The organism is Limnohabitans sp. (assembly GCF_040401135.1).
Classification (GTDB): Bacteria; Pseudomonadota; Gammaproteobacteria; order Burkholderiales; family Burkholderiaceae_C; genus Limnohabitans.
Map to the genome: position 1 here is coordinate 1 of NZ_JBBAOV010000001.1, position 57,671 is coordinate 57,671.

General features: G+C 52.9%; 52 protein-coding genes and 1 pseudogene (1 of these 53 running past the window's edge). 42 read left to right on the forward strand and 11 right to left on the reverse strand.

What is annotated here, in order from left to right; translation table 11 throughout:
• Positions 1-917 (reverse strand): chlorophyll synthesis pathway protein BchC (bchC, locus tag ABWP81_RS00005; RefSeq protein WP_353137959.1); only part of this gene is annotated, 917 nt, incomplete at its 3' end.
• 156 nt (positions 918-1,073) lie between these two features.
• Between bchC (ABWP81_RS00005) and ABWP81_RS00010 the strand changes: the two genes are divergently transcribed.
• Positions 1,074-2,024 (forward strand): alpha/beta fold hydrolase, encoded by a 951-nt coding sequence (locus tag ABWP81_RS00010; protein WP_353137962.1) that lies wholly within the window; start codon positions 1,074-1,076, stop codon positions 2,022-2,024.
• Between the two features lie 27 nt (positions 2,025-2,051).
• Here ABWP81_RS00010 and ABWP81_RS00015 read toward each other — a convergent pair whose 3' ends face one another.
• Positions 2,052-3,380: a DUF3422 family protein gene (locus ABWP81_RS00015; RefSeq protein WP_353136747.1), complete on the reverse strand. Its 1,329-nt coding sequence runs from the start codon at positions 3,378-3,380 to the stop codon at positions 2,052-2,054.
• A 132-nt stretch (positions 3,381-3,512) separates the two neighbouring features.
• Here ABWP81_RS00015 and ABWP81_RS00020 point away from each other — a divergent pair, with 132 nt between their 5' ends.
• From ABWP81_RS00020 to ABWP81_RS00090, 15 genes are all read left to right on the forward strand, one after another.
• A complete protein-coding gene (locus ABWP81_RS00020; RefSeq protein WP_353137965.1) occupies positions 3,513-4,460 on the forward strand; it encodes a polyprenyl synthetase family protein in 948 nt (315 codons plus the stop codon).
• A complete protein-coding gene (locus ABWP81_RS00025; RefSeq protein WP_353137968.1) occupies positions 4,457-5,644 on the forward strand; it encodes a methyltransferase in 1,188 nt (395 codons plus the stop codon). Before ABWP81_RS00020 ends, ABWP81_RS00025 begins: the two co-directional genes overlap by 4 nt.
• 61 nt (positions 5,645-5,705) lie before the next feature.
• The gene (gene bchC, locus ABWP81_RS00030; protein WP_353136738.1) at positions 5,706-6,659 is read left to right on the forward strand and encodes a chlorophyll synthesis pathway protein BchC; all 954 of its coding nucleotides are present in this window, start codon (positions 5,706-5,708) and stop codon (positions 6,657-6,659) included.
• Positions 6,656-7,666, forward strand: a complete 1,011-nt coding sequence (locus ABWP81_RS00035) for a chlorophyllide a reductase iron protein subunit X (protein ID WP_353137971.1) — start codon at positions 6,656-6,658, stop codon at positions 7,664-7,666. Before bchC (ABWP81_RS00030) ends, ABWP81_RS00035 begins: the two co-directional genes overlap by 4 nt.
• A 4-nt stretch (positions 7,667-7,670) precedes the next feature.
• The gene (bchY, locus tag ABWP81_RS00040) at positions 7,671-9,236 is read left to right on the forward strand and encodes a chlorophyllide a reductase subunit Y (RefSeq protein WP_353137974.1); all 1,566 of its coding nucleotides are present in this window, start codon (positions 7,671-7,673) and stop codon (positions 9,234-9,236) included.
• Positions 9,236-10,702: a chlorophyllide a reductase subunit Z gene (gene bchZ / locus ABWP81_RS00045; protein WP_353137977.1), complete on the forward strand. Its 1,467-nt coding sequence runs from the start codon at positions 9,236-9,238 to the stop codon at positions 10,700-10,702. Before bchY ends, bchZ begins: the two co-directional genes overlap by 1 nt.
• Positions 10,703-10,849: 147 nt before the next feature.
• The gene (gene pufB / locus ABWP81_RS00050) at positions 10,850-10,993 is read left to right on the forward strand and encodes a light-harvesting antenna LH1, beta subunit (protein ID WP_100171968.1); all 144 of its coding nucleotides are present in this window, start codon (positions 10,850-10,852) and stop codon (positions 10,991-10,993) included.
• 24 nt (positions 10,994-11,017) lie between these two features.
• Positions 11,018-11,242 carry a hypothetical protein gene (locus tag ABWP81_RS00055; RefSeq protein ID WP_353132346.1) on the forward strand — a complete coding sequence of 75 codons (225 nt, stop codon included), beginning with the start codon at positions 11,018-11,020 and terminating at the stop codon, positions 11,240-11,242.
• 14 nt (positions 11,243-11,256) lie between these two features.
• The gene (locus ABWP81_RS00060; protein WP_353137980.1) at positions 11,257-11,454 is read left to right on the forward strand and encodes a hypothetical protein; all 198 of its coding nucleotides are present in this window, start codon (positions 11,257-11,259) and stop codon (positions 11,452-11,454) included.
• A 124-nt stretch (positions 11,455-11,578) separates the two neighbouring features.
• Complete coding sequence (pufL, locus tag ABWP81_RS00065; protein ID WP_353132350.1) at positions 11,579-12,406, forward strand: photosynthetic reaction center subunit L; 828 nt, start codon at positions 11,579-11,581, stop codon at positions 12,404-12,406.
• A 19-nt stretch (positions 12,407-12,425) separates the two neighbouring features.
• A complete protein-coding gene (gene pufM, locus ABWP81_RS00070) occupies positions 12,426-13,400 on the forward strand; it encodes a photosynthetic reaction center subunit M (protein WP_353137983.1) in 975 nt (324 codons plus the stop codon).
• Entirely contained in the window at positions 13,397-14,416 is a 1,020-nt protein-coding gene (gene pufC / locus ABWP81_RS00075) for a photosynthetic reaction center cytochrome PufC (RefSeq protein ID WP_353132354.1), read from the forward strand. The genes pufM and pufC overlap by 4 nt, the downstream gene beginning before the upstream one ends.
• 63 nt (positions 14,417-14,479) lie before the next feature.
• Positions 14,480-15,190 carry a spheroidene monooxygenase gene (locus ABWP81_RS00080; protein ID WP_353137986.1) on the forward strand — a complete coding sequence of 237 codons (711 nt, stop codon included), beginning with the start codon at positions 14,480-14,482 and terminating at the stop codon, positions 15,188-15,190.
• Entirely contained in the window at positions 15,183-16,736 is a 1,554-nt protein-coding gene (gene crtD, locus ABWP81_RS00085) for a 1-hydroxycarotenoid 3,4-desaturase CrtD (protein ID WP_353137989.1), read from the forward strand. Before ABWP81_RS00080 ends, crtD begins: the two co-directional genes overlap by 8 nt.
• A gap of 20 nt (positions 16,737-16,756) precedes the next feature.
• Entirely contained in the window at positions 16,757-17,608 is an 852-nt protein-coding gene (locus ABWP81_RS00090; RefSeq protein WP_353137992.1) for a carotenoid 1,2-hydratase family protein, read from the forward strand.
• A gap of 6 nt (positions 17,609-17,614) precedes the next feature.
• Here the strand turns inward: ABWP81_RS00090 and ABWP81_RS00095 are convergent, their stop codons facing one another.
• The 3 genes from ABWP81_RS00095 to ABWP81_RS00105 form a co-directional block, all read right to left on the reverse strand.
• Complete coding sequence (locus ABWP81_RS00095) at positions 17,615-18,442, reverse strand: cobalamin B12-binding domain-containing protein (RefSeq protein ID WP_353137995.1); 828 nt, start codon at positions 18,440-18,442, stop codon at positions 17,615-17,617.
• 187 nt (positions 18,443-18,629) lie between these two features.
• Entirely contained in the window at positions 18,630-20,039 is a 1,410-nt protein-coding gene (gene ppsR, locus ABWP81_RS00100) for a transcriptional regulator PpsR (RefSeq protein WP_353137998.1), read from the reverse strand.
• A gap of 55 nt (positions 20,040-20,094) precedes the next feature.
• Positions 20,095-20,964: a cobalamin B12-binding domain-containing protein gene (locus ABWP81_RS00105; RefSeq protein ID WP_353138001.1), complete on the reverse strand. Its 870-nt coding sequence runs from the start codon at positions 20,962-20,964 to the stop codon at positions 20,095-20,097.
• A 160-nt stretch (positions 20,965-21,124) separates the two neighbouring features.
• Here ABWP81_RS00105 and bchF point away from each other — a divergent pair, with 160 nt between their 5' ends.
• From bchF to ABWP81_RS00190, 17 genes are read left to right on the forward strand one after another with little or no spacing between them, the layout of a single operon-like run.
• The gene (gene bchF / locus ABWP81_RS00110) at positions 21,125-21,628 is read left to right on the forward strand and encodes a 2-vinyl bacteriochlorophyllide hydratase (protein ID WP_353138004.1); all 504 of its coding nucleotides are present in this window, start codon (positions 21,125-21,127) and stop codon (positions 21,626-21,628) included.
• The gene (locus ABWP81_RS00115; protein ID WP_353132370.1) at positions 21,625-22,914 is read left to right on the forward strand and encodes a ferredoxin:protochlorophyllide reductase (ATP-dependent) subunit N; all 1,290 of its coding nucleotides are present in this window, start codon (positions 21,625-21,627) and stop codon (positions 22,912-22,914) included. Before bchF ends, ABWP81_RS00115 begins: the two co-directional genes overlap by 4 nt.
• Positions 22,915-22,927: 13 nt before the next feature.
• On the forward strand, positions 22,928-24,514 hold the full coding sequence (gene bchB / locus ABWP81_RS00120) for a ferredoxin:protochlorophyllide reductase (ATP-dependent) subunit B (RefSeq protein ID WP_353138007.1): 1,587 nt from the start codon (positions 22,928-22,930) through the stop codon (positions 24,512-24,514).
• Positions 24,483-28,280: a magnesium chelatase subunit H gene (locus ABWP81_RS00125; RefSeq protein WP_353138010.1), complete on the forward strand. Its 3,798-nt coding sequence runs from the start codon at positions 24,483-24,485 to the stop codon at positions 28,278-28,280. Before bchB ends, ABWP81_RS00125 begins: the two co-directional genes overlap by 32 nt.
• Entirely contained in the window at positions 28,277-29,185 is a 909-nt protein-coding gene (gene bchL / locus ABWP81_RS00130; protein WP_353132375.1) for a ferredoxin:protochlorophyllide reductase (ATP-dependent) iron-sulfur ATP-binding protein, read from the forward strand. The genes ABWP81_RS00125 and bchL overlap by 4 nt, the downstream gene beginning before the upstream one ends.
• 10 nt (positions 29,186-29,195) lie before the next feature.
• Positions 29,196-29,894 carry a magnesium protoporphyrin IX methyltransferase gene (gene bchM / locus ABWP81_RS00135; RefSeq protein ID WP_353138013.1) on the forward strand — a complete coding sequence of 233 codons (699 nt, stop codon included), beginning with the start codon at positions 29,196-29,198 and terminating at the stop codon, positions 29,892-29,894.
• Positions 29,891-31,327 carry a BCD family MFS transporter gene (locus ABWP81_RS00140; RefSeq protein WP_353138016.1) on the forward strand — a complete coding sequence of 479 codons (1,437 nt, stop codon included), beginning with the start codon at positions 29,891-29,893 and terminating at the stop codon, positions 31,325-31,327. The genes bchM and ABWP81_RS00140 overlap by 4 nt, the downstream gene beginning before the upstream one ends.
• A gap of 21 nt (positions 31,328-31,348) precedes the next feature.
• A complete protein-coding gene (puhA, locus tag ABWP81_RS00145; RefSeq protein ID WP_353138019.1) occupies positions 31,349-32,110 on the forward strand; it encodes a photosynthetic reaction center subunit H in 762 nt (253 codons plus the stop codon).
• A 53-nt stretch (positions 32,111-32,163) separates the two neighbouring features.
• Entirely contained in the window at positions 32,164-32,835 is a 672-nt protein-coding gene (gene puhB / locus ABWP81_RS00150; protein ID WP_353138022.1) for a photosynthetic complex putative assembly protein PuhB, read from the forward strand.
• Positions 32,832-33,305, forward strand: a complete 474-nt coding sequence (puhC, locus tag ABWP81_RS00155) for a photosynthetic complex assembly protein PuhC (protein WP_353138025.1) — start codon at positions 32,832-32,834, stop codon at positions 33,303-33,305. The genes puhB and puhC overlap by 4 nt, the downstream gene beginning before the upstream one ends.
• A gap of 43 nt (positions 33,306-33,348) precedes the next feature.
• Positions 33,349-34,425, forward strand: coding sequence for a magnesium-protoporphyrin IX monomethyl ester (oxidative) cyclase (acsF, locus tag ABWP81_RS00160; protein ID WP_353132387.1), 1,077 nt, complete (start codon positions 33,349-33,351; stop codon positions 34,423-34,425).
• 31 nt (positions 34,426-34,456) lie between these two features.
• On the forward strand, positions 34,457-35,308 hold the full coding sequence (gene puhE, locus ABWP81_RS00165) for a putative photosynthetic complex assembly protein PuhE (protein WP_353138028.1): 852 nt from the start codon (positions 34,457-34,459) through the stop codon (positions 35,306-35,308).
• Positions 35,283-36,863, forward strand: coding sequence for a phytoene desaturase (locus ABWP81_RS00170; protein WP_353138031.1), 1,581 nt, complete (start codon positions 35,283-35,285; stop codon positions 36,861-36,863). The genes puhE and ABWP81_RS00170 overlap by 26 nt, the downstream gene beginning before the upstream one ends.
• Positions 36,864-36,885: 22 nt before the next feature.
• Positions 36,886-37,923: a phytoene/squalene synthase family protein gene (locus tag ABWP81_RS00175; protein ID WP_353132396.1), complete on the forward strand. Its 1,038-nt coding sequence runs from the start codon at positions 36,886-36,888 to the stop codon at positions 37,921-37,923.
• A gap of 9 nt (positions 37,924-37,932) precedes the next feature.
• Positions 37,933-38,121 carry a hypothetical protein gene (locus tag ABWP81_RS00180; RefSeq protein ID WP_353138034.1) on the forward strand — a complete coding sequence of 63 codons (189 nt, stop codon included), beginning with the start codon at positions 37,933-37,935 and terminating at the stop codon, positions 38,119-38,121.
• A complete protein-coding gene (locus ABWP81_RS00185) occupies positions 38,111-38,563 on the forward strand; it encodes a DUF2269 family protein (protein ID WP_353138037.1) in 453 nt (150 codons plus the stop codon). Before ABWP81_RS00180 ends, ABWP81_RS00185 begins: the two co-directional genes overlap by 11 nt.
• A 13-nt stretch (positions 38,564-38,576) precedes the next feature.
• Positions 38,577-39,527 (forward strand): short-chain dehydrogenase/reductase, encoded by a 951-nt coding sequence (locus tag ABWP81_RS00190; protein WP_353138040.1) that lies wholly within the window; start codon positions 38,577-38,579, stop codon positions 39,525-39,527.
• A gap of 5 nt (positions 39,528-39,532) precedes the next feature.
• Here the strand turns inward: ABWP81_RS00190 and ABWP81_RS00195 are convergent, their stop codons facing one another.
• Together ABWP81_RS00195 and bchI are read right to left on the reverse strand one after the other, a co-directional pair.
• The gene (locus ABWP81_RS00195; protein ID WP_353138043.1) at positions 39,533-41,458 is read right to left on the reverse strand and encodes a VWA domain-containing protein; all 1,926 of its coding nucleotides are present in this window, start codon (positions 41,456-41,458) and stop codon (positions 39,533-39,535) included.
• A 9-nt stretch (positions 41,459-41,467) separates the two neighbouring features.
• Complete coding sequence (gene bchI, locus ABWP81_RS00200) at positions 41,468-42,508, reverse strand: magnesium chelatase ATPase subunit I (protein ID WP_353138046.1); 1,041 nt, start codon at positions 42,506-42,508, stop codon at positions 41,468-41,470.
• Between the two features lie 331 nt (positions 42,509-42,839).
• Here bchI and dxs point away from each other — a divergent pair, with 331 nt between their 5' ends.
• The 7 genes from dxs (at position 42,840) to ABWP81_RS00235 (ending at position 52,435) form a co-directional block, all read left to right on the forward strand.
• Positions 42,840-44,717, forward strand: coding sequence for a 1-deoxy-D-xylulose-5-phosphate synthase (dxs, locus tag ABWP81_RS00205; RefSeq protein WP_353138049.1), 1,878 nt, complete (start codon positions 42,840-42,842; stop codon positions 44,715-44,717).
• Complete coding sequence (hemA, locus tag ABWP81_RS00210; RefSeq protein WP_353138052.1) at positions 44,717-45,970, forward strand: glutamyl-tRNA reductase; 1,254 nt, start codon at positions 44,717-44,719, stop codon at positions 45,968-45,970. Before dxs ends, hemA begins: the two co-directional genes overlap by 1 nt.
• A gap of 62 nt (positions 45,971-46,032) precedes the next feature.
• Positions 46,033-46,920 (forward strand): chlorophyll synthase ChlG, encoded by an 888-nt coding sequence (gene chlG / locus ABWP81_RS00215; RefSeq protein ID WP_353138055.1) that lies wholly within the window; start codon positions 46,033-46,035, stop codon positions 46,918-46,920.
• Positions 46,917-48,293: a BCD family MFS transporter gene (locus ABWP81_RS00220; RefSeq protein WP_353138058.1), complete on the forward strand. Its 1,377-nt coding sequence runs from the start codon at positions 46,917-46,919 to the stop codon at positions 48,291-48,293. The genes chlG and ABWP81_RS00220 overlap by 4 nt, the downstream gene beginning before the upstream one ends.
• On the forward strand, positions 48,283-49,494 hold the full coding sequence (locus ABWP81_RS00225; protein WP_353138061.1) for a geranylgeranyl diphosphate reductase: 1,212 nt from the start codon (positions 48,283-48,285) through the stop codon (positions 49,492-49,494). Before ABWP81_RS00220 ends, ABWP81_RS00225 begins: the two co-directional genes overlap by 11 nt.
• A 132-nt stretch (positions 49,495-49,626) precedes the next feature.
• Entirely contained in the window at positions 49,627-51,375 is a 1,749-nt protein-coding gene (locus tag ABWP81_RS00230; protein WP_353132426.1) for an ABC transporter transmembrane domain-containing protein, read from the forward strand.
• Positions 51,376-51,406: 31 nt separating this feature from the next.
• Positions 51,407-52,435: an NAD(P)H-binding protein gene (locus ABWP81_RS00235; RefSeq protein ID WP_353138064.1), complete on the forward strand. Its 1,029-nt coding sequence runs from the start codon at positions 51,407-51,409 to the stop codon at positions 52,433-52,435.
• Positions 52,436-52,454: 19 nt separating this feature from the next.
• Here ABWP81_RS00235 and ABWP81_RS00240 read toward each other — a convergent pair whose 3' ends face one another.
• Positions 52,455-52,763, reverse strand: a complete 309-nt coding sequence (locus ABWP81_RS00240) for an SDR family NAD(P)-dependent oxidoreductase (RefSeq protein WP_353138067.1) — start codon at positions 52,761-52,763, stop codon at positions 52,455-52,457.
• A 67-nt stretch (positions 52,764-52,830) separates the two neighbouring features.
• Positions 52,831-53,936: pseudogene (hemE, locus tag ABWP81_RS00245) on the reverse strand (uroporphyrinogen decarboxylase).
• Between the two features lie 386 nt (positions 53,937-54,322).
• On the opposite strand from hemE, the gene fabF reads away from it, so the two are divergent.
• Together fabF and rbp are read left to right on the forward strand one after the other, a co-directional pair.
• The gene (gene fabF, locus ABWP81_RS00250; RefSeq protein WP_353132438.1) at positions 54,323-55,573 is read left to right on the forward strand and encodes a beta-ketoacyl-ACP synthase II; all 1,251 of its coding nucleotides are present in this window, start codon (positions 54,323-54,325) and stop codon (positions 55,571-55,573) included.
• Positions 55,574-55,790: 217 nt separating this feature from the next.
• Positions 55,791-56,168 (forward strand): RNA-binding regulator, encoded by a 378-nt coding sequence (gene rbp / locus ABWP81_RS00255; protein WP_333846328.1) that lies wholly within the window; start codon positions 55,791-55,793, stop codon positions 56,166-56,168.
• Between the two features lie 519 nt (positions 56,169-56,687).
• On the opposite strand, the gene ABWP81_RS00260 is transcribed toward rbp, so the two are convergent.
• Both ABWP81_RS00260 and ABWP81_RS00265 read right to left on the reverse strand, forming a co-directional pair.
• A complete protein-coding gene (locus ABWP81_RS00260) occupies positions 56,688-57,581 on the reverse strand; it encodes a DMT family transporter (protein WP_353138070.1) in 894 nt (297 codons plus the stop codon).
• A protein-coding gene (locus tag ABWP81_RS00265; RefSeq protein WP_353138073.1) for a methylated-DNA--[protein]-cysteine S-methyltransferase crosses the window boundary here: on the reverse strand, positions 57,578-57,671 show its 3' end. The gene runs 413 nt beyond the window's last position; 94 of the gene's 507 nt are visible here — the last part of the coding sequence; the start codon falls outside the window, past its right edge — the gene reads right to left on this strand; its stop codon occupies positions 57,578-57,580. The genes ABWP81_RS00260 and ABWP81_RS00265 overlap by 4 nt, the downstream gene beginning before the upstream one ends.

A 57,671-nucleotide genomic window follows, 5' to 3' on the forward strand; every position in this document is an offset into this window, starting at 1 on the left:
TGCGGATCACCAAAAGCGACTTCGTAGGCACGCTGTGCATGCATTGCTTTTTCTGTGTGGGTAATCAGGCCATCGAGCGGCAAACTGCCGTCATGAAACATGGCTGCAACGGCATCGAGATCATGTTTTTTCCATTGCGCTGCGATACGAATGCAGGCCTCGCGCATAAACGCGGGTGCATACGCAAAAGACAGGTCTTGTTTGTAAAAGCCCGCTAGCACGACCTCGCCACCCGGTGCCATTTTGGCGATGACGCGATTCAAAATGGCCGCGTCGCCACTAACGTCGCAAATGCAACGGTAATCTTTGCGAGTGTCTTCATCGGGGTGTATGACGTCATACCCCATCGCACCTGATTGTCGAATGGGTTGTGTTTCCCAGACCACCGGGGCGGGCTTGCCAGCCGCAACCACCATCCGTGCCAATAGCCGGCCCATGATGCCATGACCAATGATCAAATCCGGGTAGGCCAAGGGCGCACCTTCGCGGCCGACAGTGAACACATGATGCGCCGTGGCTGCCAAGGCTAAGAGCACGCCTTTGTTGCCCAGAGAGGGGTCAAGTTTGACAGCGCGGTCATGCTTGGCCACCAGACGAGAGCCCGAGCCACCAAATAAGTTTTGAACACCTTGAAACGAATACGAACCGGGTAAAAAAACCTGATCTCCCTTATTCAGGTTTGGCACCTCTGCGCCCATATCCACGATGGTGCCCACGGTTTCATAGCCTGGTACCAAGGGGTAGGACAAACCAGGAAAGGCAGGCATGGTGCCTTCCCACAACAACCGTTCTGTTCCAGTGCTGATGCCACTGAAAGAAACTTCAACCTCTAAATCGAGTGGGCCCATTGGAGCGAGTTCAAGTTCACGAACACACAAGGATTTTGGGGCTTCAAAAACAATGGCTTTGGCTTTCATATAAACAATTCTGACTGAAATTAATGAGCCCTGTCAAAGTCTTGAATAAGTCCCCGCGTGAAGGATGTGCTGGCGCATAACGTGTATAGATGGAGGTTTCAAAGGCGTAATATGGATAATGTGAGAAAAACTACAGGTTGATAAATCCGTTTTCGAATGTTTAAATTTTTTGATCTAAGCGGGGCTGTTTTGGCAAGTGCTTTTTTATCAATAGGTTTGCTTTATGGCTTGTGGGCGCCCGACATAGAGTTGTCCGAGCTTAAGTTTCGCTATGCATCAGATGACCAGCATGTGGTGCAAGTGAATGGGTTGAATATTCACTACAAAGACACCGGCCCTAAAGACGCACCTGTTGTCTTGCTGCTGCATGGGTTTGGTTCTAGCTTGCAAACTTGGGATGTTTGGGCCGCAAAATTAGAGCCGCATTACCGAGTGATCCGGCTAGATTTGCCTGGCTTTGGTCTTACAGGTCCTAGCCCACTGCATGATTACTCAGAGCAAAACGATTTAGCAACATTGACCCATTTTGTTGACAAGCTAGGAGTGTCGAGCCTGTCTATTGTCGGGCACTCCATGGGTGGAAAGATGGCTTGGAGCCTAGCCGCCGCTCAGCCTGATCGCGTGAAAGCTTTGGTGCTGATGGCGCCCGATGGTTTTCCTGATGCCAAAGACATTGGCAGCAAGCCCTATGCGATGCCTTCGATCATGGGCGTGATCAAATTTTCTTTACCCAAGTTCTTGGTACGTAAATCAATTGAGCCAGCATTCTTTGACGTCAGTGCATTGAGCGACAGCTTGGTGGATCGCTATTACGACATGCTGAGGGCGCCGGGTGTTCGTGCTGCCATTTTGGAGCGATCGAATCAAACTATCTATACAGATCCCGTGCCGCGCTTAAAGCAAATCACGGCACCTACCTTGCTCATTTGGGGTGAGCAAGATCAGATGATTCCGAGCAGCAATGCCCAAAGTTATGCAAATGTCTTGTCGAACTCGAAGACCGTGCTGTTGCCCAAGTTGGGGCACTTGGTTCAGGAGGAGCAACCTCAAATTGCTTTGACGCACGTCGTGGCGTTTTTAAATTCGACACTTAAGGGATTGAAGTAACGTTGCCCAATGAAAGCATATTGAATTTCAGGTCTCTTTCAACCGCAAATGGATGTGTTGAATCGTTCGCCAAGAAAATAGCAGGACAACGGGAGTGCACATCCCAGCCAGCAACTCGGGGTTGACGTTAAGTCCGTAGGCTTTCAGAGCTTTCCCCACAAACAAGACTAGGCTGACTACATAGTAAGTAATCGCAGCAATCGACAGACCCTCGACGGTCGCTTGAAGTCTGAGTTGCAGTTCTTGCCCGCGGGTTAATTTTTCTAGCAATTGCCGGTTGTGAGCCTCGGCAGCGATTTCAACCCGGGTCCGCAGCAGTGCACTGGCTCTGGCCACGCGTTCGGCCAAGGCCGACAACCTTTCGGAGGTGACTTTGACTGTTGCAATGGCAGGTGCCAGCCGGCGCTGCATAAATTCGCCAACAGTTTGCATGCCCGACAAAGGTTGCTCGCGAATTTCGGAAATGCGTTCACGCACAATTGCGTCGTAGGCCAACGCAGCTGAGAAGCGATAGCTGTGTTCAGCCGTGATGCTTTCAACTTGAGCCGCCAAAGGTGCCAAGTCGTTCATCAATATCTCATCACTGTCGTTCTGTTTTTCAAGCCGATTGGTAATCTCCACCAGCTTTACCTCCGTATCCCGCAGTTTCACAGCCAGTTGTTTTGCGATAGGCAGGCTCAGCAAAGACATGATGCGGTAAGTCTCTAACTCCAGCAGTCTTTGTGCAATTCGTCCCGCTCGATTTTCGGAAGTTTCTGCTGCGGCAAGCACCAAGATTCGTTCAAAACCATCTGGCCCAATTTTCAAATTAGTCATCAGGTGCGAGTGCGATTGGTTGTCAGCTGTCCGCCCCATTTTTGAGCCGATCATCGTGCCATTTCCCAGCCATTTTTTAGCTTTGTAAAACGCGTCAGGGTCGTCTATGCCTTCATTCAACATTCCTAAATGAATGGCCGTGATGGTTTTTCCTGGAATGCTTTTTAGCCATTCGCTTCCAGTTGCTGCATGTTCGCCAAGGTCGGGCAAATCGCTTCCCCATTGAGCACCCGTTGGCAAGGATTGAACAATCGTGTAGCGGGTGAACTCTGAATGCCTTTCCCAAATCACCTTGTAGCCAATGCACTGAATTTGTAAAAAATTACTTTTCATCTTTTCGAGTTCCAACGATTGCGTTTGAGGCAACCGCTTGAGGTGTTCGAACTCTTCTGCTGTTGATACTTTTGAATTTAATACAGCGACATAAACAACCAGTGCTGGCAATCTAAAGGTTGCTGACGGGCGTGTGTGAATTTCGTTATGAAGCAATACCCTTTGCGCGTCGTCGGCAGGCAAATACTTGGAAAGCGTGTCGTTCATCTGTTTTCCCCCGAGAGTCTGAATGATCGAATTTTAAAAGTGTCAATCTGTATTGACAATAGCATATGTAATGATATATTTACTTATCGATGTGTCATTCATCTGTGCAAATTCCTTAAAAAAGGGGGCTTTATGAGTCTATCCAAGCGAGCCGAAGAGGCGTTGAAATCGCACTTTGCAGCGGTCACTGGCGTGGGGGCGCCACCCCGATTGCAGGCTTCGATGCATCACGCTGTGTTTTCAGGGGGCGCCAGAATTCGCCCGCAACTCTGTTTGGCCGTTGCTACCGCCTGTGGAGACGATGCGCCCGAGCTGACCAATGCAGCAGCGGTTGCCTTGGAGTTGATGCACTGTGCCTCGTTGGTGCATGACGATATGCCAGCGTTTGACAATGCCGATTTTCGAAGGGGCCTACCCACGGTTCACAAAGCTTACGGTGAACCCTTGGCACTGCTGGCCGGTGACGGATTGATTGTCATGGCCTATCAAGTGTTGATCAATGCTGGCCGACATCACCCCAAGCGATTGATTGCATTGATGGACAACCTCTCGCAAGGTGTTGGCTTACCCAATGGCATCGTGGCTGGGCAAGCATGGGAGTGTGAAACGTCTGCAGACTTGGTGCAGTACCAGCGTTCTAAAACAGGTGCATTGTTTGTCTCTGCCACCTGCGCGGGGGCTATTGCAAGCGGCCAATCAGCCGAGCCCTGGGCTGCTTTGGGTGCTTTCCTAGGCGAGGCTTATCAAGTTGCTGACGACATTCGTGATGTGCTGGGAGACATCGCGATGTTGGGCAAACCCGTCGGACAAGACAAGCTCAACGAGCGCCCCAGTTCTGCCCAGGCCATGGGTTTAGACGGCGCGATTCAGCATTTTGATTCACTCATCGACCAAGCCGGCAAGGCTATCCCAGACTGCGCTTGCAGAGAGATGTTGATGCAATTGGTCTTGCTAGAGTCGCAACGCTTGGTACCTAAATCGATGTGTGAAGACTACCGAAAACGCGCTGCCAGCACCAAGCCTTCAGCGGCGCCGGTTTCACGCGTGCGTGCCAAACGTCAACAGCAAATCATCCAATGACCAAGCCTTTGAACGCCACTCGCTTGCCCGATGCGCTGATGAACGTGAGCACTTGGCATAACCAAGTGCTTCAGTGGTTGGAGCGTTTGTATGCCAGTCCGCGGCTGTATCAGTGGTCGTTAAGTAACCCCCTGACACGTTGGATTACCAAGCGTCGAACGCAGCAAATTTTCGACTTGATGTCGGGTTTTGTTTACTCACAAGTGCTGCTTGGATGCGTTCGTTTAGACCTGTTCAAAATGCTGCACCACAGGCCGCTAGACCTTCAGCAAATCTCACTTCAAACGCAGGTGCCAGAGCAAGCGCTGCAGCGTTTATTGCTGTCTGCTGTTTCTTTGGGACTGTTGGAGCACCGCAGCCAGCATCGATTTGGCTTGGGTGCTTTAGGTGTGCCCTTGGCCATGCATTCAGGGATTGGGGCCATGGTTGAGCACAACCATTTGTTGTATCAGGATATGCAAGACCCGTTGGCTTTTTTAAACAATGCTTGGCAGGGCAGCATGGCTGAATACTGGCCCTATGCACATGATGCGCAAGCGGCCGACCGCGCGACCCAAGACAAGTTCAGTCGCTATTCGGACTTGATGGCTTCCTCGCAGGAGTTTGTGGTTCAGGAAATTCTGTCGTCCTACTATTTTGAAGAGCACCGCTGCGTGTTAGATGTAGGCGCAGGCAAGGGCCGATTTGCCAGCGAACTGGCTTTGCACGCAAAGCATCTGAAGCTGAAATTGTTTGATTTGCCCCCCGTACTTGAATTAGCCAAAGCCACTTTTCAGAGCAAAGGTTTGCTCGATCGCTTGAGTTTGTGCCCTGGCAATTTCTTGCATGACCCGCTGCCCCAAGGGGCTGACTTGGTCACGCTGGTTCGCGTGGCGCACGACCACCCCGACGAGGTGGTTCAGCAGTTGTTGCAAAAAATACATGATGCACTGCCTGTTGGAGGCACGTTGCTTCTGGCTGAGCCGATGGCACAAAGCCCATCACGCGGCATGGATGGGGCGGCGCAAACCGATGCCTACTTTCATTTTTACTTGCTCGCCATGGGAGCGGGCCGCTTGAGAACACCAGAAGAATTAATGCGGATGATGAGCGAGGCAGGTTTTGGCAGCATCGAGCAAGTGCCCAACAACATGCCCATTCATGCACAAATTCTTTTGGGGCGTAAGCATAAGTGTTTGCCCTAGTTTTCATTTAAAGATGTAAATTTGTGTTGACACATATCAATGTAACGCCAAGAATACAACCATGAAATCAACAGCCCTTGTTTTTGACAGACCCAAGCAAATGTCTTTGCAGGCGCTTGAGTTGCCTGAAGTCAAAGTCGGCCAATTAGAGGTGGCTGTGCAATACAGCGGCATCAGCACTGGTGCAGAGCGCATGCTGTGGGATGACAGCATTTCAGCGCTTCCAGGAATGGCATATCCCCTTGTGCCGGGTTTTGAAACCTTTGGGCAAGTGGTCAAGGCGCACAAAGGGTCAAAGCTTAAAGAAGGCGACATGGTGTTTGTGCCAGGTGCCAATTGCTTCGCGGGTGTCAAGAGCGTGTCTGGCGGTGCTGCCTCGCGTTTGGTGGTGTCCGATCAGTTGGTTTTGCCGGTCTCAGATGATCTTGGTGTCAACGCCGTGTTGTTGGCGCTTGCTGCTACTGCGTATCACGCTGTTTCAGGTGGTGGCGCGCATGAGCCATTCACGCCCCCTGATCTGATCATTGGTCACGGTGTAATGGGGCGATTGTTGGCGCGACTCACCGTTGCGGCCGGTTGTCCAGCCCCAACTGTTTGGGAAACGCAAGCTGAAATTGCCAAAGGTGCACAAGGGTACTCAGTCATTCGTCCTGAAGACGATCCACGCAAAGACTACCAAGCTATTTACGACATGAATGACGATGCTTGTGTTTTGGACCACTTGATCCAACGCATTCGTCCCGGCGGCGAAATCGTGTTGGCGGGGTTTTACAAACACGGCCTTCAGTTTTCTTACCCCGCTGCATTCTCTCGCGAGGCGCGAATCCGTGTTGCCGCCGAGTGGAAGAGAAGTGATTTATTGGCAGTGAATCAACTGGTGAACAGCGGGCAACTTTCGCTAGAAGGCTTGGTCACACATGTGCAAGCCTTTCAATCTGCCAACGCTGCCTATGAGACGGCGTTTGGTGATATTTCTTGTCTCAAGATGGTTCTGGACTGGAGCGCTCACGCATGAAAACACAATCTACATCATCAGAACAAACCATTCAATTTGTGGATCGTCTTCGCCAAGAGGCGGCCTTGCCTATTGAGACTGTCAGCACACAGGCACCCACCAAAGAAACGCAAATTATTGCTATCTACGGTAAGGGCGGTATCGGCAAAAGCTTCACGCTGGCCAACCTCAGTTACATGATGGCACAGCAGGGAAAAAAGGTTTTGCTAATAGGTTGCGATCCAAAAAGCGACACCACCAGTTTGTTGTTTGGTGGCCGTGCATGCCCCACCATCATTGAGACATCTTCCAAGAAAAAATTGGCCGGTGAAGCAGTTGCCATTGGCGATGTTTGCTTCAAACGCGATGGCGTGTACGCCATGGAATTGGGTGGACCCGAGGTCGGACGCGGCTGCGGTGGTCGCGGCATCATTCACGGTTTTGAGCTGTTAGAGAAGCTGGGCTTTCACGAGTGGGGCTTTGACTATGTGCTGCTCGACTTTTTGGGCGACGTGGTTTGCGGCGGCTTTGGTTTGCCCATTGCACGCGACATGTGCCAAAAAGTTATTGTGGTGGCCAGTAACGATTTGCAGTCACTGTATGTGGCCAACAACGTGTGTTCTGCGGTTGAATATTTCCGCAAGCTAGGTGGCAATGTGGGTGTGGCCGGCATGGTGATCAACCGTGACGATGGCACCGGCGAGGCTGCCAATTTTGCCGAGAAGGTGGGCATTCCTGTGTTGTCCACCATTCCTGCCAATGAAGACATTCGCAGAAAGAGCGCTAGTTACGAAATCATTGGCCGCCCTGATTCCGTCTGGGGCCCGATGTTTGCCGAACTGGCCGCCAACGTCCATACATCAGTGCCGATTCGGCCGAACCCCATGACACAAGACCAGTTGTTGGGCTTGTTTGCAGCTTCAGCTGTCGGCCGCGATGTGGTGCTTGAGCCGGCCACCCAATTTGACATGTGCGGCAAGACCGACACCAGCAAGCCCACGCTTGAAGTTGTGTACGACGAAGTCTGACATCATGAGCAAAACGATCCCTATCGTCCCAGCCTCTCAAGCCCCAGCAGGCATGAGCACCACCATCGAGGGTGATGGCATGGGTTGCCATTCGGGTGGCGAAAAAATGCTTGCGGCCGCCAAAGCCTCAGGCAAGTCTGAAGTGCTGGCGCAATATGCCAAGGACTATCCGGTCGACCCTAAAGCGGGTCCGCACGATCAGCCACAAAGCATGTGTCCTGCATTTGGTTCTCTGCGCGTGGGCCTTCGCATGCGCCGCACCGCCACCATTTTGTCGGGTTCGGCTTGCTGCGTGTATGGCCTGACTTTTACTTCGCATTTCTACGGTGCTAGACGCAGTGTGGGCTACGTGCCTTTTAACTCAGAGTCCTTGGTGACGGGCAAGTTGTTTGAAGACATTCGCGAAACTGTTTACGACCAAGCCGATCCCGAAAAATACGACTGCATCGTGATCATCAATTTGTGTGTGCCCACAGCCAGTGGCGTGCCCTTGCAATTGCTGCCCAAAGAGATCAACGGTGTTCGCATCATTGGTGTTGATGTGCCAGGTTTTGGTATACCCACACACGCAGAAGCCAAAGATGTGTTGGCTGGCGCCATGCTGAAATATGCACGCGAAGAAATTGTGGCGGGCCCCGTTCAAGCGCCTCGCACAGGCCGCTCTGACAAACCCACCATCACCATGATTGGTGAAATGTTTCCCGCCGACCCCATGATCATTGGCCGCATGCTCGAGCCCATGGGCCTTGCTCCTGGCCCCGTGGTGCCCACACGCGAATGGCGCGAACTGTATGCCGCACTCGATTGCGCAGCGGTTGCGGCCATCCATCCTTTCTACACCGCCAGCGTCCGCGAATTTGAAGCGGCGGGACGTCCCATTGTGGGTTCAGCCCCAGTTGGACATGACGGCACAGAAGCCTGGTTGCAAGCCATCGGCAACGCGGCCAATGTGCCTCAAGCCCAAATTGACATGGTGAAAAACATCATGCTGGGCGCCATTAAAGGTGCTTTGGCTAAGTCACCTATCAAAGGGCGCATCACGCTCAGTGGCTATGAAGGCTCTGAGTTGTTAGTGGCACGTTTGCTGGTGGAGAGTGGTGCTGATCTGCGCTACGTCGGCACAGCTTGTCCTAAAACGCCTTGGAGTGCTGCTGACTGTGATTGGTTACAAGCACATGGCGTGCATGTTCAATACCGTTCATCGCTGGAGCAAGACTTGGCCGCCATGCACGAGTGGAAGCCCGATCTGGCGATTGGCACCACACCGGTGGTCCAGGCGGCCAAAGAGCTGAGCATTCCAAGCCTGTATTTCACCAACCTCATTTCTGCGCGTCCCTTGATGGGGCCAGCGGGTGCGGGTTCTTTGGCGCAAGTGATCAATGGCGCGATTGCCAACAAATCACGGTTTGACGAAATGAAAGCCTTCTTTGGCGACACCGGAACAGGTCATGCCGCTGGCGTTTGGGAGGCCTCGCACGGTGTGCCGCAAGGCCGGCCTGATTTTGAAGCCGAAACACGCAGACAGCTTGAAAAGCTGGCCAAAAAACGCAAAGCGGAGGCCATGATCTGATGCTAGTTCTTGACCACGATCGTGCAGGCGGCTATTGGGGAGCGGTGTATGTGTTCACCGCCATCAAAGGCTTGCAAGTTGTCATTGACGGCCCCGTGGGCTGCGAGAACTTGCCTGTCACATCGGTGCTGCATTACACCGATGCACTGCCGCCCCACGAGCTGCCGATTGTGGTGACCGGTTTGGCAGAAGAACAATTGGGCCGCGAAGGCACCGAAGGCGCCATGCGCCGTGCGCACGCCACGCTCAACCCCGATTTACCTTCCGTTGTGGTCACAGGCTCGATTGCAGAAATGATTGGTGGCGGCGTCACGCCCGAAGGCACCAACCTCCAACGATTCTTGCCGCGCACCATCGACGAAGACCAGTGGCAATGTGCCAACCGCGCCATGTATTGGCTATGGCAGCAATACGGTATCAAGCACGTGCCCAAGCGTGAACGCAAAGAGGGCGAGCGTCCTCGCGTCAACATCATTGGGCCCAGTTACGGCGCCTTCAATTGCCCCAGTGATCTGGCTGAAATTCGCCGCTTGGTGCAAGGTATTGGTGCTGACGTCAACATGGTCTTCCCGCTGGGCTCACACCTTGCCGACGTGTCGCGTTTGGTCGAAGCCGATGTGAATATTTGCATGTACCGCGAATTCGGCCGCATGCTGTGCGAAGCCTTAGAGCGACCCTATTTGCAAGCGCCGATTGGTTTGCACAGCACCACCAAATTCCTGCGTTCTTTGGGTGAGTTGCTCGGCCTCGATCCAGAGCCGTTCATTGAAAGAGAAAAGCACAGCACTATCAAACCCATCTGGGACTTGTGGCGCTCTGTCACGCAAGACTTTTTTGGCACCGCCAACTTTGGCGTGGTGGCCAACGAAACCTACACGCGCGGCATTCGCCATTTCCTAGAAGACGAAATGGGTCTGCCTTGTAACTTTGCCATCTCGCGCATAGCAGGTGCCAAAACTGACAACGCAGAAGTGCGCAAACTGGTCACCGAAAAAACACCACTCATTTTGTACGGCAGCTACAACGAGCGCATTTATTTGGCCGAGTGTGGCGGCGGCGGCATGATGAAAACCAGTTTCATACCGGCCAGTTTTCCACTGCCGATTATTCGTCGCCATACCGGCACGCCGTTCATGGGCTATGCGGGTGCAACCTACATCATCCAAGAGTTTTGCAACGGCTTGTTTGATGCACTTTTCCACATCCTGCCCCTGGGCACAGAGATGGACAAGATCGAAGGCACCTTGGGTCGCTCTGCGCCCAACACCACCGTGCCGTGGGAGCCCGAAGCACAAGACAGATTAGAGGCTTTGCTAGAGCAGCAACCGGTGTTGGTGCGAATTTCAGCAGCCAAGCGCATGCGCGATCAAGCGGAGCGAGATGCACGGGAAACCGGTCGCTCCCATGTCGAAGCGGAAAGATTTACAGAATTGTTCGGAAAAGCGAACGAAGGAGCACATGCATGAAAGATGTGCACTTGAATTCGTTGGTCCGTCCAATCCTTCGGCCTGGCCGAGGGTCCACCTGTTGCGGTGTCAAAGCCACAACAGACCGACCTGTACCCGCAAGGGTTCAGGGTTTTGCCGTAAGGCATTTAGAAAGAGGCAAAAACTATGACTGATGCAGCTAACCCTTCAGGGCTGACAGACGAAGAAGCCCAAGAGTTCCATACGTACTTCATACAGGGTTACCTGTTGTGGGCCGCAGGAGCTTTCTTCGCCCACAGCTTAGTGTGGATCTGGCGTCCCTGGTTCTAAGAGAACCAAAACAAGGAGGTATGTATGACAAATCCGAACGTTAGCAAAACAATGTCTGACCCAATGCACCACTACCAAGGTTATTGGATGATTTTCGTATTGCTCTTCATCGTGTTCATGGGGATCGCTCTAGTCGGGCAACTGTTCGTTCTTAATTGGCGCAGTTGGCTTCCTGGTGCAGAGGAATCTATGTCCATGTTTGATGGAGTGAGGGCTTCCGTATATACCGTTATTTCTCAAGTGAGTTAAGAAAGGAAATTTCTATGTGGCGCATGTGGCGAATGATAGATCCGCGAGTTGCGATTGTTGGCGTAGGCTTAATGATCGCTTTTGTTTCAACCACGATTCATCTGATTCAAATCAGTGGCGATCGTTACAACATCAACAGCTGGCATCCCGATACAGCCAAGATGGCTACGGCGAAAGCTCAGCCCCAGAACGCGGCTTTGCCGCAAAAGTAAGGACTCTTGGTCTTTATTCAGACAGACGTACATTGCTCATATTGAACGGTACGTCTGTCCTTTTGAATTGTTTATTTAAAGCCCACAAGACCTCAAAACAGTCAATCGGTCGGAGGATGCAACCATGTCCATGTTAAGTTTTGAACGCAAATACCGTGTGCGCGGCGGTACCCTTTTTGGGGGCGACCTGTTTGATTTCTGGGTCGGCCCTTTCTACGTTGGATTCTTTGGAGTCACAACCTTGTTTTTTGTGCTCTCAGGCACCATGATGATTTTGTGGGGCGCTGCGATGGGGCCCACTTGGAACGTCTGGCAAATCAACATTGCACCGCCAGACCTCTCCTATGGGCTGCGGTTTGCTCCGATGATGGAAGGCGGTCTGTGGCAACTCATCACGGTATGTGCCTTGGGTGCATTTGTTTCGTGGGCACTTAGAGAAGTTGAGATTTGCCGGAAATTAGGCATGGGCTTGCATGTGCCTTTTGCCTTTGGCATGGCCATCTTGGCGTATTTCAGTTTGCAAGTGGTGCGTCCCTTACTGATGGGGGCTTGGGGACATGCGTTTCCCTACGGCATCTACAGCCACTTGGATTGGGTGAGTAATACCGCCTACCAATACCTTCATTTCCACTACAACCCGTGGCACATGATTGCTGTCACTTTCTTCTTTGCAACGGTGCTTGCACTGTCGATGCACGGTGGCTTGGTGCTCTCAGCGACCAACCCCGGAAAAGGTAAGACCGTGAAGACGCCAGAGCACGAAGACACGTTCTTCCGCGATCTGATTGGTTACTCGGTGGGCACCTTGGGTATTCACCGCTTGGGCTTGTTTTTAGCGCTCGCGGGTGTTTGGTTTGGCATCGTCTGTATTGTGGTCAGCGGACCCTTTTGGACGGGCGCTTGGCCCGAGTGGTGGGGTTGGTGGCTCAACATGCCCATCTGGCGCACTTGATTCATAGAGAGGAATTGAAATGGCTCAATATCAAAATCTATTCACCTCAGTGCAGCCTGTAGGGCCCTTGCACGACGGAATTGAATTACCCCGCGGGAACAGTAAGCGATTAGGTAAACCATTTTTGGTGCACCTGTTTGGGCGCCTTGGTAATGCTCAAATCGGTCCCGTTTATTTAGGAACGCTTGGACTAGCTTCCTTAATTTTCGGCATCGCTGCTTTCAACATCATTGGCTTCAACATGTTGGCCTCTGTGGACTGGAACCCAATCCAGTTTGTGCGTCAGTTGTTTTGGCTGGCACTTGAACCACCAGCACCCGCTTATGGATTGAGTATTCCGCCCCTGCAACAAGGTGGATGGTGGCTCATTACGGGCTTCTTGCTCACGATCTCCATCATGCTTTGGTGGGCGCGCACTTATCGGCGAGCTCGACAACTGGGCTTGGGAACGCATGTGGCTTGGGCCTATGCGGCAGCCATTTGGTTGTTTCTGGTGTGTGGTTTTTTCCGCCCCGTCATGATGGGTAGCTGGTCTGAGGCGGTGCCCTTCGGCATCTTCCCCCACCTGGACTGGACGTCGGCTATTTCACTGCGTTATGGCAACTTGTTTTACAACCCCTTCCACGCCTTGTCGATCTTCTTTCTTTATGGATCAGTGCTGCTGTTTGCCATGCACGGTGCCACCATTTTGGCGGTGACGCGATATGGCGGAGAGCGCGAGATTGAGCAAATTGTGGACCGCGGGACGGCGTCCGAGCGTGCTGGCTTGTTCTGGCGCTGGACCATGGGTTTCAATGCCACGATGGAGTCCATCCACCGTTGGGCTTGGTGGTTTGCCGTGCTGTGTCCATTGGTCGGTGGCGTGGGTATTTTGCTCACGGGCACTGTGGTGGATAACTGGTATCTCTGGTCGGTCAAACACCATGTGGTGCCCGCGTACCCCTTGGTCAGCCCCACCGTGCTTGATCCAGCAATTCTGGGAGTGAAGCCATGAAACTCATTTTTAAATTAGCCCTTTGCGTCTGGGCCGCTGTGATGCTGACGGGCTGTGAACGTCCGCCAATTGAAACGGTTCAGACAGGTTTTCGCGGCACGGGCATGGAGCAAATCTACAACCCCAGAATCTTGGCCAAGCAAGCGTCTCTAAACCAAGCGCCTGAAGCACCAGACGCCGCTTCGGCGGATGGCCCAAAGGCCAGTCAGGTGTATCAAAACGTCAAGGTTTTGGGCGACTTGAGCGTGGGGCAGTTCAATCGGCACATGGTGGCTATCACGCAGTGGGTAGCGCCTGATCAAGGCTGTGCGTATTGTCATAACGTTCAGAACTTTGCAGATGACGGCAAGTACACCAAAGTGGTGGCACGACGCATGATTCAAATGACGCAAAAAGTCAATCAGGACTGGAAGCCGCACGTGGCCGAAACAGGCGTGACTTGTTACACCTGTCACCGTGGCAACAACGTGCCCACGCAAGTTTGGACCGAACCAAAGGACCGCAAATATGCCAACAGTTTGTTGGGTGATTTGGCGGGCCAAAACATTGCGACCAAAGAGGCTGGATTGTCGTCACTGCCGTTTGATCCTTTCTCGCCTTACCTCAAAGACGCAGCACCTATTCGGGTCAACGGCAATGAGGCCATGGCGGGAGTGGGTGCATACGCCAACCGCGCATCGCTGAAGCAGACGGAGCACACGTATTCGTTGATGTTGCACATGTCACAGTCCTTAGGGGTGAACTGCACCTACTGCCACAACACACGCAACTTCCAATCTTGGGAGGAGTCAAGGCCGCAACGGGTGACTTCTTGGTATGGCATCCGGATGGCGCGTGAGTTGAACAACGACTACATGACGCCACTCACAGACGTCTTCCCAGACCATCGTTTGGGCCCCAAAGGTGATGTGGCAAAAGTCAATTGCAGCACTTGTCACCAAGGCGCCTACAAGCCACTTTATGGAGCAGCGATGGCCAAAGACTTTCCTGAACTCCAAGTTTTAGCAAAGCCTTAAACTCTGAAAATCACAAGGCCTGCACCCGTTGCGGTGCAGGCCTTTTTTAATGGAAATTCAGTCATGAGCAATGCGCAACAAGTAGGTAGTGACGGCCAAACGGCCGTTGTCTTGCTGGCCGACATTGCTGATGCTTCTAGGCTATGGGGCTGGTCACGCATTGTGAAAGGACCTCGCGCTTTGAAGAGGGTGCCTGGACTACTCTTTTCAAAAGTATTGGGCAGCGGCTATGAAGGCGGTTTTGACCTGCGTCCAAGTCCTTCTCGCCAAGGTGTGTTTGCGCTTTTTGAGTCGGATCAAACAGCACATGATTTTCTTGCATATTCACCTCTGGTTCATGCTTATCAAGAACGATCGCAGGAGTTTTGTTGGGCGACTCTGAAAACATTTTCATGTCGCGGCAGTTGGGATGGCACGTGTATGCAAGCCACTGCCGAGCCCCCGGTGCACGGCCCAGTGGCAGCGCTGACTAGGGCTTCTATCAAGTTCAGCAAGGCACATGCTTTTTGGCGGCATGCGCCACCTTCTCAAACCGCGCTTGAGGGTGTTGCTGGATGCCAATTGGCTGTGGGGTTGGGCGAAGCTCCTTTTTTTCGGCAAGCTACTTTTAGCATCTGGGATAGCGTGGACGATATGAACGCCTACGCAAGAACGGGCTCACATCTAGAGGCGATTCAAGCGGCTCAAAAAAATGGTTATTTTTCTGAATCTATGTTTGCCCGTTTTGTGCCTTTGCAGGTTCAAGGCCAATGGCGCGGAAAGCACTATGCATAAATCTAAGCGTACCCCTCGCGTGGTGGTGGTGGGAGCAGGCATTGGCGGCTTGGTCAGTGCTTTGGTGCTGGCGCATCGCGGCCTCGATGTCACTCTTGTAGAAAGCGCCAGTCAACCGGGTGGAAAAATTAGACAAGTGCTAGTCGATGGTGTGGGCGTGGACAGTGGCCCCACAGTCTTCACCATGCGTTGGGTGTTGGACCAAATGCTTGAAACGCTAGGCACATCACTAGAAGATATTTTGCAATTGGAGCCCATTGATGTTCTAGCTCGGCATGCTTGGGACGCCAGTCCGCAAAGACTAGATTTGTATTCGGATACGGCGCGCACCGCAGATGCGATTGCACAATTCAGCAGCCCGCAAGAGGCACGACGGTTCCTCAACTTTTGTCAGCAAACGCAACGCTTGTATGACACGCTAGAAAAGCCCTATATCCGCAGTCAGCGGCCGAGCCTTGTAAGCATGGTGAGCGACTTAGGCTTCAGCGGCATGGCCACCTTAACTGGCTTGGGCCCATTTGCCACCTTATGGCAAAGCCTGGGTCGACATTTTCATGACCCGCGTTTGCAACAGTTGTTTGGCCGCTACGCCACCTATTGCGGCTCATCGCCTTGGTCTGCGCCTGCCACGCTGATGTTGGTCGCGCAGGTCGAGTTAGATGGGGTTTGGTCCGTCAAGGGCGGGATGTTTCAAGTTGCATCTGCCTTGTCAAAGTTAGGCGAAACGCATGGTGTCAAGTCGCGTTATGGTGTTGCCTGTTCGCAGATCTTGACATCGCAGGGCAAGGTCTGTGGTGTGCAGCTTTCTTCAGGTGAACACATCGAAGCTGACCATGTGATTTTTAACGGGGATGTGGCTGCATTGGCCAGCGGCATGCTTGGGTCATCGATCAGCACAAGCTTCGAGCCCGTGCCGCCCAATCTGAGATCTCTGTCCGCCATGACGTTGTCAATGCACGCTAAAACCAGTGGGTTTCCGTTGGTGCGACACAACGTATTTTTTAACCAAGATTACCAAGCCGAGTTTGAGGATATTTTTCATAAACGCCAACTGCCTTCCCAGGGCACGGTATACGTTTGCGCACAAGATCGCAACGACACTGGACTCGCTGAACCCGCCTTAGAAAGAATTTTGTGCCTTGTTAATGCGCCTCCTGATGGCGACATTCATTCATTCAATACATCGGAGATACAAGCATGCGAATCAAGCAGTATGGCGCTGATGCGTCGCTGTGGCTTGGAGATCGAAGTCACGCCACAGCAGGTGGTGCGAACCTTGCCACAGGACTTTGCCCGCCTCTTTCCGGGCAGTGGGGGAGCGCTTTATGGTCAGGCGACCCACGGTTGGATGTCGGCCTTTCGTCGCCCCTCTGCGCGCAGCAAAGTGCCGGGCCTCTACACGGCGGGGGGGAGCGTTCACCCGGGGCCGGGCGTGCCGATGGCCGCCATGTCGGGACGTTTGGCGGCCGCGACGCTGATGGAGGACCTAGGTTTGACCAAGCCGTCCCGCCGGGTGGTTATCTCTGGTGGTATGTCGATGCGTTGAGCGATGACGGCGAATATGGCTTGTCCATCATTGCTTTTGTAGGAAGCGTTTTTTCGCCTTATTACGCGCTGGCTCGACGCCTTCAAGGGGGTGTGGCTGATCCTGAGAATTTCTGCGCCCTGAATGTGGCCTTGTATGGCAAGGGCGGCAAGCGTTGGACCATGACCGAGCGTGGTCGTCAGCACATCCATCGCAGCGCTCACCACTACAAAATAGGGCCAAGCAGTTTGCACTGGAATGGCCAAGATTTGGTGATTGACATCGATGAGATCAATGTGCCTTTGCCCAAGCGAGTGCGTGGTCGCGTGACGGTTCGACCCGAGGGCCTTTGTCGGTTTGTCACGGCTTTAGACAACGAGGGGCTGCATCGCTGGGGGCCTATTGCCCCTTGCTCACGCGTTCAAGTTGAAATGGACAACCCGCGCTTGAGTTGGCGTGGACATGCTTACTTGGACTCGAATGAAGGCGATGAGCCCGTTGAAAAAGGGTTTTGGGATTGGGACTGGGCCCGTGCCGAAATGGCCAATGGCGACACCAGTGTGGTGTATGACGTAAGGCCCAAAAAAGGACCAGGTCGAGTGGTGTCGCAAAGATTCTCTCCAGACGGAAGTTACACACCTTTTGAAGCGCCTGCTCGCTTTGCGTTGCCTGCCTCAGCTTGGCGCATCAAACGCGCCATGTGCAGTGAACCTAATGCCTCGCCTGAGATTGTGAGCACCCTGGAAGACACACCGTTTTATGCCCGGTCATTGCTAAGGACGCGGCTTTTGGGAGAAGACCTCACTGCCGTACATGAAACTTTGGATGTTCCAAGGCTGGTGTCATGGCCGGTCCGGTTGATGTTGCCTTGGAAAATGCCAAGGCGGGCTTGATAAAAACTAAGTTGGCTGTTTGGCTGCAAAGCTCTTGAGCAAATACACCACTTCCTTGGCGTCCTTGGCAATCGTGTCCGCGTCAAACATATCAGCCGTCGCATCCACCAACATAAAAATAGGCCCACCTAAAAGCACTTTGACATTGGGGTTGCCCGAACTTTTCTTGAGCTCTTGAACAAGCGATTTCAATTGAAGCAATTGAGATTCAATAGCAACAGAAATGCCAATCACATCAAACCATTCATTGGCAACCGCACGAACCAACTCATGCTGCGTAGATGAAATTTCAATCACCACACTCGCACCTTCTCTTCTGAACAAGTCCCCCACAATGGTGGCGCCCAAAAGATGCAAAGAGCCCGGTGCGCAACACATCATCACATTGGTCTGCTCGCCCCTCACATGGGGGCCATCACGAAACTCGTAGCCTAGGCGGTAGATGACATGGTGCATGATGGCTAAGCCGCATGTCACATCTGTAAAACTGCACAAGTCATTGTCCCAAAGCGTGCCTAAGTGCCGGGCAGCAGGTGTGATCAAGTCTAAGAAAATTCTTTCCTGCGTCAGACCTTGTGCGATCAGTGAGTTAACTATTTGATTGACCCGCAAAGAATCGCCTTGACGACAGGCATCAGTGAAGTCACTGAATTCAAGCAATGCCCCATGGTTGGCGCCAGAAACTTCTGGGGTTACCAAGCGCTCGCTGTAGTTTTGAGAATTCAAGAGCCTAGGAATGAGCTGGTCCACGATCACATCGTGGAGAGATTCTTTGCACTCATCATTCGCCGATGCTGGGACGTTTAATCGCTGCAGACTATTCAGCTTAGGCATTTAAATTCCTAGAGGATAGTTAGCGCACCTTCAAGTAGAAGGTTGATCGGGGTATTTAGATACCAGCAAAATAGCAAACCGATCCACTACTAAGTCTCTATTCTTAACAATTCCAAGAAGGCTCACTAGTATCAGTAACCCTTAGTTGTCCAAGACAAATATTACAACCAAGGTTAAACGAGAGTCTTTAAGTATCCATATTTCTCGTGCTGGCGTCTAAGTCCAAATCATTTTCGGAGGAAATTCCAAATCTTCTAAGTTTGACATACAAACTTTGGCGCGACAGTCCCAGCATTTCGGCAGCAGAGGCGCGGTTGTTGTGCGTGAGATCTAAAGCAGCTTCGATGCACATACGCTCAATCGTATCGACGGTCTCGCCGACGATGTCTTTGATTGGACGTCGGCCCACCAACTGGGACAGGTCGGCGAACGGATTGGGTAAGGTTTGAGAGGCGGGTGCGGATAGCTGCGAACGCCGATTTAAATCTCTCACGAATATCACAAAGAGTGGTTCTGGCTTTGCCAAATACATGCCTGAGATTTCTACGGGAAGCGTCATGCCGGCCTGAGTTCTGATTTCGGTGGCGAAGTTTCTGATGGGTTTTTGTTGCTTTAAAGAGGTGTTAAGAACCCCCCAATCGACTGCACCGCGGATCAGCCAACCTTCTAACGACTGGCCAACCACTTGTGACGCCGCCGTCGCCCCCAAAAGCGCCATGCCTTCCTCATTCACACTTTTAACGGTGCCTGATGTGTCGGTCAGTAGCCATCCATCTGGAAAGTGCTCCATGGCTTGGCTCAAAACTAGGGAGGCGTCTGTTGTCAGATGCGAAGTAGCGGGCTCACGCTTGGCCAGCCTCACCAAAAACTGCGCACCGCCCTCTTGCCTGAACACGGTGGCAGACACTGTGAGGGGCAACTTAGAGCCTGATAGTTTGGCCGAACACATTTCAATGCGCCCCGTCGCCAAAGCAGTTCTCAGCAGTGATTGAACTTCGCCTTGACTTTCGCTGTCAATGCAATCTCGAAAATCGCGCCCCACCAATCTTTTGCCCGCGTCTTTGAAAAGAGATTGGGCGCCAGCATTGGCTTCAATCAAACGGTATGAATTCGCGTCCACCATAAACACCGCTTCCGGCGAGGTTTCAAACAGCACACGATAACGCGCTTCAATGTGTCGAAGCCTTAAGAAATCGCGCTCCATGGACTGTTGCGTTTCAACCAATCTTCGTTGCAGTTCGGCAAGGCGCTCAAGGTTGCGGCCCACTGCTAAAAGTTTGTTATCTTTTAAGGGAACGGTAATGTACTGAATCGCGGCTTCACCGCCAGAAGGCATCGGGTGGTTGACGTGACGCCAAAGTAAATTTTGACTTTCAGGTTGGGCAGCAAGTAAGGTTTCAATTTTTTTCTTACTTTCGGTGGTCACGGTGTCTATCCACCGCTTACCTAACCAACTTTGACAGCCCAAGGTGGCCATGGTGTCTTGTCCGGTTGACACATCCTCGATCACGCCTTTGGGGCTGATCACTAAACTCACGTCAGAAACCACGCCCAAAAGCTTAGAAAAATTAGCAGCTTCGAGGTCGATGAAGTTCATTGATTAATTTAGCTTTTTATTTAGTAGTGACATTTCAAGTTGACTAATTCTATCGTCACATTCTTGTTACTTGGCTTAATTCCTTAATATTAAGGAATGATCTATTGGGGGCCGCCGTCCTTGAAGCTAATGCAGAAGCAGTAAGAGCGGCTTGTGTGACAAGTTCCACGGTTTGAGCTGCGTCGGTGAAGAGAAGTGACGTTCCAGCCCAATTCAGCATGTCCGACGCCGTGTGCGCCATAGGCCCGCCAACGTATATTTTTAAGTTGGGATTGACCGTGGCTTTGCGCAATTCAGACACCGCCTTGGCAACCGTATTGATGTGTCGGTCTGTTGAGATGGACAGCACCACGGCATCAAACCAATCGGATAGAAATGCGCGTTTGAAATCTGCAATATCTTCTGGCGCCACCAGCAGGACTCGCCAGCCTGCATGCCGGAAGAATTCACTTAACATGAACACTCCCAAGCCATGCTGCGAGCCAGGCTCATTCATGATCAGCAGACTTCGTCCATTCGATTCAGCGCATCCCTCAGACAAGAATTGCGGGCTGAACTCGTGCATGGCTCGGTGTAGGTGTGTATGAGCCACGGTGCAGTTGGCAAAGTCAAGTTGGTCAGAGGACCATAGTTCTCCAATTAGTTTTGCGCACTCGGCAATGCCATAGAGATAAATATCTGCCAAGCACTGGCCCTGTCGGCGCCATTGCATCAAGATTTTTCGAGTCTCGTCCATGCTTGTGACGGCCGCTTGAGAGAGCAGTTGCACCTGGGCTTGATCAATCACTGCGCTCTTGGCAAACGTTGTACCGCCTACAAGTCTTGGGCTGGTACCTAATCTGTACTTCAAATTGTTGTCTTGAGACACAGGTGTCCATGCCTGATCTGGCGAAGTACTAGATTTATTAAATTTCAATTGACTCACCGCGACCCCCCATCTTTATTAGACGAATCTAGTTTCATGCAAGTTGCATAAATCCGCATTAAGTGTAATCCCTAGTTAACAAATATATTGTCAATTAAGGTTGACACTTGCCACTTCCCGCTATAAAGTTGTGTCAGTCCATTTGCAATGAAGGTCGGTCATGCAGCAGTCTCAGCCACAGGTTTTGTACACGCCAGAGCAGCGCGCCAAGCGCGATGCCACTCGTTGGACCATGGTGCAAGGCGTGTTGGCACCTGTGCAGTTTTTGGTTTTTCTAGTCAGTCTTTACTTGGTGTTGAACAGCTTAAAAACCGGTGAGAACACCGACTGGGCCTTGGCCTCTGTCGTGGTCAAAACTTTGGTGCTCTACGCCATCATGATCACGGGCTGTATTTGGGAAAAGGTTGTTTTTGACAAATACCTCTTCGCGCACGCCTTCTTTTGGGAAGACGTAGTCAGCATGTGGGTCATGGCCTTGCATACCGCGTATTTGTGGGTCTGGTGGCAAGGCAGTTGGTCAGCCACAGAGCAACTGTGGTTGGCATTGACTGCCTACATCACCTACGGCATCAACGCCGCCCAATACATTCGCAAGCTGCGCATGGCGCGTTTGCAAAAGCCGCAACACAGTCTGGTTAACGTTTCTGCTCAGGTGAGCGCATGAGCCCAGTCATTCCCATCCGCGCTGACATCGGCAAAGGCTGCACAGACGCTAGCCCTCTGGTTGAGCGCGGTCAGCGCGAGGTGTTTTGTGGTCTCACGGGCATCATTTGGCTGCACCGCAAAATTCAAGATGCTTTTTTCTTGGTCGTTGGCTCACGCACATGTGCGCATCTGATTCAGTCAGCAGCCGGCGTGATGATTTTTGCAGAGCCACGTTTTGGCACGGCCATTATTGATGAGCGTGACTTAGCTGGGTTGGCCGATGCCAACGAGGAGCTCGATCGCGTGGTCCATCAGCTCTTGTCTCGTCGACCCGAAATTAAGCTGCTATTTTTGGTGGGCTCATGCCCATCCGAAGTTATCAAATTGGATTTGTCCCGCGCTGCCTCTAGGCTGTCTGCACAGCACTCACCCGCCGTGCGCGTGTTGAACTATTCGGGAAGCGGCATCGAAACCACGTTCACCCAAGGCGAGGACGCATGCCTGGCCTCCATGGTGCCCGACCTGCCAAAGCCTCCTGCCGATGCTGAACAAGAGTTGGTCATTGTGGGTACCTTGGCCGATGTGGTGGAAGACCAGTTTGTGCGGATCTTGAACCACATGGGCATTGAGCGCGTTCGATTTTTTCCGCCTCGTCGTGCGCAGGACATGGTGCCCATCGGTGCCAACACGCGCTTGCTTTTGGCACAACCCTTTTTGGGTGATACAGCCCGTGTGTTGCAAGCGCGAGGTGCGGTTTTGCTGTCAGCGCCGTTTCCGCTGGGCATTGAAGGCACAACCGCTTGGTTGCAATCCGCCGCCACAGCAATGGGTGTGACGCCTGAGCGTTTTCAAGCTGCAGTGGCTGCGCCTATGGCAAGGGCTGCAGCGTCTTTGGCTCGTGCCAAATTGCATTTGGATGGCAAACGTATTTTCTTCTTTCCAGACTCTCAGCTCGAAATTCCATTGGCCCGATTTTTATCGCGGGAACTAGGCATGAAATTGTTGGAAGTGGGCACGCCTTACTTGCATCGTCAGCATATGGCGGTGGAGTTGGCCATGCTGCCTGAAGGCACTTTTTTATCAGAAGGTCAAGATGTTGAAAAGCAACTGGACCGTTGCCGTGCTTTGCATCCCGATCTGGTGGTGTGCGGCTTGGGTTTGGCCAATCCGCTTGAGGCTGAGGGCATGACCACCAAATGGGCGATCGAGTTGGTTTTCACGCCGATTCAGGGCTACGACCAAGCGGGTGATCTGGCGGAATTGTTCACCCGTCCTCTCTTGCGGCGCATGCGCCTGGCTGCTTAAAGGAATCACGGCCATGCAACTGACACTCTGGACATACGAAGGACCGCCCCACGTTGGCGCGATGCGTGTGGCCACGGCCATGGAAGATGTGCACTATGTCTTGCATGCGCCTCAAGGTGATACCTATGCAGACTTGCTGTTCACCATGATCGAGCGCTTGCAAAAGCGCCCACCTGTCACTTACACCACCTTCCAAGCGCGTGATTTGGGTGGAGATACTGCCGAGCTTTTCAAAACAGCTGCACGCGAAGCCTTTGAGCGCTTTTCGCCCAAAGCCATGTTGGTAGGCTCGTCTTGCACCGCTGAACTGATTCAAGACGACCCAGGTGGTTTGTGCAAAGCACTCAACTTGCCCATACCTGTTGTTGCCTTGGAATTACCTTCGTATCAGCGCAAAGAAAATTGGGGCGCATCCGAAACGTTTTATCAATTAGTTCGCAACTTGGCGTTGCCAAAAGACGCAACTGTAAAGTCTGAATCGGCTAAGCCTCGCTGCAACATACTAGGTCCGACCGCTCTGGGTTTTCGCCACCGCGATGACTTGGCCGAAATTCGCCAACTGCTCACCCACATCGGCATTGACATCAATGTGGTTGCTCCTCTTACGGCAACGCCTGCTGATATTGCCCGCTTAGCCGATGCAGATTTCAATGTGGTGCTCTACCCCGAAATAGCCAATTTGAGTGCCCAGTGGTTGCAGCGTAGTTTTGGACAGCCTCATACCAAAACCATTCCTATCGGTCATTCCGCCACCTGCGATTTTGTGCGCGAAGTGGCGCAATTGGCGGGGCTGGATCCAGTCGCCGCACTTCACAATGCCACGTCTCGTGCCGCTTGGTACACCCGATCGGTAGATTCCACCTATTTGACGGGCAAGCGCGTATTTGTATTTGGCGATGCCACACACGCGGTGGCAGCAGCGCGTGTTGCAGCCCAAGAGATGGGTTTTACGGTGGTGGGTATTGGCACTTACAGCCGAGAGTTTGCACGCGATGTAAGAGAGGCTGCCGCTCTTTATGGCGTCGACGCCTTGATCAGTGATGACTACTTAGAAATAGAAGCCCGCATTGCCGAGTTGAACCCCGAATTAGTTCTGGGCACTCAAATGGAGCGGCACATTGCCAAGCGTTTGGGTGTGCCCTGTGCCGTCATCTCAGCGCCTGTCCATGTGCAAGATTTCCCAGCAAGGTATTCACCACAAATGGGATTTGAAGGCGCCAACGTGTTGTTTGACAGTTGGGTTCACCCTCTCATGATGGGTCTTGAAGAGCATTTGATTGGCATGTTCAGGGGTGACTCAGAGTTTCATGAAGATGCAGCGCCATCGCATTTGGGCGGCGGTGTTCATGCAAAAAGCCAGCTTGCCGCAGCCAATGAAACGCACGCTGTGTCAGCCGAATTGGCTAAAGCTGCCACGACTTCAGAAAACATCACGCTTTCGGGCTGGGATGCGGGTGCAGAAAAAGAACTCAAAAAAATTCCATTTTTCGTGCGGGGCAAAGCTCGAAGAAATACCGAGAAATACGCTGTAGAGCGCGGCATCTCGGTCATCACGACGGAGACACTTTATGAATCTAAAGCTTACTTCTCACAGTCATAAGCCCAAGCTGCGTGATACCACCCCCATCAAATTGGTGGTGGTCACGATGGACACGCATTTTGCGAGCTCGTTCAATCGCGCGAATGATCAGTTGAAGCGAGATTTCCCAGGCCTGACTTGGTCTTTGCACGCCGCTTCTGAATACGCTGGCAACGATGCACTCATCGCCAAGTGCAAGGCAGACATTGCCACAGCCGATATTGTCTTGTGCGGCATGCTGTTTCTTGAAGATCACTTTTTGCCCATCTTGGACGACTTGCGTGCACGCCGCATGACATGCGATGCCATGATTTGTATGGCCAGTGCGACCGAGGTCACGCAACTGACGCGGTTTGGTCAGTTCGATATGAGCAAACCTGCCAGCGGCCCCATGGCGCTGCTGAAAAAATTGCGCGGCGGCAGCAAAGACAAGCCTGCCACAGGCGGTGCTGCACAAATGAAAATGTTGCGCCGATTGCCTCAATTGCTGCGCTTCATCCCTGGCACAGCGCAAGACGTGCGCTCATACTTCATCACGCTGCAATATTGGATGGGTGGCTCTGACGACAACGTGTTGAACATGGTGCGTCACCTGATTGAACGCGGTGCCGACGGCCCTCGTAAATCACTGCGCGGCAAGGTCAAGGTGGAGGCGCCGGTTGATTACCCTGAAGTGGGTGTGTATCACCCCCGCATGAGTGGCAAGTTCAGTGAAGACGTTCAAGCACTGCCGTTGCCAAAAGGTATTCCGCTCAAAGGCACCGTCGGTATTTTGTTGTTGCGCTCGTATTTGTTGTCGGGCAATGCAGGGCACTACGACGGCGTGATAGCAGCGCTTGAAGCCAAAGGTTTGCGCGTAATTCCAGCCTTTGCTGCTGGTTTAGATTCGCGCCCTGCGATCGATGAATTTTTCATCAAAAATGGCCAAGTGTGTGTCGACGCTGTGGTGTCTCTCAGTGGCTTTTCACTGGTTGGTGGCCCAGCCTACAACGATGCCAAAGGCGCAGAAGAGGTTTTGGCCAAACTCGATGTGCCTTACGTAGCAGCGCACCCCGTTGAGTTTCAGACGCTCGACCAGTGGGGGGGCTCTGACCGAGGACTGCTGCCGGTTGAAAGCACCATCATGGTGGCCATTCCAGAGCTTGACGGCTCCTCCAGCCCCATCGTTTTTGGTGGCCGTCCCGGTGCTGCGGGCGTGACCTGCAACGGCTGCCACCATGCTTGTACGTTTAGTGAAAGCAACAATGCACAAGACATGCACTCTTGCCCCGAACGCGCCATCATGTTGGCCGCACGCGTGAGCAAGATGGTGGCCTTGAAGCGCAGCGAGCGCAAAGACCGCAACGTGGCTATTGTGTTGTTCAACTTTCCGCCCAATGCGGGCAACATCGGCAGTGCTGCTTACCTGTCGGTTTTTGAGTCTTTGTGGCATACCCTGACCGCCATGAAGGCGCAAGGCTACCAAGTCGATGTGCCTGCAAGCGTGGATGAATTACGCGATGCCGTGTTGCACGGCAATGCGTCGCAATTCGGCGCAGACGCCAATGTGCATACCTTGATTTCGGCTGACGATCACGTCAATCGCGAGCGCTGGCTCAAAGAAATTGAAGCGCAATGGGGCCCCGCACCTGGCCGTCAGTTGAGCAACGGCAGTTCCATCTTCGTGTTGGGTAAACAGTTTGGCAATGTGCTGGTCAGCGTTCAACCTTCGTTTGGTTACGAAGGCGACCCCATGCGCTTGCTCTTTGAAAAAGGCTTGGCCCCAACGCATGCCTTCTCAGCTTTCTATCGCTACCTGCGTGAAGATTTCAAAGCGCATGCGGTGCTTCACTTTGGTACCCACGGTGCGCTCGAATTCATGCCGGGTAAGCAATCTGGCATGAGCGGCACTTGCTGGCCCGATCGTTTGATTGACGATTTGCCCAACATTTATTTGTACGCCTCCAACAACCCTTCAGAGGGTGCGATCGCCAAGCGTCGCTCAGGCGCCACGTTGATCAGCTACTTGACGCCCCCCATTGCTCAAGCGGGTTTGTACAAAGGCTTGAACGAGCTGAAGTCATCCCTTGAGCGCTGGCGCGCATTGGAAAGTGGCAACAGCGAGCGTGTAGCCCTTGCGCCAGTGATTCAAGCGCAAGCGGTCGAGCTTGATCTGGTGCCTGCAGAACCCGCATGGGACGCTGCCACTATGGGCGCCGAATTGGACCGCACCGTGATGCGCTTGGGCGAAGAAATGCTTGAGCTTGAATACACGCTGATTCCGCACGGTTTGCATGTGGCTGGCCGTCCACCAAGCGCAGCTCAGCAGGTTGACATGTTGTTGGCCATGGCCGATGCCAACCATGGCATGCAGCTGGAGCGTGCGGCTGTGGAGGCCTTGGTAGAAGGTCATTCCCCAGAGCGTGCTTTGGTTGCGGCTGGATTGCCGCGCAACCATGCCAGCTTGGATGTGTTGCGTGAGTTGGTGGCGCCTCAGGCCCATCTGGCTGTTGACACTGAAGTGTCCGCCATGTTGCGTGCCTTGGACGCTTGCTACATTCGTCCTGCACCGGGTGGCGATATTTTGCGTACCCCCGCTGTGTTGCCGACGGGCCGCAACATCCACGGCTTTGACCCCTTCAGAATTCCAAGTGCGATGGCCGTTCGCGATGGCAAAGTGCAAGCGCAGTTGTTGATTGACCGCCACTGTGCAGATGGCAACCCCTTGCCAGAATCCATTGCCATGGTCTTGTGGGGCAGTGACAACCTGAAGAACGAAGGCGCGCCCATTGCGCAAGCCTTGGCCTTGATGGGAGCCATGCCACGCTTTGACACGTATGGTCGGATCGCAGGGGCCAGCCTCATATCTTTAGAAGATTTAGGTCGTCCACGCATCGATGTGATCATGACCTTGTCGGGCATCTTCCGCGATCTCATGCCTTTGCAAATCAAGCTGTTGGCCGAGGCTGCTTATCTGGCGGCGTCTGCAGATGAACCGCTGGAGATGAACTGGATTCGCAAACATGCGCTGGCCTATCAGCAAGAACACGGCTGCACTTTAGAAACTGCGTCATTGCGGGTCTACGGCAATGCCGAAGGTGCATACGGTGCCAATGTGAATAACTTGGTCGAGAGCAGCCGTTGGGGTGATGGGGGCGAACTGGCCGAAACCTATAAACGGCGCAAGAGTTTTGCCTACGGTCGCACGGGACGTGCAGTGCAACAAACGGCGCTGTTGCAAACCGCATTGGCCGATGTGCAGCTGACCTACCAAAACCTCGACTCGGTTGAGTTGGGCGTCACCACCGTGGACAACTACTTTGACACCTTGGGCGGTATCACCCAAGCGGTGAAGGTGGCCAAAGGCGGCAAAACACCACCCGTCTACATTGGCGATCAAACCAAAGGCAATGCCGCTGTTCGGTCCTTGCAAGAGCAAGTGTCCATCGAAACACGCACGCGCATGCTGAACCCCAAGTGGTACGAAGGCATGCTGGAGCATGGCTACGAAGGTGTGCGCCAAATTGAAGTGCATGTGACCAACACCATGGGCTGGTCTGCCACCACAGGCCAAGTGCAACCTTGGGTCTACAAACAACTGTCTGAGACGTTCATGCTGGACCCCGCCATGCGTGAACGCTTGGCCAAACTAAATCCGACGGCTTCTGCGCGCGTAGCCAACCGTTTGATCGAAGCGTCTGAACGCAACTATTGGCAGCCTGATGCCGAGACCTTGCAAGCCCTTCGCCATGCAAGTGAAGAATTAGAAGATCGCCTTGAAGGTGTTTATGAAGGAGCCCCAGCATGACAGTCGCAACCTTGCCGTTTCCAACGGTCAAACGCCATTCCAAATTAGACGGGGAGGGAAGCATGCAAGTGCAACTCGACCCCGATGTGAAGATCGGCAATGCCAAAGTTTTTGCCATTTATGGCAAGGGCGGCATTGGCAAGAGCACCACATCGTCTAACTTGTCTGCGGCGTTTTCAAAAATGGGCAAACGGGTGCTGCAAATTGGCTGTGACCCCAAGCACGACAGTACGTTCACCTTGACCAAAAAAATGTTGCCTACGGTCATTGATGTGCTTGAAACCGTTGACTTCCACGCTGAAGAATTGCGTGTCGAAGACTTCGTGTTTGAAGGCTACAACGGTGTGATGTGCGTAGAAGCCGGCGGCCCTCCCGCAGGCACCGGCTGCGGTGGTTATGTGGTGGGTCAAACCGTCAAGTTGCTCAAAGAGCATCACCTGCTAGAAGACACAGACGTGGTAATTTTTGACGTGTTGGGTGATGTGGTGTGTGGCGGTTTTGCCGCGCCATTGCAACACGCCGATCGCGCCATGATCGTGACCGCCAATGACTTTGACTCCATCTTCGCGATGAACCGCATCGTGCAAGCCATTGGTGCCAAAGCCAAAAATTACAACGTGCGTCTGGGCGGCGTCATTGCCAACCGCAGCGCAGCCACGGACCAGATTGACAAATACAACGACCGCATTGGACTGAAGTTGGCAGCGCACTTTCCTGATTTGGATGTGATTCGCCGCAGTCGTCTGAAAAAGTCAACCCTCTTTGAAATGGAGTACTCGCCTGAATTGGAGGCGGTACAAAAAGAATACATGCGACTGGCTGCAAGCATGTGGTTGGGTGGCGAGGCCTACTCTGCTGTGCCCATGAAAGACCGCGATATTTTTGATTTGTTGGGTTTTGATTGAGGTTTTGAAAATGAGCGACATCTCTTACGAACAACGCCGCGGACAAATCGAAAACTACTTCGACCGCACGGCAGTTGCCGCTTGGGCCACATTGACCTCCGATGCGCCCGTGGGCCGCATTCGCGCCACCGTGCGTGCAGGCCGCGATCAAATGCGATCGACCTTGGTCTCATGGTTGGGGCAAGACCTGAAGGGTAAACGCATTTTGGATGCGGGTTGTGGAACGGGTGCCTTGGCGGTAGAGGCCGCACGCCTCGGTGCTGAAGTGGTGGCCATTGATTTGTCGCCCACCTTGGTTGACTTGGCGCGGGAAAGAATCCCTGCCGACATAGCGCACTTGGTTGAGTTTCACAGCGGTGACATGCTCGACAAAGGCTTGGGCCACTTTGACCATGTGGTGGCCATGGACTCCATCATTCACTACGAAACCGACCACGCGGTTCAAGCACTGGCCCAGTTGGCTGAGCGCACGCGCAAGTCGATTGTGTTTACTTTTGCGCCGCGCACACCCATGTTGGCCATGATGATTTCCGTGGGGCGCTTGTTGCCTAGAAGCGACCGCGCACCTTGGCTTGAGCCCATGGCCGAGACCCGTATTGCCGAGCTCATGAAGACCCACGAATCATTGAACAGTTGGCATTGCGCACGCGCACACAAAGTGTCGAGCGGTTTTTACAAATCCAAAGCGATGGAGTGGGTACGCTCATGAGATCCAAAACGTTTGCCAAGTTTGCCAAGCAAATGCCTGCGGGCTGGCTGCCGTTTGCGGACGTGGCCAGCCCAGGCTTGCCGATGACTAGGTTGTTACGTTTGTCCTTGTTCAAGTTCACCATGGGCATCACCACCGCCTTGATGATCGGCACGCTGAACCGCGTGATGATTGTTGAATTGTTGGTGCCCGCTTGGTTGGTGTCGATGATGTTGGCGCTGCCCCTTTTGGTGGCACCGTTTCGCGCCGTCACGGGTTATCAATCGGATATTCATATCTCTGCATTTGGGTGGCGACGGGTGCCCTATATGTGGGGCGGCACTTTGATTCAATTTTTGGGTCTTGCGGTCATGCCTTTTGCCTTGTTGGTCTTGTCGGGCGGTGGGCAAGTTCCAGTGCCTGATTGGGTGGGTCAAGGCGCTGCAGCCATCGCTTTCTTGATGGTGGGTGCAGGCTTGCAAACCTCACAAACAGCAGGGCTGGCCTTGGCCACCGACCAGGCCAGCGAAGAAACACGGCCGCGCGTGGTGGCCCTGATGTACACCATGCTCTTGGTAGGTGCGGTGTTTGGAAGTTTGGTGTACAGCTTTTTGTTGGCCAAATTCACACCAGAAATTTTGGTGCAAGTCGTTCAAGGCACTGCCTTGGTGGTGTTGCTGCTGAACGGCCTGGCCCTTTGGAAGCAAGAGCCTCGCAACCCTGAGCATTTGAAGGCAATGAAGACCCAAATTCGGCGCCCTTTCAAAGCGGTTTGGGCTGAGTTCATTGCTATACCAAACGCCAAACGCTTTTTGTGGGCCACCGCACTGGGCACCATGGCCTTCAACATGCAAGACATTGTGCTGGAGCCCTATGGCGGTGAAATTTTGAAATTGAGTGTGGGTGCCACCAGTGCGTTGACGGCGATGTTGTCAGGCGGCGGTTTGTTGGGCTTTTTTGTCGGCGGCCGCCAATTGGCCAAAGGCATAGACCCTATGCGGTTGGCAGCGTATGGCGCATTGGCAGGTTTGCCGGCCTTTGCTGCCGTGATTTTTTCAGCCCCACTAGATGCTGGATGGTTATTTAGATTTGGTGCATTTGGTATTGGGTTTGGCGGCGGCTTGTTTGCGGTGGGTACTTTGTTTACGGCCATGCGTCTAGAGGCGGCTTACTTGGGCCTGGCCTTGGGCGCTTGGGGTGCTGTGCAAGCAGCAGCATCCGGTTTGTCCATGTTCTTAGGCGGTGCTTTGCGCGATGCCGTGAACACGCTCAGCGCGCAAGGTCTTTTAGGGGAGGGGCTGACAGACCCTTCAGTGGCTTACAGCATGGTCTACCACGTCGAAATGCTTTTGTTATTCCTCACCCTGATCGCTGTAGGGCCCTTGGTCAAACGCAGCGCCTCTTTTTCAATCGCTGCCCCCTCAACACTCGGGTTGACCGAGTCACGCATTTAGTTGTTCAAAGGAGAAGTCATCATGCAAACAGTCGGCAACATCACTGGTTATGTAGACATAGCGCAAATACTGCTTTATGTATTTTGGATATTTTTTGCTGGTCTTATTTGGTATCTGGTCGCGGAAGGCCATCGCGAGGGTTACCCCCTGGAGTCCACCAGCAGCGGACGCGCAGTGTTCAAAGGGTTTCCCATTCCAGCCCCTAAAACCTACCTACTCGAAGGTGGCAAAACTGTCACGGTTCCTGACCTCACACGCAAAGAGCCGCCTTATAACGGCGCGCCAATAAGTCGCAGCTCTTTTGCCGCTCTTGAGCCCAAAGGGGACGCCATGATCGCATCCGTGGGGCCAGGCGCTTATACGATGCGCGAAGATGTGCCCGAAAGAACATCTCATGGCGTTCCACTGATTCAACCTTTACGGATCGCCAGCGATTACACCGTCGCACCGCAAGATGTCGATCCGCGCGGCTTGCCCGTCATGGCGGGTGACGGCAAACAAGGTGGCACGGTCAAAGACATTTGGATTGATTCCGCTGAAATGATGTTCCGTTATTTGGAAGTCGAAATTGATGGTGGAAAGACTGTTTTGTTGCCCATCACGTTTTCCCTGATTCGCAGAAATCAAGTTGAAGTGCATGCTGTTTATGCACGTCACTTTGCTTCTGTACCTGCTCTAAAAAATCCAGATCAGGTGACTAAATTAGAAGAAGAAATGATCAGCGCTTACTACGGTGCCGGAACTTTGTATGCCGATCCCAAACGCAGTGAGCCGCTGATTTAAGAATTCACAGCTCTACAAACGCATGTTGAATAAATAGCTGAAGAGGAATCAAAATGCCCATCGAAAACCTTGGCCATGAATACGAGTTTGAACCCCAGTTCGGCTTGCCCGAAAGGCTGCCTTCGGATGAGTTCATTGTTTGGCAAGGATCGCCAGATGTTGCCGCGTTGGCCTCATCAGCTTTTCACATCAAAAAATTGGCCATCTATTTTGCGTTGCTCATCATTGCGTGCGCGTGGCCTGCGCTTGAAGAAGGGGCCAGTGTCATGGCCGTGTTGCTGTCGGTCAAATGGATTGCGCCATTGGCTTTAGTGGGTCTGGGGTCTGTTTGGATGCTGGCTTTCATGACTTCTCGCACAACGGTCTACACCTTGACCAACAAGCGTGTGGTCATGCGTTTGGGCATTGTGTTTACCGTGTCTTTTAACTTGCCCTTGAAGCAAGTGGCGGCGGCGGATGTCGGCTTGTTGAAAGGCGGCTTTGGTGACATTACTTTGGCGTTGAAAGGTTCAGACCGCATTGCGTGGGTTCATTTATGGCCCAGCGTGAGGCCTTGGCGCCTGACCAAGCCAGAACCAACTTTGCGTGCCATTCCCCAAGTGCAAATGGTTTCTGAGAAGTTGAGAGATGCTTGGACTCAAGCCACGGGCTTGGCTGCCAATGCAACGCCAAGTGATCAGGCTACCAGTTCAAAGACCCATCAGTTGCAAGTGAGTTTGACATGAGCGACACATCTCACGTATCAACATTGGCCCACAAAGCCACACCCGATCACTTTCCTCAGTGGGTTTTGTTTTGCGCGGCTGGATTCATTGCTTTCTCACTCATCTCAGTCGGCTTGGTTCGTATCACAGGGAACGGCCCAGACCAAAAGGCTGCAGCGCCAACGATGCAACGCTCGCTTGTTTTTCAAGACCATCATGACGGTGGTGTCCGTGTGGAAGATGGTATGACGGGTGACACGTTGGTGGTCTTGCACGGCGAGCAAGGTTTTGTAAGAGGCGCTCTCCGTGCCTTGACCCGAGAAAGATATTCACGGGGCATTGGTTCTACTGCGCCTTTTGAATTGATTGCCCGAGTGGATGGTCGGGTCACTTTGTTTGATCCCAGCACGGGGCAGCGCGTGGACTTAGAGTCGTTTGGCCCTACCAATGCGGCTGAATTCACAAGGTTTTTTGCCATGAAGCCCGATTAAATAGCAACTTATTTAACTTTTTCCAAACTTGGAGTCTCGTTTTATGCAAGCCACAGCAACCATTGATAGCGCCGAAAAAGCATCCCAAAAAGCGGTTGAGAGCACCATGCTCAGCCCTCGCTTTTACACCACAGACTTTGCGGCCATGGACAAGCTGGACATGTCCCCCATGCGAGCTGAGTGGGACAAGATGATGGCGGAATACGAAGGTGACAACAACCACGATCACTTTCAGCGTGATGAAGAATTTGCCAAGGAAGTGGCTGAAAGATTTTCCCAGGTCAGCCCAGAAATGCGTCAAGAGTTTTTAGACTTTTTGATTTCTTCGCTCACCTCCGAGTTTTCAGGCTGCATTTTGTACAACGAGATTTTCAAAAATGTTGAAAATCCAGACATCAAGCAGTTGATGCGTTACATGGCACGCGATGAATCGCGACACGCGAGTTTTATCAATCAGTCGTTGAAAGACTTTGGCCTCGGGATCGACTTGGGTGATCTCAAGCGCACCAAGGCCTACACCTACTTCAAACCCAAATACATTTTTTACGCGACTTATCTGTCCGAGAAAATTGGTTACGCCCGCTACATCACCATCTACCGTCAACTGGAAAGGAATCCAGACAAGCGCTTCCACCCCATCTTTCGATGGTTTGAGCGTTGGTGCAACGACGAGTTTCGCCACGGTGAATCGTTTGCACTGATCATGCGTGCCAACCCGCATTTGCTGCGTGGCGGCAACGTGTATTGGATTCGCTTTTTCTTGGTCGCTGTTTACGCCACGATGTTTGTCCGTGACCACAGCCGTCCTATGTTGCACCAAGAGATGGGCCTTGAGTCGACCACCTACGACTACGAAGTGTTCCGCATCACCAACGAAATCACCAAGCAAGTCTTTCCAGTGAGCTTGGACATCGACAACCCAGTTTTTAGAGATTGCTTGTCGCGCTTGTTCTATGTGCAAACCCAAATGGACGCAGCCAAAGCCAAGGGGGGCTTGGTGGGCCATTTACAGCGTGCACGTTGGGCTATTTCGGGTGGTCTCACATTTCTTCGTTTGTACTTTTTGCCAGTCAAGCACCATGCTCTGCCAGCGGATGTTCGCATGGTGCCTGCTTGGTAATGTTGTAGCCAATAGACACTGAAAGCCAAGGATGTCCGACACCTTTATTGCGCTGGGATTTGCGATTTTTATCTGGTGGTTCAGCACCGGTATCGTGATTCTTTTAAATCGCATGTCGCAGACGGCGGTGACCATGAGTTTGGTTATCTCCTCTGCGTTGGGGTTGGGTGCCTTGGTCGGTTTGTCCCACACTGCGCAACAAACGGGCGTTTTGGGTGCTTACTGCGCGTTCACCTGTGCCTTGCTGGCTTGGGGTTGGAACGAGTTGAGTTTTCTCACAGGGTGGATCACAGGCCCGCAAAAAACAGCCATCTTGAAAAGCACAACGGGAATGCCACGATTTGTAGCGTCCTTTAATGCTGTGCTTTGGCACGAGTTGGCGATTCTCCTGGTGGGCGTGGCCATTGTGGCGATCACTTGGGACGCTCCAAATCAAGTGGGTACGGGCACGTATTTGGTCTTGTGGATCATGCGCACCAGCGCCAAATTGAACCTGTTCTTTGGTGTCCGAAATTTGAGTGAAGAATTTTTGCCTACGCACTTGGCCTATTTGGAAAGCTTCTTCAAGCGCCGCCGAATGAATGCATTTTTCCCTTTTGCGGTTGTCACGGCCAGTGCCTGTTTGTGGTTTCTGGTGGAGTTTGCCAACCAACCCATGATCACCCCCGCGCAATTGGTGGGCGCGGTCTTGGTGGGCACCATGTTGGCATTGGCCATTTTTGAGCACCTGATGTTGGTACTGCCGCTAGACACCACGGCCTTGTGGCGCTGGGCCATTCGTAAAAAACAAACCATGCAAACACCTGTTGTCTTTGAGGCGCATGTGCCGCCAGTGTTGCCTAACCCTTTGGACTCCCATGACAAATCTTTACAAGTCAATTAAGACCGACGGTGGCGCAGATGGTGGTGGCGGTCAAAGCCACCCTATGAGTTCTGACTCTGAACTAAGAGATCGTTCACCAACGGCCATCGTGATTGGTACTGGTTTTGGTGGACTGGCTGCCGCCATCCGTTTGAGCGTTAAAGGTTATCGCGTTCAAATGTTGGAGAAACTCGACGCTCCAGGTGGCCGCGCCTATGTGCACAAGCAAGATGGTTTTACTTTTGACGCGGGCCCCACCATCATCACCCTGCCGCACCTCATTGCCGAGCTGTTTACTTTGTGTGGTCGAGAAATGAAAGACCACGTCGATCTGCGCTTGATGTCGCCTTTCTACCGCATCCGGTTTGACGATGGCACGCACTTTGACTACAGCAACAACGACGCGCAGATGCTTGAGCAAATTGCCAAGTTCAGCCCCGAAGATGTGCAAGGTTTCAAGAACTTGATGGTGGCCTCTGAGAAATGTTTTCAACTGGGCTTTGTTGAGCTAGGTATGGTGCCCTTTGAAACCATTGGCGACGTGATCAAGGCCATGCCTAGCTTGGTTCGCATGCAAGCTTGGCGCTCCATTTACAGTTTGGTGGCCAAGCACATCAAGCACCCTAAGTTGCGCATTGTCATGAGCTTTCACCCCTTGCTTATTGGTGGCAATCCTTACTCCGTCACTTGCGTTTACTCCCTCATTCATTCCTTAGAGCGTCGCTGGGGCGTGCACTCTGCCATGGGCGGCACCGGCGCCATCGTGCGTGAATTGGTGAAGCTGCTTGATGAACGCCAGGTGCCTATTCGTTACAACGCACCTGTCACACGCATTCGTGTAGAAGACGGCCGAGCCAAAGGCGTGGAGTTGGCCAACGGTGAGTACTTGCCTGCCGACATTGTGGTGAGCAACGGCGATGCATCATGGACGTACCGCCACCTGATTGACCCGAAGCACCGCAAGCATTGGACCGACAAGCGCATTGCCAAAGGCAAGTATTCGTCGGGCTTGTTCGTTTGGTACTTTGGCACCAATCGAAAGTACGAAGATGTGCCGCACCACATGATGGTCTTAGGCCCACGCTACAAAGGCTTGTTGCAAGATATTTTTAAAAATCACAAGCTGTCCAAAGATTTCAGTTTGTATTTGTACCGACCTACCGCCACCGATCCATCGCTAGCGCCAGAGGGTTGCGACAGTTTTTATGCGCTGTCGGTGGTGCCCAACTTGAGCAGCGAGACCGATTGGCCCGCCATCACCGAGCAGTACCGCGATGCCATCGCCACCGTGCTGCAAGAAAGTGTGTTGCCTGATTTGAAGCAGCACGTGGTGTCGTCCAAAGTCACCACGCCGCAAGATTTCCAAGACCGCCTGTGGTCATACAAAGGTGCAGGTTTTGGTCTCGAACCCATCTTGGTTCAAAGTGCATGGTTCCGGCCCCACAACAGATGCCAAGATATAGAAGGTTTATTTATGGTGGGTGCCAGTAGTCAGCCAGGTGCAGGCGTGCCCAGTGTGTTGATGTCCGCAAAAATGCTTGAACAGGTGGTCCCCGATGTCAAATCATTTGTCTGATCCAACTTTAAACTCGCCGCCCGTGTCCTTGCCATATGACTTAGAGGCGTGCACAGCGTTGATGCGGGGTGGTTCAAAGTCCTTCTTCGCAGCATCACGCTTATTGCCTGTGCGAGTTCGGCCCCCCGCCATTGCCCTGTATGCATTTTGCCGTTTGGCCGACGATGCCATCGACGAAGGCGACGATCCGGTTCTGGCCATGGCCGATTTAAAGTCGCGCTTAGCGGCCATCTATGCAGGGCGTCCTGGTGCAGAAGACGCTGACCGCGCTTTGACCGTGGTGGTTCATCGATACGGGATTCCTATTGGCTTGCTAGAGGCCTTGTTGGATGGCTTCTTGTGGGATTCACAAGGCCGTCGCTACGAAACCTTGGCAGATGTCGAAGCCTATGGCGCCAGAGTGGCTGGCACTGTTGGCGCCATGATGTCCATCATCATGGGCGCAAGCACCGACACCGCTATTGCACGCGCAAGCGAGCTGGGCGTGGCTATGCAATTAACCAACATCGCCAGAGACATTGGCGATGATGCGCGCATGGGGCGCTTGTATATTCCTCGCGCATGGTTCCGCGAAATTGGCATGGACGCAGATGCTTGGTTGGCAAATCCTGTTTTTGATTCACGCATTGCGGGTTTCACCCAGCGCTTGTTGTTACGTGCTGACGCGCTGTACCGGCGGGGCGAGTTTGGTTTGTCTGAGTTGCCTTGGGACTGTCGTCCTGCCATTCAGGCTGCCCGTTTGGTTTATGCCGAGATCGGCAGTCAATTAGACCGCGAGGGTCTTGATTCTGTGAGCCACCGCACCGTGGTTTCAACGCCGCGCAAACTGGTTTTGATTGCGCGAGCCACGGCCGTCGCATTAAAAACCCCAGCAGTACCCGATGTGCCTTTGAGCCCTGTACCTGCCATCCATTATTTGGTAGATATCGTGAGTCGGGAGCGTCAACCATTGACCCAGAAAAAGCCTTGGACTTTGCCTTCTCGTAGTTTCGATGAACGCGTGGAATGGATGGTGGATTTGTTTGGTCGTTTGGAGCAACGCGAAAGAGTCAGCCGTTAAGTACCGGTGATGCTGAAAATTATTGAAGTAGTCGTTTTGATGGGTGCTGGCCTTTGCTTTGTGGTCTGGCAGTTTCGCGATCTGCGTCGTTCACGTGAGATCACTCGCAAGCAGCGCGAAGCAGAGCAAAACTCATCTATGAATACCGCTGCGCCCCCCCCAGATTCCCTTGAGAAGAAAGGGTCCGATGGCGGCTAATCTAAAGTTGATTCATTTGGTTTGCGCCTGCTTATTTGTAGGCAATGTGATTGTGAGCGGCATATGGGCTTTGTTGGCCGAGCGCACGCGCAACCACGCCATCATTCAATTTAGCAACCGCATGGTGTTGATCACCGATGTGCTTTTTACCTTGCTTGGGTCTTTGGGTATTGTTTGGACGGGTCATGGTTTGGCTCAGAACTACAGCGGCGGAGAAGGGCATCCATGGATTCAATGGTCCTATTTATTACTTAGCTTCTCGGGTGCAATTTGGTTGTTCGTGTTGGTCCCCATTCAGCTCAAGCAACGTGCTTTGCTGAAGAAAAGTGACACCGTTTGCGCAGACTATTGGCGTCTGTCGCGTATCTGGCAAATTGCGGGTGCCATTGCTACCTTGGTGCCCTTGCCCATTGTTTATTTCATGGTCACAAAGCCGCTGTGAGCCAGTTTCTGCCATGCGCTGGGTAAGCACCCATAAAGCGTCCAGGACGCCGATCAAGGGTCTCGTTGTTTTGATCACAGGCGCTGCCTCTGGCATTGGCGCTGCGACAGCCCTAGAAGTTTTGAATCATGGCGGCATTCCTGTTTTGGTTGATTGCGATGAAGCGCCGCTGGCTCTGATGGCTCAGCAATGCGGCGAAGACACCTTGTTTTTTGTGGCCGATGTGACGCAAATGGAAGCTATGTTGGAGGTGGTCGCAAAAACGCTGTCTGTGTTGGGCCGCATTGATGTGGTGTTTGCCAATGCAGGGGTGGCTGCTTTTGGACCTGTGGCCCATGTGGACCCAAGCGCCTGGCAGCGCTGTGTGGAGGTCAATGTTTTTGGCGTTTTCAACACGGTGCGATCTGCACTTCCTGCTTTGATGCAGCAGCAAGGTTATGTGTTGATCAATGCGTCGGTGTCATCCTTTGCCCATCCGCCAGCGATGTCTGCCTATGCGGCCAGCAAGGCAGCATTGGAGGCCATGGGCAATGTGCTGCGCCTTGAACTTCAGTCGCATGGGGTTGATGTCGGCGTGATGTATGCAGGATGGGTGCGTACGCCTCTTGTGGAAGAGGGCGCGCTGCATCCTGGTTTTGTGCGGTTGCGAGCCACCATGCCCGCATTTTTGAACAAGGAAACGTCTGCGCAAGACACGGCACGCCTCATTGTTCGTGCTATCTCAAGGCGCCAACGCGCCATTTTTATACCCGGTTGGTTGCGTATTTTGTTTGGTCTGAGGGCCTTGCTTCATCTGCCATTTGCCGAGCGCGAACTGCTCAAAGCAGCGCCTGATATTGAGCGTTCTTACCTAGAGGGCTTGGCCTCTGAAGGCGCGTTGGCATCGAGCTTTGGACCTCGAGAGCGAGAGAGAACATTGGCTCGCGCTAAGCAAACCAATGACGACGGTGCTTCGTCATCTTGAAAGGATTAGGCTGCAAGTCGCCTGATGTTGTCCATGGCTGAGGCCATGCGTTGCGCTTGAACCTGTGGCATCGGCATATAACTGCCACCCATGATGTGCGCCAGATTTTGCACTTGGGCGTCGGGCTGAAGTGAGGTGTCAATCCACAAGGCGCGATGCCCCGTTTGTCGCCATTGCGCAGCCCATTGCAGGGCATCGGCTTGGGCTTGGGCTCGACCTCCTAAGCCTTGCAGGTTGACGTTGGCGCGACCATCGCTGAGCACCACCAGGATGGGCGTCACGCCTTGGCGTTGAAGCTGAGTGGCTTGTTCGCACGCCATTTTTAAGGCCAGTGCCAAAGGCGTTCCGCCGCCGCCAGGCAAACCCGTCATGGCTCGTTTTGCGCGGACCAATGAACGTGTCGCTGGCAGTAGCAACTGCGCTTGCGCGCCTTTAAAAGCAACGATGCAAACGCTGTCACGCCGGGCGTATGACTGTTGCAGCAGCAGCTCGACAGCCCCCTTGGCTTCGGCCAATCTTTGCAGTGCGGCTGAGCCTGAGGCATCCAACGCCAAGATAAGACAGCTAGAGCTGTGTTGCTGGTAGCGGTGGACATGGAAGTCCTCTGCGCGAATGGCGACACGCCCCTGTTGAGCACCGCTTCTCAAGCGTTGCTTGGGTGCTGCTGCTCTTAGTGTGGCCAAGACATGCAAGCGCGCGTGACCCCCAGGCTTTCCAGGTCTGGGGGGTAGGGGCCTTCCGCGTTGCGAGCCTGAGCGGAATTGACCGCTTCTTCCTGAGGTGTTGCCAGAGTTGCGCCCAGCTTTGGTGAGCAAGCTAGCCAACACGTCGGATGGCAAGCTGGCCAATGCTGCTGCAATCATCATTTCTTGCAGATTCTCTGGGGAGGGCGTGTTGAGAGGAGCGTCTTCTTCTTCTTCTTCTTCTTCTTCAGTGTCTGAGTTTTCTGGGGACTCATCCGTGGGCGAGTTTTCTTCAGCAGGTTCTGCCGAATTAGATTCGCTATTTTCCTCTGGCGTTTGATCTGGCTCTGAATTGGGTTCTGAGTCGGGAGCTGAGCTGTTCTGAGGTTCTGTCTCTGCAGCGTTTTCTGTGGGCGCAGGTAACTGGGTAGCACGAGGCGCCAAGACGCGGCGTGCAGCAAACGCCAAATCTTCATCATTCACTTCGTTGCGCAAATGCAAAGCAGCGTGGCAACGGGCCACGCGCAATGCCAAGGTGGGGATGCGCAATGAGTCGATACCCAAGCCCTGCGCGGTGCTGCAAACGGCCAGTGCTTGCGTGTCGGTCCACCGAATGTGAGGCCATGCATGCCGCATACGTGCCAAGGCGGCAGATTCAATTTTTACGCTGACGCCATCTTGGCCGCTGTGAGGGTCGATCGTCTCAAGAGAGACGCCTGTGATGTCTGCAGGTGCAAGCTCTTGCAGATCAAACCACAAGCCCAGACGCTCTTGAAGTGCTGGGCTAATGGGTGCGTCGTCATTCATGGACTCATCTAAGGCCACCACGCCAAATTGCGTGCGAATCGAACCGTCTGTTTGCGCGTTGTTATTTAAAGGCGGCAATGATTGCTTGTCCATCGCTTGTGTCATGGGGGCAATCAAGGCGGGCGCCAAGCGCTCTGCCATGCTGATGAGAACGACGCCTTGGTCAGCTTGCTGCAGCAAACCCGATTGCATGTGCAAACGGCCTGATTGAAGTGTGAGCGACAAATCAATACCGCCCAACAAGCGCTCCACATCAACATTACCGGGCAACTTGACGGTGTTCAAACCTGCTTGAGAAAGATGTTGCAACCACTGTTCGCGTACGGGTCCAAAGGGTGCACGCAACCAAATACCACCAAAGCCGTGGGGATCAATTTGCAGCAGCTGCAACGATGTCATGGCATCGTTCCAGGTCTCAAGTCCTTTCAGGTCATCTGCCATTCACATGTCTCAAACAGCCAGAATATCTTGAAGGCATCTGTTGACACGTTCACCTGAATCGGTATCGTCCAGTGGGTTGCGACGCAAGCGGTGGCGCAAGGCCAGGGGCGCAATGGTTTTGAGGTGTTCAGCGTGAACCTTCTTTTTGCCTTGCATGGCCGCCAGTGCGCGAGTTGCACGCAATAGCGTTAACTCTGCGCGCAGGCCATCAGTGCCAAGCTGTTGACACAGGGTTGCGCACAGGGTGAGCATGTCGTCGTCGATCACCACAGATGGCAGCAATTTGCGCGCTTTGACGATGCGCTTTTGAAGTTTGTCACTTTCCTCTTGCCATTGGGCTTTGTAGGCATCGGGGTCTTTGTCAAAGGCGTCACGTCGCTTGATGACCTCTACGCGAAGCGCCACATCTTGCGGCGTTTTCACCTGTACCGATAAGCCAAATCGGTCGAGCAGTTGGGGGCGAAGTTCCCCTTCCTCAGGGTTGCCGCTGCCTACCAATACAAACCGTGCAGGATGACGAATGCTCAAGCCCTCTCGCTCGACCAAGTTTTCACCAGAGGCGGCCACGTCAATCAAGAGGTCTACCAAATGGTCATCCAACAAATTCACTTCGTCGATGTATAAAAAACCTCGGTGCGCCTGGGCCAATAAGCCGGGCGAAAATTCTTTGACGCCTTGAGAGAGTGCTTTTTCTAAATCGAGCGCGCCCACAATGCGGTCTTCTGTGGCGCCTAATGGCAAGTCCACCACGCTCACAGGCCTGTTTTCTGTCACCAGTTTGCAAACTTTTGAGGCGTGCAAGCCCTTTTCAGGCTGGCAGATGTGACAAGCCAGTGCGGGTTTGTTAGGGGCGCATTTGTAGGGGCACCCTTTGATCACTTGGATCGGAGGTAGTAAATCTGCCAAAGCCCTGACCGCAGTTGATTTGCCCGTGCCACGGTCACCTAAGACCAACACGCCTCCCACAGTGGGGTCGATAGCGACAACTTGGATGGCTAGCGTCATTTCGTCTTGACCGACGATCGCTGCAAAGGGAAACGTAGTTGCCATACTGATTTCTTCAATCCACTGAGTTCTTTACAGGCAATGATCTAAAACTTCAGCAAAACTGTCAAGTTAAATTTACACTTTTTGACTTAAAGCTTAGACTTCTAAGGTTTAGTCCTTATTAGAAGGTGTATGAGCCTTTTATGAGACTTGTAGTTGCGAAGAAGGCAATATTCAGAGGCAAATAGCGACCTTGGAGAGGCTTTGGCCCAAGGGAAAACGCTAATTTTTTAGCCCCCTCGGTTTAAAAAATCACAAAAAGTGTCAATTTAACTTGACGTTTTATCAAAAGGCGCTAAATTAAAGCTTGGTCAATCCTCGTACGAAGTCAATCATGGACGCCTTACTAGAACACATTCAGTCGCCTTCTCACTTGAGAAAGCTGTCGCGTGAAAGTCTGAAAGGACTGTCCATTGAGCTGCGCGAGCGTTTGATCGAGACAGTTTCACAAACCGGTGGGCACTTCAGCTCCAACTTGGGCACCGTTGAATTAACCCTTGCCCTTCACTATGTGTTCAACACGCCTGAAGATCGATTGGTATGGGATGTGGGTCATCAAACTTATGCGCACAAAATATTGACGGGTCGCAACGCTCGTATGGGCAGCTTGCGACAGCTCGGCGGCTTGAGTGGTTTTCCAAGGCGAGAGGAAAGTATCTACGACGCATTTGGCACGGCACATTCGTCAACCAGTATTTCTGCTGCTTTGGGCATGGCGGCCGCAGCCAAGCTTACGGGCAGTCAGCGAAAAGCCGTTGCGATCATTGGGGACGGCGCTTTGACTGCGGGCATGGCGTACGAGGCGCTGAACAATGCAGGCACCAGCAATTGCGATGTGTTGGTCATCTTGAATGACAACGACATGTCGATCAGCCCGCCCGTCGGTGCCTTGAACCAATATTTGGCAGAGCTGATGTCGGGGCGCTTTTATGCAGAGGCTAAAAAATTAGGTGGACAGATGTTGCGCAATGCGCCGCCGCTGTTTGCGTTGGCCCGACACCTAGAGCAACAAACACAAACCTTGATTCAGTCGAACACCATTTTTGAAAAGCTGGGATTTACCTATACAGGGCCCATCGATGGCCATGATGTGGATGGCTTGGTTGTGGCGATTGAGAAACTTTTCAAGGCGAAGGGGCCGCAGTTTTTGCATGTCGTCACGCGCAAAGGCAAGGGCTATGAGAAGGCCGAAATTGATCCCATCACGTATCACGGTCCTGGAAAATTCAATCCTTCGGTGGGTGTGGTCGGAGCCGTCAGTACAAAATTAACATTCACGCAGGTCTTCGGGCAATGGCTGTGTGATGCTGCGGCCAAAGATCCCCGCTTGGTGGCCATCACGCCTGCTATGCGAGAGGGGTCGGGCATGGTGGAGTTCAGCCAACGTTTCCCCAATCGCTACCACGACGTGGGCATTGCTGAGCAGCATGCCGTTACCTTTGCGGCGGGTTTGGCGTGTGAGGGACTGAAGCCCGTGGTGGCCATTTATTCCACATTTTTGCAGCGTGCTTATGACCAACTTATTCACGATGTAGCCTTGCAAAACTTACCGGTCGTATTTGCATTGGACCGGGCTGGGTTGGTGGGTGCTGACGGACCCACGCATGCGGGTATGTTTGACATTGCCTTTGTACGCTGTATTCCCAATATGAGCGTGGCTTGCCCGGCGGACGAAAACGAGTGTCGCCAGTTGTTGAGCTCGGCCTACGCGCAGGATCATCCAGTTACCGTGCGCTACCCCAGGGGCGCAGGCGTTGGCGTTGAATTACAAAAAGATTTAGCGCCTTTGCCGTTTGGTAAGGCGCAGGTTGTTCGCCAAGGGGAAGGCCTTGCCATTTTGTGCTTTGGCCCCTTGCTTTACGAAGCACAGAAAGTGGCTCAATCGTTGAATGCAACGGTGGTAAATATGCGCTGGGCCAAGCCCCTTGATTTGCAAACGTTGCGAGAGATTGCCCAATCGCATGACCGGTTGGTCACGCTGGAAGATGGGACGCGAATGGGTGGTGCTGGGTCAGCAGTGCTTGAGGCTTTGCAGGACATGAAAATCTCTAGCCAAGTCCTGATCATGGGGTTTGAAGATGAGTTCACCGAGCATGGTGACCCTGGCCTGTTGATGCAGCAATACGGACTGACTGCAACCGGGATTCAAAGAGGTATTGAAGCGCGTTGGCCGATGGTTCAGGCCGCCCCCAGCCTTAGAAGGGTTGTTTGATGGCTGTTTGGACATTGGGTCTCAATCACCGCACCGCACCGATTGATTTGCGAGAGCGGTTTGCATTTGCCTCTGAAGGGCTGGAGAAGTCTTTACATGGCTTACGGCAAAGATTTGAATCGCACAAAGAAGTGACGATTTTGTCCACCTGCAACAGAACCGAAATTTATTGTGCAGGCGACGAGATCCACATTCCCCAAACTTTGGCTTGGCTGGCAGAGGCGGGCAAAACCCAAGTTGATGTGTTGGCTTCTCACACGTATCGACTTGAAGGAGATGCCACCGCGCGTCATGCCTTCAGAGTGGCCAGCGGTCTTGACTCGATGGTGTTGGGTGAGTCTCAAATATTGGGGCAGCTCAAAGACGCGGTGAAGTTGGCCACTGACACAGGTTCACTGGGCACCACACTCAATCAACTTTTTCAACGCTCTTTTTCTGTTGCCAAAGAAGTGCGAACCACCACTGAAATTGGCGTCCATTCCATCAGCATGGCGGCGGCTTGCGTTCGTTTGGCCAGTGGTATTTTTGAGAATATCAAAGACACCCGCATTTTGTTTGTTGGGGCGGGCGAAATGATTGAACTGTGCGTGGCGCACTTCGCGGCCAAGGCTCCTCTTTCCATCACTATTGCCAACCGATCTGCGCAAAGGGCAGAGGCCTTGGCGTCTTTGCACGGTGCAAAGTGCATTGCGTTGGCTGATCTTCCTAAAAAGCTAAATGAATTTGATGTGGTGATTAGTTGTACGGCCAGTACCTTGCCGCTGATAGGTTTGGGTGCTGTTCAAAGTGCGCTTCGCACCAGAAAAAATCGGCCTATGTTTATGGTCGACCTCGCAGTACCTAGAGACATTGAGCCAGAAGTAAAAAAGTTGAGCGACGTGTATTTGTACACCGTGGATGATCTTGAGGACATCATTCAAAGCAGCCAAGCCCATCGGCAGGCCGCTGTCATGGATGCAGAAGTGATCATTGATGAAGGTGTTCAAAAATTTATGTCTTGGCTTGAACACAGACAACATGTCCCATTGATTCGTGAATTGAACGTGCAAGCAGACGCCTGGCGTCAAGCTGAATTGAGCAAAGCACGCAAACAACTAGAAAAGGGCGATGATTTAGACGCCGTTTTGGAATCACTGTCCATGGGCTTGATGAAAAAAATGTTGAATGGGCCCTTGCGAGAACTTCACCATGCAGAAACTGCTCGCATTGATAAAACCCGTGATGCGATTCGGCATATGTTTTTAAAGGCTTAGCCAAATCCACCAAAGGTGTAAACCCTAGTTGACACTTTTGGCTGTCATGGCAGAATTCTTACATGCAACGACCTGCCTTATCTACAGTCGCTGAGCTTTTAAAGCCCATCACATGGTTTCCCCCCATGTGGGCGTTCTCGTGCGGCGTGGTTTCTTCAGGCAAATCACTTTCTGACAATTGGATTTTGATCATTTGGGGTGTTTTGTTGGCCGGCCCGTTGGTGTGTGCCAGCAGTCAAGCTGTGAACGATTGGTTTGACCGACATGTGGATGCCATCAATGAGCCTAATCGCCCCATACCTTCTGGGCGCATGCCGGGTCACTGGGGTTTTTACATTGCTGTGTTGTGGACCCTGCTGTCTCTGCTTTGGGCTTGGCCCTTGGGAACTTGGGGTTTTGCGGCGACTTGCTTGGGTTTGTTGTTGTCATGGGCCTACAGCATGCCGCCAATTCGCTTAAAAAATAATGGCTGGTGGGGCAACGCGGCGTGTGGGCTGAGTTACGAAGGCTTAGCCTGGGTCACAGGGGCTGCCGTGATGCTGGGTGGCGAGATGCCCACGGAAAAGACGATCGTATTGGCCTTGCTTTATAGCTTCGGAGCCCACGGCATCATGACTTTGAACGACTTCAAAGCCGTAGAGGGTGATGCGCAGATGGGCGTGCGATCTTTACCCGTGCAATTGGGCGTGACCCGAGCGGCTTGCTCAGCCTGCACATTCATGTTGGCGGCGCAATGGGCTGTGGCCATTTTGTTATTGGAGTGGGGGTCTCCCCTATCTGCTTTTGCTGTGCTGGTGTTAAGTCTTTGCCAGCTGCCTTTGATGATTCGCTTTGTGCGCAGTCCTGTTGACAAAGCCCTGAGCGTCAGTGCGTTTGGCGTGCCCTTGTTTGTCAGCGGGATGATGGTGAGTGCTTGGTCCTTGCGGGCGCTGGAGGAGGCGGCCTTATGAACACATTGCCCATGTTCAGTTGGTTGCACATCGCCCGTCTAGGTCTGGTCCAAGCTTGTATGGGCGCGGTCGTGGTGGTGACCACTTCGACACTCAACCGCATCATGGTGGTGGAGTTGGCGCTTCCCGCCATGCTTCCCGGCTTTTTGGTCGGCTTTCATTACTTGGTGCAAATGGTGCGGCCCCGCATGGGCTTTGGCGCTGATCAAGGTAGGCGCTGTACACCTTGGATGATGGGCGGCATGTTTGTTTTGGCATTGGGCGGCTTTTTAGCAAGCCTTGCCACCGTGTGGATGGCGGACCAACTGAGTCAAGGAATTGCCTTGTCGATCTTGGCATTCATGTTGATTGGATTTGGCGTCAGTGCCTGTGGCACTTCGTTGTTGGTTCTCATGTCCAAGCGGGTGGCGGAGGCGCGGCGCGCACCTGCAGCGACCGTAGTTTGGATGATGATGATTGTGGGATTCGCCGTCACAGCCATCACCGTGGGGAAGTTATTAGAGCCCTACACACCGCAACGTTTGTTGGAGATCAGCGGCGGACTCAGCGTGTTGGTTGTGTTGATCGCATCTCTCAGCCTATGGAATTTAGAAGGACCGGTCGACTCGGCAACTTCAGAAATGGCTGCCGTTCCTCTTGAGGCGCAGCCAGAAAAGAATCAAGGGTTCAAGAAAACCTTGCACATGGTTTGGTCAGAGCCGCAGGCCAAGGCCTTCACCGTGTTTGTTTTTCTATCGATGTTGGCCTACAGCTCTCAAGACTTGATCTTGGAGCCCTTTGCAGGCGCTTTGTTTGGCCTTACACCTGGCGAGACCACTCAGTTGTCGGGCTTACACCACAGCGGTGTTTTGTGTGGCATGTTGGCCGTTGCTTTGGTGGGAAGTGGCCGTGTAGCGGGTCGCTTGGGTTCGATTCAAAGTTGGATGGTGGGCGGCTGTTGGGTCTCCGGCTTGGCGATGTTGGGTTTGTGCGTGGCGGCTGCTTATGGCCCGCCTTGGCCCTTAAAGCCCAATGTCATCTTGCTTGGCATGGCCAATGGCAGTTTTTCGATTGCAGCCATTGCCACCATGATGCGTTTAGCAACGGCGGGCGGTGATCAGCACGCAGGTACCCGCATGGGCTTGTGGGGCGCATCCCAAGCGATCGCGTTTGGTTTGGGTGGTTTGCTGGGCACGGCTGCCAGTGACTTGGCGCAGTATGTGTTGGCAGAAAAAGGTACGGCTTATGCGTACGTGTTTGGTTTTGAAGTTGCCATGTTTGTGTTGGCGGCGGCGTGTGCCATTTGGGTGGGTCGTTACGACCGCCAAGGGGCAGAGCAACGCCATATCCCTTTAGTCGTTGGTCATAGAAAGGACTTGAGTCATGAGTACTGAAACATATGATGTGGTTGTGATTGGTGGTGGGCCTTCTGGTGCCACAGCGGCAGATGACCTTGCTGGCCGTGGATGGAACGTGTTGTTATTGGACCGTCAAGGCCGCACCAAGCCTTGTGGCGGGGCTATCCCGCCGCGGTTGATCAAAGATTTTGAAATACCTGACCATTTGTTGGTGGCCAAAGCACGATGTGCACGAATGATTTCACCCAGAGACAACAAAGTAGACATTCCAATTGAGAATGGGTTTGTCGGGATGGTTAACCGCGATGAGTTTGATGAGTGGTTGCGTGAAAGAGCGCGGTCGCATGGGGCTCATCGTATGAAGGGGTTGTTTGAAAAGTTGACCCGAGACGACGATGGTGTTGCACGCATTCACATCGCATTGCAATCACCGTCCCCATCTAATGGGCATGCATCGCAGCCTGAATCCAGAAGTATTCGAGCCCGTTTTGTGGTCGGTGCGGACGGCGCCAAGTCTGAGGTGGCTCGTCAAACGGTCAAAGGCGCAGAGCGAACCAAGTATGTGTTTGCGTATCACGAGATCGTGCGGGCGCCAACGCAACAAGCCGATTACAGCGCCGACCGCTGCGATGTTTATTACCGTGGTGCTTTGTCGCCAGATTTTTACGGTTGGGTATTTCCCCACGGCGACACCATGAGCATTGGCACGGGTAGCGCAGACAAAGGTTTTTCATTGCGTGGGGCGGTGGCCAGACTGCGCGAAACGGCCGGCTTGCACAACGCTGAAACCTTGCGTCGCGAGGGTGCGCCCATTCCCATGAAGCCTTTGCCCCATTGGGACAATGGCAAAGATGTTGTGTTGGCGGGTGATGCTGCAGGTGTGGTTGCCCCGGCTTCAGGTGAAGGCATTTACTACGCCATGGCATGCGGTCGGATGGCAGCTGATGCGGTCGAAGAAGCCTTGAAAACCGGTGACGCTTCATGCCTGAAGAAAGCGCGCAAAACATTCATGAAGCAGCACGGCACTGTGTTTTGGGTGCTGGGCATCATGCAATATTTTTGGTACCAAAACGACAAGCGGCGTGAAAAATTTGTCACCATTTGCGAGGACAAGGATGTTCAGCAACTCACCTTTGAGTCCTACATGAACAAAGTGCTTGTGCGGAAAAAACCGATGGCGCATGTGCGTATCTTCTTTAAAGATTTGGCGCACCTTTTTGGCATGGTCAAAACGTGAGTGTTCCCAATCCTTTATTGGTCCTGTCCGTCGGTGCGTCTTTGACAGATTTGGGGCCTTGGGCATCATCTGGTCCGATTGAACTCAATGGGCCCTTTACTTAGCCGAGTGATGCAGAGATAAACTGAGCAGATGACATCTTCTCCAAAATCGCTCTCTGGATTACTCCCTTTTATTCGTCCTTACCGTTTGCAGGTTGTACTTGCGAGTTTATTTTTGCTTCTTGCTGCCGCCACAACCTTGGCATTTCCATTGGCCTTGAAGGTGTTGATTGATCAAGGCTTGGTGGCTCAGTCAGGAACGGATGTATTGGCCGAAAGGTTCTTTGAATTATTTTTGGTCGCTGCCGCTTTGGCCTTTTTTTCAGCGGGACGTTTTTATACAGTCAGTTGGCTAGGCGAAAAAATAACGGCTGACGTGAAAAACAAGGTCTACGCCCATGTCCTTGAACAAAGTCCCACCTTTTTCGAAACCACCCAATCGGGTGAGGTGTTGTCACGCTTGACGAGCGACACCACTTTGGTTCAAACCGTGGTGGGTTCTTCTTTGTCGATGGGGTTGCGCAATTTGGTGATGGGCATGGGCGCGGTAGGCATGTTGGTGTGGACCAATCCTTGGTTGATGCTGCAAGTGATCGGTTTGCTGATCGTGGTTGTCTTTCCCAGTGTCTATTTGGGGCGCAGGGTTAGACGCTTGTCTCGCGCCAGCCAAGACCGAGTGGCGGATTCAAGTGCCATTGCATCTGAGGTTCTCAATTCGATTTCGGTGGTGCAAAGTTACACCGCAGAAAAACGCGAAGCAGACCGCTTCACGGCTTCTACAGGGCAAGCTTTGGGCACTGCTTTGCGCCGAACGCGTGCACGTTCACTGTTGGTTGGCTTCATCATCCTGGCCTCAAGTGCAGCGCTGTTGTGGGGTTTGTATTTGGGCACCTTGTCAGTGCGTGCAGGCCACACGACGGCGGGCGAATTGGGGCAAACCATCGTTTATGTGATTTTGCTGGCCAGTGCTTTTGCCGTGTTAGGGGAGGTTTACGGCGATGTGTTGCGCGCCGCGGGTGCAACCGAGCGATTGATGGAGTTGTTGCACACGCGTTCAGATGTGAGCTCGCCCCAGCATCCGCAACACGCAGCTTGGCCTGCGAACGGGTCTAGTTTGGTACTGCGAGGGGTAAATTTCAATTACCCTTCCCGCCCTACGCAGCAGGCCTTGAACGCCCTGAGTGGTGAAGTGCATGCCGGGCAAACCGTGGCGATTGTGGGCCCCAGTGGGGCAGGAAAGTCGACCTTATTTTCTTTGTTGATGCGGTTTTATGCGCCGCAACAGGGCGAGGTTTTATTGGACGGCGTGCCCATCGCACAAATGGATTTGCATGATTTGCGTCAACGCATTGGTGTGGTGCCGCAAGAGGCGGTTGTGTTTTCTGGCACGGTGGTGGAGAACATACGTTATGGCAAGCCTGATGCAACTTTGGCCGAGGTCATGGCGGCTGCGCAAGCCGCTTTTGCGCAAGAATTTATTGCCGAATTGCCGCAGGGATACGACACCTATTTGGGCGACCGTGGTGTGCGTTTATCGGGCGGTCAACGCCAACGCATTGCCATCGCTAGGGCGATCTTAAAAAACCCGCCCCTCTTGTTGTTGGACGAAGCGACCAGCGCATTGGACGCCAACAGCGAACGCATGGTGCAAGCCGCGCTAGAGACTGCCATGCAGGGAAGAACAACTTTGGTGATTGCCCATCGTTTGGCCACGGTTCAACGTGCAGATTGCATTTGGGTGTTGGACAAGGGCCAATTGGTGGAGCAGGGCACGCACGCAGAGCTCATTGTCCGCGGTGGCTTGTATGCCAGCTTGGCCGCTTTGCAGTTTGCTGGGTAAAGTTTGATTCAAAACGGAATGAAAGAAAGCCATGCAAGCGAATGACTTTCCTGTTCCATTGACAGCCGGTCATTCAAGGCGCGTGCTCTTGCTGGGTGCCACTGGCACCATAGGCTTGGCGACGGCGCAGGCCTTAATTCAGCGTGGGTATGACGTGGTTTGTTTCGTGCGCCCTCGCCATAGCGCAAAGGGACAGATGACTCAAAGCTTGAAAGCATCGGCTTTAGAGGGAGCAACATTTCGGTATGGTGACCCCACCCACCCTGAGTCCTTGACGCGCGATGGTTTCGCACATGAGCATTTTGATGCGGTGATTTCATGCATGGCCTCCAGAACGGGTAGCCCTCAAGATGCTTGGCGTGTGGACCATCAAGCCCATGTGCATGCTCTTGAAGCGGCAAAAGCTTTGGGGGTCAAGCACTTCATATTGCTCTCGGCAATTTGCGTACAAAAACCATTGCTGGCCTTTCAGCATGCCAAGCTCGCTTTTGAAAAGGTCTTGATCGAGTCAGGACTGACCTACTCTATCGTTCGTCCGACAGCCTTCTTCAAATCTTTGTCAGGTCAGTTGGAGCGGTTGAAAAAAGGGAAGCCCTTTTTGATTTTTGGCGATGGCCAACGCACCTCTTGCAAGCCGATCAGTGACCATGATTTGGGTGATTTCATCGCAGGCTGTTTGGATGACACAGGTCGGCATAACCAAGTCTTGCCGATTGGTGGCCCTGGTTCTGCTATTACGCCGCGTCAGCAGGGCGAGTACTTGTTTCAACTACTGGGCAAAGAACCTCGATTCAAAAGCGTGCCCGTCGGTCTGATGGACGTCATCATTGGCGCCTTGAATGTGGTGGGCAAACTCATTCCAGCCGTTGCTGACAAAGCGGAACTGGCCCGCATTGGTCGCTACTACGCAACTGAGTCCATGCTGGTGTGGGATGCTGAGGCGAATCGTTACGACGCAGCGCTTACACCGTCGCACGGAAAGCAGACTTTATTTGACGCGTATGAAATGTGGGTGAGAGGCCAAACTGCGCCAGACAGAGGCGAGCATGCTGTTTTTTAAGGCGGGCCATTGACTCCAGTTAATTTGCAACACCCACCAACTTGTTGCTGAGATCCCAAAGCCGAATGCCCAACTGCAGCGCAAAGCCCTTGGATTGATAGACTTTCACAAACTTGCGAACGCTTTGCAAAGAGCCCAAGCCCAATTTCATGATGCTGAACTGTGTGGGATTCAATTGGAGTTCAGATGCAACACGCGCAGCTTTTTGTAGATCTCGGCAGGCAATCACCACATGCCACCCCTGTTGGATGAGGGCTTCAGTGGCGTAAAGACCAACGCCTGAAGAAGCGCCCGTGACAATGACGTGGAGTTGTTGAGTGGTATTCATAAAGCGTTTCTGCTTCTATTGAATCTGCAAGATCAATCCAAAAATTCATCGGTGTTGGTTAAACTTATCAATGCTTTCTTTGGGCACGCGAATAACGATGCACCGCCTCTACCAATACGGCGACATTTTCTGGCGGTGTGAACTGACTGATGCCATGGCCGAGGTTAAAAATATGCGTGGGGCCTGAGGTGTTGGGGTCTGTGTGGGGTGTGCCAAAGCTGTCCAGAACTTTGCGTACCTCTTGTTCAATGGCCGCTGGATTGGCAAACAACACATTCGGATCTAAATTCCCCTGCAGCGCTTTGCCTGCTTGACCCGCCAAGCCGCCAACGGCTTGGCGGGCCTTTGCCAGATTGACAGTCCAATCGAGGCCCAAGACGTCGCAGTCCAAGGTGTCCATGTCTTCCAGCCACAACCCGCCACCTTTGGTGAACACAAGGCGTGGGATCGTGTGACCTTCATGGCTGCGAATCAATTGGTCGAGTACCCGCCGGGTGTAAGTCAAACTGAATTTTTGAAATGCGCCGTCTGCCAGTACGCCGCCCCAGCTGTCAAACACCATTACCGCTTGCGCACCCGCTTTGATTTGTGCGTTCAAGTAGAGCGCCACGGCATCGGCATTGATCTGCAAGATGCGATGCATCAGGTCGGGTCTGCAGTACATCAAACTTTTGACATGGCGGTAATCGTCTGAGCCCGCACCCTCGACCATGTAGCAAGCCAAAGTCCAAGGGCTGCCCGAAAAGCCGATCAACGGTACACGGCCGTTCAAGGCTTTGCGAATTGAAGTGACGGCGTCAAAAACATAACGCAGTTTGTTCATGTCGGGTACGGCCAGTTGAGCGACGGCGGCTTCATCTCGGACGTTTTTAGCAAAGCGTGGCCCCTCGCCTTGTTCAAAGCTCAGCCCTAGGCCCATGGCATCGGGGACGGTCAAGATGTCACTGAACAAAATGGCGGCGTCCAATGGGTAGCGATCCAGGGGTTTCAAGGTCACTTCGGTAGCGAAGTCGACATTGGTAGCCAGTCCCATGAAACTGCCCGCCTTGGCGCGCGTGGCGCAGTATTCAGGCAGTTAGCGTCCCGCTTGCCGCATCAGCCAAACGGGCGTGTGTTCAGTCGCCTGGCGCATGCAGGCCTGCAGGAGGTGTTGTTTTGAAGAGGGGCGGTCATGAGAGTTGAAAATTAATGAGTTCAGGCGTTAGGCGAAGCGCTGTTTGGGAGACTTGGAACCGCGGCTTGCTGGAAGCGTGTTCGGCCAAAGGCATTTAACAATTTCCTTCCATCATTCACGGCGCAAACGGCGAGGGCGGCTGGATGGAAAGGGTATTTGGCTTTGAAAGTCGAGTCGATGACCGCTGATTGAAAATTGATTCATACTTCATCCGGTGTCACTTTGAATTTACATATGCAACTGTATCAACAATTAAATTCATATGGTGCGCAATGCTTTTTCGGGCCTTGGAGCACCAAAACAAGACGTTATCGAAAATGTAGATTGCGTTGTATTTCAGTACTGAACTGAGTTTTGCAATTAACTAGAGATTAATTGAGTAGAAATGTCATTTTCAAATCATCGCCGTCGGGTTGTTGTGACGGGCCTTGGGCTGATTTCGCCTGTTGGCAACTGTGTGGATGCTGCTTGGGCTAGTTTGCTCGCGGGCAAATCCGGTATCGCAACGATCAGAAAATTTGATCATTCGCTGTTGAGTGTGCATATCGCGGCTGAAGTCAAAGACTTCAGAGTTGAGGATTACCTCTCGGCAAAAGAGGCGCGCCACATGGACTCTTTTATCCAATATGGCATTGCAGCGGGAACTCAGGCTATCCGTGATAGCGCAATACAAGTGACCGAGGAGAATGCGGACCGCATTGGCGTGATGGTTGGATCCGGTATTGGGGGATTGCCTTCGATAGAAGAAACCGGCGCCGAATTGATAAAGCGTGGACCGCGGCGCATCTCACCGTTCTTCGTACCCGGCTCGATCATCAACATGATTTCTGGTCAACTTAGTATTATTTTTGGTGTTAAAGGCCCCAACATCGCGACCGTGACGGCTTGCACCACCGGCTTACACAGCATTGGTCTGGCGGCTCGATTGATTCAGTATGGCGATGCAGATGTCATGATCGCTGGCAGCTCAGAGTCCACGATTTCTCCACTTGGCATTGGAGGATTTGCTTCAGCGAAGGCTTTGTCAATCAGAAATGATGACCCTTCAACAGCGTCACGCCCCTGGGATATTGATCGCGATGGCTTTGTTTTGGGAGAAGGCGCAGGTGTGGTCGTTCTTGAAGAGTTCGAACATGCCAAAAGGCGGGGTGCAAAGATTTATTGCGAGCTTCTTGGCTTTGGAATGAGCGGTGATGCACACCACATGACAGCCCCCAATATGGATGGCCCGCGTCGCTGTATGGGAAACGCCATGCGAGACGCGGGACTCAACGTCGACCAGGTTCAATACATTAATGCACATGGAACTTCGACTGTTTTGGGTGACCAAAATGAGAGCGACGCGATCAAAGCCGCTTTTGGTGTTCATGCAAAAAATATCGTCGTCAATTCAACCAAATCTATGACGGGGCACCTTTTGGGAGGTGCAGGTGGGTTGGAATCTGTCTTCACTATTTTGGCGTTGCACCACCAGAAGTCGCCGCCAACCATTAATATTTTCAAACAAGATCCCCAATGCGACTTGGACCACTGTGCAAACACTGCGCGTGATCTAAAAATTGATTACGCCGTTAAGAACAACTTTGGCTTTGGAGGAACAAATGGCACCCTTGTTTTTGGGAAGATCGTCAACTAACAAGACTAGGTAGATTCACTAGCCCTTTTTGTCTTGCGCATGAATAAAACCCCTTATCTACTTTAAATTGTGAAAATAGGTGCATAATCTCCCAGCGTTGGAAATTAACCACCAACGTTATTCAGGTGATAGGTCAGTTTCGCGCGCTACGGCGTCACTTCTCAGTTAGTTGTGCTTTCGGGACCCCTTCGCTTTTTCATGTATTTCAGGAGTCCCCATGGGCAATAAACTTTACGTCGGCAATCTGCCATACACGGTTCGCGATGGCGACCTCGAGCAATCTTTCGGTGAGTTCGGTTCTGTCACCAGCGCCAAAGTCATGATGGAGCGCGACACAGGCCGCTCAAAAGGTTTCGGCTTTGTCGAAATGGGCAGCGATGCCGAAGCACAAGCTGCAATCGAAGGCATGAACGGTCAATCATTGGGTGGTCGTAGTATCACTGTGAACGAAGCACGCCCAATGGAGCCACGTCCCCCACGTTCAGGTGGCGGTGGCTACGGTGGTGGCGATCGCTCAGGCGGTGGCGGCTACGGTGGTGGTGGCGACCGTTCAGGTGGCTACGGCGGCGGCGGCGGTGGTCGCGGCGGTTACTAAGCCCTTCAGGCTTCTAGATTCAGCCTTGCGCTGAGTCAAGCAAAAAGGCCTCGAAACTTATGTTTCGAGGCCTTTTTTACGTCTGATACTTAGTGCGTGGGTGCAGTGCGATGCACCCAATCTAAACCTTGAGCAAGCGCGTAGTTGGCGGCATCGTCATGCGTCGCAAAGTTATCGATGAAGGACATGATGCGCGCTGTGCTTGCGCTGCCTTGCCCGCTGGCGACCGAGACTTGCGCTGCAAAGCGACCGCACGGCAGAGCCCTTGGGCAAGCCGATATGCGATATTTGCCATGTGTAATGGCATTTATTTGTAGGTGGATAGCTGGAATCATGGAAATCTTAAAAAATAGAACGACAAAACTCAGCCCTGAAAGAACTGGTTGAAATACGCGAAGAAGTGGGAATTTACTTAAGTGCCCCTTTGCTTAGGGGCTGGCACGGCAATGTAGAGGTGCGTGCAGAAGTCGACTAAAGCGATCAAGTAATGTAACAGGCTTTGGTGTTTCGCAATGAGCTTCATTTGCGCCCGACCAAACCAGATGCCAAAGCGGTGCCCATCACAATGATCACGGCGCAGCCCATCATCCAATGGGTGACCAACTCGTCAAGGAACACAACGCCAAAGAAGTTGGCAAACACCGGAATTAAATAGGTGACGGTCATGGCTCGCGCGGGACCCGTGCGCGTCATCAGCCTGAAATACAGCACATAAGCCAAGGCGGTGCACATCAAGCCTGCAATGGCGAGCGCCCCCCAAGCCTGCAGCGTTGGCGTTTCGCTAGGCCAACTCAGCAGAGCGGGAATGGCAAGACCGATGCTGGCTCCCCACAAGCTGCCGGTAGCCGTGACGATGGACGGCACGTTTTGCAAATAGCGCTTCGTAAAGCTGCCTGCAATGCCGTAGCTCAACGTGGCTAACAAGCAAGCCGCAATGGCCAATCCAGAGCCGCCCGCTTGAAACGAGATGCCACCTGGCACATCGCTGGCCAGCAGCACCACGCCCGTGAAGCCAAGTGCTAAACCCAAGGCACGCGAGGCATTAAGCTTGTCACCCAGCCAAGCCCAAGCGATGACTGCGCCGAACAAAGGCGTGGTGGCATTCAAAATTGAAGACATGCCCGTGCTGATGTGCATCAGTGCAAAGGCATAGCAGGCGAAGGGGATGCCTGAGTTAAGAAGGCCCGATAACGTCAAAGGCCGCCAATGTGCGTGCAAGACGGGTATTTCTTTGCGCCAAATCAGCACAGGCGTGAGCATGAGTGCTGCAAGGGTGACGCGCACCCACGCTGTGGGAAATGCGCCAAAAGCATGGGCACCTTCGCGCATGAACAAAAACGATGATCCCCATAGCAGTGCCAGCAACAAAAAATCTGGCACCCATTCGCGCCAGTGCAGCTGATGTTCTTTCATGCGTGGGCGGCCTCGTGGGCTAGCAAAAAGGTTTTGCGGTCAAGTCCACCCGCGAAACCCGTGAGCGAGCCATTAGCCCCCAACACGCGA

Bases quoted from the DNA above. Each gene is read 5' to 3' on its own strand.
- pufB (WP_100171968.1), top strand. From the start codon at position 10,850: ATGACTGATGCAGCTAACCCTTCAGGGCTGACAGACGAAGAAGCCCAA.
- ABWP81_RS00230 (WP_353132426.1), top strand. From the start codon at position 49,627: ATGACATCTTCTCCAAAATCGCTCTCTGGATTACTCCCTTTTATTCGT.
- ABWP81_RS00010 (WP_353137962.1), top strand. From the start codon at position 1,074: ATGTTTAAATTTTTTGATCTAAGCGGGGCTGTTTTGGCAAGTGCTTTT.
- dxs (WP_353138049.1), top strand. From the start codon at position 42,840: ATGGACGCCTTACTAGAACACATTCAGTCGCCTTCTCACTTGAGAAAG.
- bchB (WP_353138007.1), top strand. From the start codon at position 22,928: ATGCAACTGACACTCTGGACATACGAAGGACCGCCCCACGTTGGCGCG.
- ABWP81_RS00095 (WP_353137995.1), bottom strand. From the start codon at position 18,442: ATGCCTAAGCTGAATAGTCTGCAGCGATTAAACGTCCCAGCATCGGCG.
- ABWP81_RS00185 (WP_353138037.1), top strand. From the start codon at position 38,111: ATGGCGGCTAATCTAAAGTTGATTCATTTGGTTTGCGCCTGCTTATTT.
- ABWP81_RS00240 (WP_353138067.1), bottom strand. From the start codon at position 52,763: ATGAATACCACTCAACAACTCCACGTCATTGTCACGGGCGCTTCTTCA.
- fabF (WP_353132438.1), top strand. From the start codon at position 54,323: ATGTCATTTTCAAATCATCGCCGTCGGGTTGTTGTGACGGGCCTTGGG.
- ABWP81_RS00225 (WP_353138061.1), top strand. From the start codon at position 48,283: ATGAGTACTGAAACATATGATGTGGTTGTGATTGGTGGTGGGCCTTCT.
- bchY (WP_353137974.1), top strand. From the start codon at position 7,671: ATGAGCAAAACGATCCCTATCGTCCCAGCCTCTCAAGCCCCAGCAGGC.
- hemA (WP_353138052.1), top strand. From the start codon at position 44,717: ATGGCTGTTTGGACATTGGGTCTCAATCACCGCACCGCACCGATTGAT.
- ABWP81_RS00055 (WP_353132346.1), top strand. From the start codon at position 11,018: ATGACAAATCCGAACGTTAGCAAAACAATGTCTGACCCAATGCACCAC.
- puhB (WP_353138022.1), top strand. From the start codon at position 32,164: ATGCCCATCGAAAACCTTGGCCATGAATACGAGTTTGAACCCCAGTTC.
- ABWP81_RS00125 (WP_353138010.1), top strand. From the start codon at position 24,483: ATGAATCTAAAGCTTACTTCTCACAGTCATAAGCCCAAGCTGCGTGAT.
- pufM (WP_353137983.1), top strand. From the start codon at position 12,426: ATGGCTCAATATCAAAATCTATTCACCTCAGTGCAGCCTGTAGGGCCC.
- rbp (WP_333846328.1), top strand. From the start codon at position 55,791: ATGGGCAATAAACTTTACGTCGGCAATCTGCCATACACGGTTCGCGAT.
- puhA (WP_353138019.1), top strand. From the start codon at position 31,349: ATGCAAACAGTCGGCAACATCACTGGTTATGTAGACATAGCGCAAATA.
- ABWP81_RS00015 (WP_353136747.1), bottom strand. From the start codon at position 3,380: ATGAACGACACGCTTTCCAAGTATTTGCCTGCCGACGACGCGCAAAGG.
- bchI (WP_353138046.1), bottom strand. From the start codon at position 42,508: ATGGCAACTACGTTTCCCTTTGCAGCGATCGTCGGTCAAGACGAAATG.
- puhC (WP_353138025.1), top strand. From the start codon at position 32,832: ATGAGCGACACATCTCACGTATCAACATTGGCCCACAAAGCCACACCC.
- ppsR (WP_353137998.1), bottom strand. From the start codon at position 20,039: ATGAACTTCATCGACCTCGAAGCTGCTAATTTTTCTAAGCTTTTGGGC.
- bchZ (WP_353137977.1), top strand. From the start codon at position 9,236: ATGCTAGTTCTTGACCACGATCGTGCAGGCGGCTATTGGGGAGCGGTG.
- pufL (WP_353132350.1), top strand. From the start codon at position 11,579: ATGTCCATGTTAAGTTTTGAACGCAAATACCGTGTGCGCGGCGGTACC.
- ABWP81_RS00180 (WP_353138034.1), top strand. From the start codon at position 37,933: ATGCTGAAAATTATTGAAGTAGTCGTTTTGATGGGTGCTGGCCTTTGC.
- ABWP81_RS00080 (WP_353137986.1), top strand. From the start codon at position 14,480: ATGAGCAATGCGCAACAAGTAGGTAGTGACGGCCAAACGGCCGTTGTC.
- bchC (WP_353136738.1), top strand. From the start codon at position 5,706: ATGAAATCAACAGCCCTTGTTTTTGACAGACCCAAGCAAATGTCTTTG.
- ABWP81_RS00060 (WP_353137980.1), top strand. From the start codon at position 11,257: ATGTGGCGCATGTGGCGAATGATAGATCCGCGAGTTGCGATTGTTGGC.
- ABWP81_RS00190 (WP_353138040.1), top strand. From the start codon at position 38,577: ATGCGCTGGGTAAGCACCCATAAAGCGTCCAGGACGCCGATCAAGGGT.
- puhE (WP_353138028.1), top strand. From the start codon at position 34,457: ATGTCCGACACCTTTATTGCGCTGGGATTTGCGATTTTTATCTGGTGG.
- ABWP81_RS00025 (WP_353137968.1), top strand. From the start codon at position 4,457: ATGACCAAGCCTTTGAACGCCACTCGCTTGCCCGATGCGCTGATGAAC.
- ABWP81_RS00195 (WP_353138043.1), bottom strand. From the start codon at position 41,458: ATGGCAGATGACCTGAAAGGACTTGAGACCTGGAACGATGCCATGACA.
- ABWP81_RS00140 (WP_353138016.1), top strand. From the start codon at position 29,891: ATGAGATCCAAAACGTTTGCCAAGTTTGCCAAGCAAATGCCTGCGGGC.
- chlG (WP_353138055.1), top strand. From the start codon at position 46,033: ATGCAACGACCTGCCTTATCTACAGTCGCTGAGCTTTTAAAGCCCATC.
- bchF (WP_353138004.1), top strand. From the start codon at position 21,125: ATGCAGCAGTCTCAGCCACAGGTTTTGTACACGCCAGAGCAGCGCGCC.
- ABWP81_RS00035 (WP_353137971.1), top strand. From the start codon at position 6,656: ATGAAAACACAATCTACATCATCAGAACAAACCATTCAATTTGTGGAT.
- bchM (WP_353138013.1), top strand. From the start codon at position 29,196: ATGAGCGACATCTCTTACGAACAACGCCGCGGACAAATCGAAAACTAC.
- ABWP81_RS00115 (WP_353132370.1), top strand. From the start codon at position 21,625: ATGAGCCCAGTCATTCCCATCCGCGCTGACATCGGCAAAGGCTGCACA.
- ABWP81_RS00260 (WP_353138070.1), bottom strand. From the start codon at position 57,581: ATGAAAGAACATCAGCTGCACTGGCGCGAATGGGTGCCAGATTTTTTG.
- pufC (WP_353132354.1), top strand. From the start codon at position 13,397: ATGAAACTCATTTTTAAATTAGCCCTTTGCGTCTGGGCCGCTGTGATG.
- crtD (WP_353137989.1), top strand. From the start codon at position 15,183: ATGCATAAATCTAAGCGTACCCCTCGCGTGGTGGTGGTGGGAGCAGGC.
- acsF (WP_353132387.1), top strand. From the start codon at position 33,349: ATGCAAGCCACAGCAACCATTGATAGCGCCGAAAAAGCATCCCAAAAA.
- ABWP81_RS00170 (WP_353138031.1), top strand. From the start codon at position 35,283: ATGACAAATCTTTACAAGTCAATTAAGACCGACGGTGGCGCAGATGGT.
- ABWP81_RS00235 (WP_353138064.1), top strand. From the start codon at position 51,407: ATGCAAGCGAATGACTTTCCTGTTCCATTGACAGCCGGTCATTCAAGG.
- ABWP81_RS00020 (WP_353137965.1), top strand. From the start codon at position 3,513: ATGAGTCTATCCAAGCGAGCCGAAGAGGCGTTGAAATCGCACTTTGCA.
- bchL (WP_353132375.1), top strand. From the start codon at position 28,277: ATGACAGTCGCAACCTTGCCGTTTCCAACGGTCAAACGCCATTCCAAA.
- ABWP81_RS00220 (WP_353138058.1), top strand. From the start codon at position 46,917: ATGAACACATTGCCCATGTTCAGTTGGTTGCACATCGCCCGTCTAGGT.